62 protein-coding genes are annotated in these 57,028 nt (G+C 36.7%); 41 read left to right on the top strand and 21 right to left on the bottom strand.

Going from position 1 to position 57,028, the window contains the following annotated elements:
* The first annotated feature begins 197 nt into the window (after positions 1-197).
* Positions 198-377, top strand: coding sequence for a hypothetical protein (locus DBX25_RS16885; RefSeq protein ID WP_108671952.1), 180 nt, complete (start codon positions 198-200; stop codon positions 375-377).
* Positions 378-709: 332 nt separating this feature from the next.
* Positions 710-3,022, top strand: coding sequence for a transglycosylase domain-containing protein (locus DBX25_RS16880; protein WP_240620374.1), 2,313 nt, complete (start codon positions 710-712; stop codon positions 3,020-3,022).
* A gap of 359 nt (positions 3,023-3,381) precedes the next feature.
* On the opposite strand, the gene DBX25_RS20715 is transcribed toward DBX25_RS16880, so the two are convergent.
* Positions 3,382-3,534, bottom strand: a complete 153-nt coding sequence (locus DBX25_RS20715) for a hypothetical protein (protein ID WP_157951007.1) — start codon at positions 3,532-3,534, stop codon at positions 3,382-3,384.
* A 163-nt stretch (positions 3,535-3,697) separates the two neighbouring features.
* The gene (locus tag DBX25_RS16875; RefSeq protein WP_108671951.1) at positions 3,698-4,018 is read right to left on the bottom strand and encodes an HPr family phosphocarrier protein; all 321 of its coding nucleotides are present in this window, start codon (positions 4,016-4,018) and stop codon (positions 3,698-3,700) included.
* Between the two features lie 266 nt (positions 4,019-4,284).
* On the opposite strand from DBX25_RS16875, the gene DBX25_RS16870 reads away from it, so the two are divergent.
* From DBX25_RS16870 to fumC, 9 genes are all read left to right on the top strand, one after another.
* Entirely contained in the window at positions 4,285-5,571 is a 1,287-nt protein-coding gene (locus tag DBX25_RS16870; RefSeq protein ID WP_108671950.1) for an MFS transporter, read from the top strand.
* Between the two features lie 116 nt (positions 5,572-5,687).
* Positions 5,688-6,269 (top strand): RNA polymerase sigma factor SigY, encoded by a 582-nt coding sequence (sigY, locus tag DBX25_RS16865; protein WP_240620373.1) that lies wholly within the window; start codon positions 5,688-5,690, stop codon positions 6,267-6,269.
* Positions 6,229-6,579: a YxlC family protein gene (locus tag DBX25_RS16860; protein WP_108671949.1), complete on the top strand. Its 351-nt coding sequence runs from the start codon at positions 6,229-6,231 to the stop codon at positions 6,577-6,579. The genes sigY and DBX25_RS16860 overlap by 41 nt, the downstream gene beginning before the upstream one ends.
* Positions 6,576-6,773 carry a sigma-Y antisigma factor component gene (locus DBX25_RS16855; protein WP_108671948.1) on the top strand — a complete coding sequence of 66 codons (198 nt, stop codon included), beginning with the start codon at positions 6,576-6,578 and terminating at the stop codon, positions 6,771-6,773. The genes DBX25_RS16860 and DBX25_RS16855 overlap by 4 nt, the downstream gene beginning before the upstream one ends.
* Before the next feature lie 12 nt (positions 6,774-6,785).
* Entirely contained in the window at positions 6,786-6,989 is a 204-nt protein-coding gene (locus DBX25_RS16850) for a hypothetical protein (protein ID WP_108671947.1), read from the top strand.
* Complete coding sequence (locus DBX25_RS16845) at positions 6,970-7,284, top strand: YbjQ family protein (RefSeq protein WP_108671946.1); 315 nt, start codon at positions 6,970-6,972, stop codon at positions 7,282-7,284. The genes DBX25_RS16850 and DBX25_RS16845 overlap by 20 nt, the downstream gene beginning before the upstream one ends.
* A gap of 448 nt (positions 7,285-7,732) precedes the next feature.
* Positions 7,733-9,484 carry an ABC transporter ATP-binding protein gene (locus tag DBX25_RS16840; protein ID WP_108671945.1) on the top strand — a complete coding sequence of 584 codons (1,752 nt, stop codon included), beginning with the start codon at positions 7,733-7,735 and terminating at the stop codon, positions 9,482-9,484.
* Positions 9,481-11,484, top strand: coding sequence for an ABC transporter ATP-binding protein (locus DBX25_RS16835; protein ID WP_108671944.1), 2,004 nt, complete (start codon positions 9,481-9,483; stop codon positions 11,482-11,484). The genes DBX25_RS16840 and DBX25_RS16835 overlap by 4 nt, the downstream gene beginning before the upstream one ends.
* A gap of 436 nt (positions 11,485-11,920) precedes the next feature.
* A complete protein-coding gene (gene fumC, locus DBX25_RS16830; protein ID WP_108671943.1) occupies positions 11,921-13,306 on the top strand; it encodes a class II fumarate hydratase in 1,386 nt (461 codons plus the stop codon).
* A gap of 69 nt (positions 13,307-13,375) precedes the next feature.
* Here fumC and DBX25_RS16825 read toward each other — a convergent pair whose 3' ends face one another.
* Positions 13,376-13,585 (bottom strand): alpha/beta-type small acid-soluble spore protein, encoded by a 210-nt coding sequence (locus DBX25_RS16825; protein ID WP_108671942.1) that lies wholly within the window; start codon positions 13,583-13,585, stop codon positions 13,376-13,378.
* Positions 13,586-13,951: 366 nt separating this feature from the next.
* Between DBX25_RS16825 and DBX25_RS16820 the strand changes: the two genes are divergently transcribed.
* Complete coding sequence (locus DBX25_RS16820; RefSeq protein WP_108671941.1) at positions 13,952-14,194, top strand: hypothetical protein; 243 nt, start codon at positions 13,952-13,954, stop codon at positions 14,192-14,194.
* 342 nt (positions 14,195-14,536) lie between these two features.
* Here DBX25_RS16820 and DBX25_RS16815 read toward each other — a convergent pair whose 3' ends face one another.
* Positions 14,537-15,649 (bottom strand): ABC transporter ATP-binding protein, encoded by a 1,113-nt coding sequence (locus DBX25_RS16815; protein ID WP_108671940.1) that lies wholly within the window; start codon positions 15,647-15,649, stop codon positions 14,537-14,539.
* 111 nt (positions 15,650-15,760) lie between these two features.
* On the bottom strand, positions 15,761-16,657 hold the full coding sequence (locus tag DBX25_RS16810) for a PucR family transcriptional regulator (RefSeq protein ID WP_157951006.1): 897 nt from the start codon (positions 16,655-16,657) through the stop codon (positions 15,761-15,763).
* 136 nt (positions 16,658-16,793) lie between these two features.
* Here DBX25_RS16810 and DBX25_RS16805 point away from each other — a divergent pair, with 136 nt between their 5' ends.
* Positions 16,794-17,054: a metal-sensitive transcriptional regulator gene (locus tag DBX25_RS16805; RefSeq protein WP_108671938.1), complete on the top strand. Its 261-nt coding sequence runs from the start codon at positions 16,794-16,796 to the stop codon at positions 17,052-17,054.
* A 137-nt stretch (positions 17,055-17,191) separates the two neighbouring features.
* On the opposite strand, the gene DBX25_RS16800 is transcribed toward DBX25_RS16805, so the two are convergent.
* Both DBX25_RS16800 and DBX25_RS16795 read right to left on the bottom strand, forming a co-directional pair.
* On the bottom strand, positions 17,192-17,398 hold the full coding sequence (locus DBX25_RS16800) for a hypothetical protein (RefSeq protein ID WP_108671937.1): 207 nt from the start codon (positions 17,396-17,398) through the stop codon (positions 17,192-17,194).
* Positions 17,399-17,519: 121 nt separating this feature from the next.
* Positions 17,520-17,732, bottom strand: coding sequence for a YheE family protein (locus DBX25_RS16795; protein WP_108671936.1), 213 nt, complete (start codon positions 17,730-17,732; stop codon positions 17,520-17,522).
* Positions 17,733-17,865: 133 nt separating this feature from the next.
* Between DBX25_RS16795 and DBX25_RS16790 the strand changes: the two genes are divergently transcribed.
* The gene (locus DBX25_RS16790; RefSeq protein ID WP_108671935.1) at positions 17,866-18,261 is read left to right on the top strand and encodes a ferritin-like domain-containing protein; all 396 of its coding nucleotides are present in this window, start codon (positions 17,866-17,868) and stop codon (positions 18,259-18,261) included.
* Between the two features lie 83 nt (positions 18,262-18,344).
* Here DBX25_RS16790 and DBX25_RS16785 read toward each other — a convergent pair whose 3' ends face one another.
* A complete protein-coding gene (locus DBX25_RS16785) occupies positions 18,345-19,454 on the bottom strand; it encodes a YheC/YheD family endospore coat-associated protein (protein WP_108671934.1) in 1,110 nt (369 codons plus the stop codon).
* Positions 19,451-20,812 (bottom strand): YheC/YheD family endospore coat-associated protein, encoded by a 1,362-nt coding sequence (locus tag DBX25_RS16780; protein ID WP_157951005.1) that lies wholly within the window; start codon positions 20,810-20,812, stop codon positions 19,451-19,453. Before DBX25_RS16780 ends, DBX25_RS16785 begins: the two co-directional genes overlap by 4 nt.
* 110 nt (positions 20,813-20,922) lie before the next feature.
* On the opposite strand from DBX25_RS16780, the gene DBX25_RS16775 reads away from it, so the two are divergent.
* The 7 genes from DBX25_RS16775 (at position 20,923) to DBX25_RS16745 (ending at position 28,597) form a co-directional block, all read left to right on the top strand.
* A complete protein-coding gene (locus tag DBX25_RS16775) occupies positions 20,923-22,056 on the top strand; it encodes a DUF445 domain-containing protein (protein WP_108671932.1) in 1,134 nt (377 codons plus the stop codon).
* 58 nt (positions 22,057-22,114) lie between these two features.
* Entirely contained in the window at positions 22,115-22,468 is a 354-nt protein-coding gene (locus DBX25_RS16770) for a YlbF/YmcA family competence regulator (protein WP_108671931.1), read from the top strand.
* A 153-nt stretch (positions 22,469-22,621) separates the two neighbouring features.
* Positions 22,622-23,488, top strand: a complete 867-nt coding sequence (locus DBX25_RS16765; RefSeq protein ID WP_108671930.1) for a Cof-type HAD-IIB family hydrolase — start codon at positions 22,622-22,624, stop codon at positions 23,486-23,488.
* Positions 23,489-23,636: 148 nt separating this feature from the next.
* Positions 23,637-25,151: a coproporphyrinogen III oxidase gene (locus DBX25_RS16760; protein ID WP_108671929.1), complete on the top strand. Its 1,515-nt coding sequence runs from the start codon at positions 23,637-23,639 to the stop codon at positions 25,149-25,151.
* Positions 25,152-25,557: 406 nt separating this feature from the next.
* Positions 25,558-26,139 carry a glycerol-3-phosphate acyltransferase gene (locus DBX25_RS16755; RefSeq protein WP_108671928.1) on the top strand — a complete coding sequence of 194 codons (582 nt, stop codon included), beginning with the start codon at positions 25,558-25,560 and terminating at the stop codon, positions 26,137-26,139.
* Positions 26,123-27,712, top strand: coding sequence for an aminotransferase class V-fold PLP-dependent enzyme (locus tag DBX25_RS16750; protein ID WP_108671927.1), 1,590 nt, complete (start codon positions 26,123-26,125; stop codon positions 27,710-27,712). The genes DBX25_RS16755 and DBX25_RS16750 overlap by 17 nt, the downstream gene beginning before the upstream one ends.
* 105 nt (positions 27,713-27,817) lie before the next feature.
* Positions 27,818-28,597, top strand: coding sequence for an enoyl-CoA hydratase (locus tag DBX25_RS16745; RefSeq protein ID WP_205685258.1), 780 nt, complete (start codon positions 27,818-27,820; stop codon positions 28,595-28,597).
* Positions 28,598-28,659: 62 nt separating this feature from the next.
* Here the strand turns inward: DBX25_RS16745 and DBX25_RS16740 are convergent, their stop codons facing one another.
* Positions 28,660-28,845, bottom strand: a complete 186-nt coding sequence (locus tag DBX25_RS16740; RefSeq protein WP_108671925.1) for a YhzD family protein — start codon at positions 28,843-28,845, stop codon at positions 28,660-28,662.
* A 198-nt stretch (positions 28,846-29,043) separates the two neighbouring features.
* On the opposite strand from DBX25_RS16740, the gene DBX25_RS16735 reads away from it, so the two are divergent.
* The 6 genes from DBX25_RS16735 to DBX25_RS16710 all read left to right on the top strand — a co-directional run bounded on the left by DBX25_RS16735 (position 29,044) and on the right by DBX25_RS16710 (position 36,767).
* Positions 29,044-29,943: an ABC transporter ATP-binding protein gene (locus DBX25_RS16735; protein ID WP_108671924.1), complete on the top strand. Its 900-nt coding sequence runs from the start codon at positions 29,044-29,046 to the stop codon at positions 29,941-29,943.
* Entirely contained in the window at positions 29,936-31,174 is a 1,239-nt protein-coding gene (locus tag DBX25_RS16730) for an ABC transporter permease (protein WP_108671923.1), read from the top strand. The genes DBX25_RS16735 and DBX25_RS16730 overlap by 8 nt, the downstream gene beginning before the upstream one ends.
* 119 nt (positions 31,175-31,293) lie before the next feature.
* Positions 31,294-32,514, top strand: coding sequence for a metallophosphoesterase family protein (locus DBX25_RS16725; RefSeq protein WP_157951004.1), 1,221 nt, complete (start codon positions 31,294-31,296; stop codon positions 32,512-32,514).
* Positions 32,511-35,498: an ATP-binding protein gene (locus DBX25_RS16720; RefSeq protein WP_108671921.1), complete on the top strand. Its 2,988-nt coding sequence runs from the start codon at positions 32,511-32,513 to the stop codon at positions 35,496-35,498. The genes DBX25_RS16725 and DBX25_RS16720 overlap by 4 nt, the downstream gene beginning before the upstream one ends.
* 49 nt (positions 35,499-35,547) lie before the next feature.
* Entirely contained in the window at positions 35,548-36,492 is a 945-nt protein-coding gene (yhaM, locus tag DBX25_RS16715; RefSeq protein ID WP_108671920.1) for a 3'-5' exoribonuclease YhaM, read from the top strand.
* Positions 36,493-36,569: 77 nt separating this feature from the next.
* On the top strand, positions 36,570-36,767 hold the full coding sequence (locus tag DBX25_RS16710) for a sporulation YhaL family protein (protein ID WP_108671919.1): 198 nt from the start codon (positions 36,570-36,572) through the stop codon (positions 36,765-36,767).
* Between the two features lie 60 nt (positions 36,768-36,827).
* Here the strand turns inward: DBX25_RS16710 and DBX25_RS16705 are convergent, their stop codons facing one another.
* Positions 36,828-37,700 carry a peptidylprolyl isomerase gene (locus DBX25_RS16705; RefSeq protein ID WP_108671918.1) on the bottom strand — a complete coding sequence of 291 codons (873 nt, stop codon included), beginning with the start codon at positions 37,698-37,700 and terminating at the stop codon, positions 36,828-36,830.
* A 187-nt stretch (positions 37,701-37,887) separates the two neighbouring features.
* On the opposite strand from DBX25_RS16705, the gene DBX25_RS16700 reads away from it, so the two are divergent.
* From DBX25_RS16700 to DBX25_RS16690, 3 genes are all read left to right on the top strand, one after another.
* A complete protein-coding gene (locus DBX25_RS16700) occupies positions 37,888-37,977 on the top strand; it encodes a YjcZ family sporulation protein (RefSeq protein WP_108671917.1) in 90 nt (29 codons plus the stop codon).
* Between the two features lie 85 nt (positions 37,978-38,062).
* Positions 38,063-38,146 (top strand): YjcZ family sporulation protein, encoded by an 84-nt coding sequence (locus tag DBX25_RS16695; RefSeq protein ID WP_108671916.1) that lies wholly within the window; start codon positions 38,063-38,065, stop codon positions 38,144-38,146.
* A gap of 63 nt (positions 38,147-38,209) precedes the next feature.
* The gene (locus DBX25_RS16690; protein ID WP_108671915.1) at positions 38,210-38,299 is read left to right on the top strand and encodes a YjcZ family sporulation protein; all 90 of its coding nucleotides are present in this window, start codon (positions 38,210-38,212) and stop codon (positions 38,297-38,299) included.
* An 85-nt stretch (positions 38,300-38,384) separates the two neighbouring features.
* Here the strand turns inward: DBX25_RS16690 and DBX25_RS21465 are convergent, their stop codons facing one another.
* Together DBX25_RS21465 and DBX25_RS16680 are read right to left on the bottom strand one after the other, a co-directional pair.
* On the bottom strand, positions 38,385-38,564 hold the full coding sequence (locus DBX25_RS21465) for a hypothetical protein (RefSeq protein ID WP_108671974.1): 180 nt from the start codon (positions 38,562-38,564) through the stop codon (positions 38,385-38,387).
* Positions 38,565-38,937: 373 nt separating this feature from the next.
* The gene (locus tag DBX25_RS16680) at positions 38,938-39,480 is read right to left on the bottom strand and encodes a DUF3267 domain-containing protein (protein ID WP_108671914.1); all 543 of its coding nucleotides are present in this window, start codon (positions 39,478-39,480) and stop codon (positions 38,938-38,940) included.
* 145 nt (positions 39,481-39,625) lie between these two features.
* On the opposite strand from DBX25_RS16680, the gene DBX25_RS16675 reads away from it, so the two are divergent.
* Positions 39,626-39,973: a DUF1878 family protein gene (locus DBX25_RS16675; protein WP_108671913.1), complete on the top strand. Its 348-nt coding sequence runs from the start codon at positions 39,626-39,628 to the stop codon at positions 39,971-39,973.
* Here DBX25_RS16675 and DBX25_RS16670 read toward each other — a convergent pair.
* Together DBX25_RS16670 and DBX25_RS16665 are read right to left on the bottom strand one after the other, a co-directional pair.
* Positions 39,970-40,554 carry an HTH-type transcriptional regulator Hpr gene (locus tag DBX25_RS16670; RefSeq protein WP_108671912.1) on the bottom strand — a complete coding sequence of 195 codons (585 nt, stop codon included), beginning with the start codon at positions 40,552-40,554 and terminating at the stop codon, positions 39,970-39,972. The two genes, DBX25_RS16675 and DBX25_RS16670, sit on opposite strands and share 4 nt — an antisense overlap.
* Positions 40,555-40,728: 174 nt before the next feature.
* Positions 40,729-41,118: a YtxH domain-containing protein gene (locus tag DBX25_RS16665; protein WP_108671911.1), complete on the bottom strand. Its 390-nt coding sequence runs from the start codon at positions 41,116-41,118 to the stop codon at positions 40,729-40,731.
* 265 nt (positions 41,119-41,383) lie between these two features.
* On the opposite strand from DBX25_RS16665, the gene yhzF reads away from it, so the two are divergent.
* Positions 41,384-41,575 carry a membrane protein YhzF gene (yhzF, locus tag DBX25_RS16660; RefSeq protein WP_108671910.1) on the top strand — a complete coding sequence of 64 codons (192 nt, stop codon included), beginning with the start codon at positions 41,384-41,386 and terminating at the stop codon, positions 41,573-41,575.
* Positions 41,576-41,631: 56 nt separating this feature from the next.
* On the opposite strand, the gene DBX25_RS16655 is transcribed toward yhzF, so the two are convergent.
* From DBX25_RS16655 to DBX25_RS16645, 3 genes are all read right to left on the bottom strand, one after another.
* Positions 41,632-42,150: a tryptophan transporter gene (locus DBX25_RS16655; protein ID WP_108671909.1), complete on the bottom strand. Its 519-nt coding sequence runs from the start codon at positions 42,148-42,150 to the stop codon at positions 41,632-41,634.
* A gap of 91 nt (positions 42,151-42,241) precedes the next feature.
* A complete protein-coding gene (gene serC / locus DBX25_RS16650; protein ID WP_108671908.1) occupies positions 42,242-43,351 on the bottom strand; it encodes a 3-phosphoserine/phosphohydroxythreonine transaminase in 1,110 nt (369 codons plus the stop codon).
* Positions 43,352-43,472: 121 nt separating this feature from the next.
* Positions 43,473-43,892, bottom strand: a complete 420-nt coding sequence (locus DBX25_RS16645; RefSeq protein WP_108671907.1) for an HIT family protein — start codon at positions 43,890-43,892, stop codon at positions 43,473-43,475.
* A gap of 623 nt (positions 43,893-44,515) precedes the next feature.
* On the opposite strand from DBX25_RS16645, the gene DBX25_RS16640 reads away from it, so the two are divergent.
* From DBX25_RS16640 to DBX25_RS16630, 3 genes are read left to right on the top strand one after another with little or no spacing between them, the layout of a single operon-like run.
* Positions 44,516-45,259, top strand: a complete 744-nt coding sequence (locus tag DBX25_RS16640; RefSeq protein WP_108671906.1) for an ABC transporter ATP-binding protein — start codon at positions 44,516-44,518, stop codon at positions 45,257-45,259.
* A complete protein-coding gene (locus tag DBX25_RS16635) occupies positions 45,252-46,451 on the top strand; it encodes an ABC transporter permease (protein ID WP_108671905.1) in 1,200 nt (399 codons plus the stop codon). Before DBX25_RS16640 ends, DBX25_RS16635 begins: the two co-directional genes overlap by 8 nt.
* Positions 46,452-46,507: 56 nt before the next feature.
* The gene (locus DBX25_RS16630; RefSeq protein ID WP_108671904.1) at positions 46,508-47,227 is read left to right on the top strand and encodes an EcsC family protein; all 720 of its coding nucleotides are present in this window, start codon (positions 46,508-46,510) and stop codon (positions 47,225-47,227) included.
* 187 nt (positions 47,228-47,414) lie between these two features.
* Here DBX25_RS16630 and DBX25_RS16625 read toward each other — a convergent pair whose 3' ends face one another.
* Positions 47,415-48,590, bottom strand: coding sequence for a M20 family metallopeptidase (locus tag DBX25_RS16625; protein WP_108671903.1), 1,176 nt, complete (start codon positions 48,588-48,590; stop codon positions 47,415-47,417).
* A 204-nt stretch (positions 48,591-48,794) separates the two neighbouring features.
* On the opposite strand from DBX25_RS16625, the gene DBX25_RS16620 reads away from it, so the two are divergent.
* The gene (locus tag DBX25_RS16620; RefSeq protein ID WP_108671902.1) at positions 48,795-49,466 is read left to right on the top strand and encodes a phosphatase PAP2 family protein; all 672 of its coding nucleotides are present in this window, start codon (positions 48,795-48,797) and stop codon (positions 49,464-49,466) included.
* Between the two features lie 48 nt (positions 49,467-49,514).
* Here the strand turns inward: DBX25_RS16620 and DBX25_RS16615 are convergent, their stop codons facing one another.
* Positions 49,515-50,912 carry a hypothetical protein gene (locus DBX25_RS16615; RefSeq protein ID WP_108671901.1) on the bottom strand — a complete coding sequence of 466 codons (1,398 nt, stop codon included), beginning with the start codon at positions 50,910-50,912 and terminating at the stop codon, positions 49,515-49,517.
* Positions 50,913-51,183: 271 nt separating this feature from the next.
* Here DBX25_RS16615 and liaF point away from each other — a divergent pair, with 271 nt between their 5' ends.
* From liaF to DBX25_RS16600, 3 genes are read left to right on the top strand one after another with little or no spacing between them, the layout of a single operon-like run.
* Entirely contained in the window at positions 51,184-51,969 is a 786-nt protein-coding gene (liaF, locus tag DBX25_RS16610) for a cell wall-active antibiotics response protein LiaF (RefSeq protein WP_108671900.1), read from the top strand.
* Positions 51,970-51,982: 13 nt separating this feature from the next.
* The gene (locus DBX25_RS16605; RefSeq protein ID WP_240620371.1) at positions 51,983-53,044 is read left to right on the top strand and encodes a sensor histidine kinase; all 1,062 of its coding nucleotides are present in this window, start codon (positions 51,983-51,985) and stop codon (positions 53,042-53,044) included.
* Positions 53,016-53,657, top strand: coding sequence for a response regulator (locus DBX25_RS16600; protein WP_108671899.1), 642 nt, complete (start codon positions 53,016-53,018; stop codon positions 53,655-53,657). Before DBX25_RS16605 ends, DBX25_RS16600 begins: the two co-directional genes overlap by 29 nt.
* 389 nt (positions 53,658-54,046) lie before the next feature.
* Here the strand turns inward: DBX25_RS16600 and DBX25_RS16595 are convergent, their stop codons facing one another.
* On the bottom strand, positions 54,047-54,571 hold the full coding sequence (locus DBX25_RS16595; protein ID WP_108671898.1) for an antibiotic biosynthesis monooxygenase family protein: 525 nt from the start codon (positions 54,569-54,571) through the stop codon (positions 54,047-54,049).
* 291 nt (positions 54,572-54,862) lie between these two features.
* Between DBX25_RS16595 and hemE the strand changes: the two genes are divergently transcribed.
* Together hemE and hemH are read left to right on the top strand one after the other, a co-directional pair.
* Positions 54,863-55,909 (top strand): uroporphyrinogen decarboxylase, encoded by a 1,047-nt coding sequence (gene hemE / locus DBX25_RS16590; RefSeq protein ID WP_108671897.1) that lies wholly within the window; start codon positions 54,863-54,865, stop codon positions 55,907-55,909.
* Positions 55,910-55,956: 47 nt separating this feature from the next.
* Positions 55,957-56,892: a ferrochelatase gene (gene hemH / locus DBX25_RS16585; protein WP_108671896.1), complete on the top strand. Its 936-nt coding sequence runs from the start codon at positions 55,957-55,959 to the stop codon at positions 56,890-56,892.
* Positions 56,893-57,028: the final 136 nt, after the last annotated feature.

The following is a 57,028-nucleotide window of genomic DNA, read 5'->3' as shown; positions in this document are numbered from 1 at the left end:
GAAATCTCGAAAATTTAAAATAATTCTAAAAAATAGTAAAAATGACCCCCTAAAGTTTTTGAAATCGATCGAATTTAATTAGTAGGAAAATAAAACTTAAAATATGTAGAATTTTCTAAAAATATATCGAATCATGACTAAAGTCTAATGTTATTTTGATTAATATTCTTTATGATAAGAAGAAAGAGGTGATGATTATGCTTCATAATCAACAAGATACAAGAAGACACCCGACCATTGATCGCTGTTTAAAACACCTTGAGATTTTAGGCACGGATGATAAAACGAAACAGATTGTTTACATGTATATGAAAAATCTTCATCAGGAACTTTTAAAGAAAGATGAATCTATACGACAAGGACAACCATTTCAATGATTGAAGAATGGAATCAGTCGCAAAAGAAATATAGGTATATTTAGGCCGCTTAGCATAAATGCATGAACCATAAAATAGGTTCATGTGTTAGTGAAGTAGGCCTTTTTGTATGCGCTTTAAGTAAGGATAAAGTGACAGTAAAGAAGTAAATTGACTTTTCGAATAAAGTTTAAGAGGAACTTCATTCGACAGCGCTAAGGATTGACGTTAGTCAAGTTTTGTAATCATAGTTCCATTGAATTTTTAATTCTTCCTAGGTGTAATATGTTGGGTTTCTGGGTATATGAAGAAGGAACTATTTACTATTACATATAAAAAAGAGGGGATTCAATTTGGATCAAATTAGAATATTAAAAGTCGGAGTGGTGTTGTTTTCAGGAATGGCATTGGCTATTGCTGGATTTTTTCATTTTTTTCAGCCGGAAACGAACATCGATAATCTGGAGAATATGTTACACAAACCAACCATAATTTTTGACCAAAATGGTGAAGAGGCTAGTAAAATATCTGCTAACAAAACCGAGGGTGTACCGATCGATGAAATACCTGAACACGTGAAGAACGCAGTGATTGCAATTGAGGATCATCGGTTTTACGAACATAATGGAGTCGATTACCAAGGAATTGCAAGGGCATTTATAACGAACTTAAAAGCAGGTGATGTTGTACAGGGTGGAAGTACCATTACCCAACAGCTGACAAAAAACGCTTTATTAGAAATGGACCGAACCTATAAAAGGAAATTAGAAGAGTTCTTTCTTGCGCGAGAAGTGGAAAAACAGTTCAACAAGGATGAAATTTTGGAAATGTATTTGAACCAAATATACTTTGGTCACGGTGCATGGGGAATTAATAATGCATCCCAAGTGTATTTTGGGAAAAAGGTAAATGACATTACGCCTTCTGAAGCTGCATTATTAGCTGGTTTGATTAAAGCACCATCTACACTTGATCCTTATAAAAACTATGAGAAGGCAATAAAAAGACGGAATGTTGTACTAGCTGCCATGAAGCAACATGGATTATTGGAAAACTCACAATATGAGGAAGCCGTTAAGGAAGAAATCGTCATGGATGAGAAAAAGAGTGGGGATCCGTTAAAGGGGAAGTATCCTTATTATGTGGACCATGTAATTATGGAAGCTATCAAAAAATATAAAATGAATCAGGATGAGCTTTTGACAGGTGGCTATAAGATTTATACGACTTTGGATCAAAATATGCAAAAAGCTACAGAGGAAGTCTATAAGGAAGATGCCTTGTTTCCAAAAGGAAGTACCGACAAAGAGCTAGTTCAAAGTGGAACGATTCTAATCGATCCAAAGTCTGGTGGTATTAAGGCTTTGGTTGGTGGGAGAGGGGACCATACTTTCTTAGCCTATAATCGGGCCACGATGTTAAAGAAACAACCAGGATCGACTATGAAGCCATTGGCTGTATACACGCCTGCACTGGAGGCTGGCTATAAACCCAATGATATGTTGAAGGATGAAGAGAATATTAGCTTTGGAGAGTATAAACCATCTAATCTTTCGGGAGAGTATGCTGGAGAAGTCCCAATGTACGAAGCATTAATGAAGTCTTTAAATGTACCGACTGTTTGGTTATTGAATGAAATTGGGATACAAAAAGGAATGGATGCTGCTAACCGCTTTGGGATACCTTTAGATGCAAAGGAAGACCGTGTACTTGGTTTAGGTTTAGGAGGTTTATCTCATGGAGTTTCCCCTAAAATTATGGCAGAAGCATTCTCAGCCTTTCCAAATAACGGGGAGCGAGTTGAAGCACACGCGATCGTAAAAATTATAGATCGTGAAGGAAATGAAGTGGTTACATGGAAGGAAAAGAAAACAAAAGTCATGGATAAAAAGACTGCTGATAGCATGACAAGCATGTTGTTAGGTGTTGTGAAGCATGGAACTGGTAAAAATGCTGCAGTTAATGGATGGGAATTAGCAGGTAAAACAGGATCTACACAACATGATCAAGTTGATGGTGCCGTGAAAGATCAATGGTTTGTTGGATATACGCCTACTCTAGTTGGCGCAGTTTGGGCGGGATATGATCAACCTAATAAAGATAAATACTTAAACACTCATAGTAGCCAAGGTGCAGCAATCATTTTCCAAAGAATTATGACGAAAGCATTGGCACATATGGAACCAGAGACTTTTAATGTAGAAGATATAGATGCCATTATTGCTAAACAAAAGAAGCTTAATAAGGAGCGCGCCAGGCGGGAATTCTGGGAAAACTCCAAGAGCAAGCTTCAAGATGGATGGGAAAAGTGGAAAGAATCACTCGGCGGTAAAAAAGAAAAAGAAGAACAAGGGAAAGAACAAAAAGGAAAAGAAGAAGTAAAGAAGAAGGAAAAAGAAGAAGCAAAACAATCGGATAAAGATAGTACAACAGATTCAAATCAAGATGAGGAAACAACGACAAACCCAGAGACTGAAGAAGATGAAGAATCTGGAGATGCAAGCGGTGCAGGAAACGGTGATGATTCTGGATCAGAAAACGAGACAGAATCAGGAGACGATACCGGTTCAGAAGAGGATTCTGGATCAGAAGATGAATCAGGCTCTGATGACGGTGGATCAGATTCTGGTGAGGATGATACTGGGACAGGTGAAAGTACACCATAAGTAAATGAAGAGGGAGCTCGTTAGATGTTAGCCTAACATCTAATGAGCTCCATTTTTTTAATTACTTAAGTTTTTTACTCATTAATGACTCTTTTCTATATGCTGTCGGGTTACAAAGCACGAAATGGAGTCATAAATATTAGCGAATGGAGCTAGAGAATCGTTGTTTTACCGAAAGGCCTTACTTTATTACCGAACTGGGCCTTTATTTTACCGAACCGACCTATTTTATTACCGAACAGAGTCGAAATATTACCAAATAGTACAAGTCGAGCTTATTTACCGAACCGGTTCTGTATTTTCTATATTGGATTTCCCCTTTTTTTACAACAAAAAACCAGCAATTATTTTGCTGGTTTTTAAAATCTAGGTAAGATATATTGAATTAGGAACCATATTATTCCAAAAAAGATGATGATATAAGAAAGATACTTAATTAACGTTGCACCTACTAATCCAGAATTCGGATTTTCTTTCCGTTCAACTTCAACACGTTTTTCTTCGTCCATCATGAATCACTCCATTCTATAAGTGAAAAAGAAAGTAACCCTAAATTGGATTACTTCTCCTTCTTGGCTAGAACAATAAATTAACAATGATTCCAATTACTACGATTGCCCCAACAACCATAAGAATTGTACGTAACATGCATATCACCACCTAATGACTGAATAGTTATACTTGGACTGAATCTGTTGGATTTAAGAAATAAGCCAGTTTATGAGATCTTTCAAAGGCATTCTCACAAACGGATTCTAGTTTCTGCAGCTTTTCCTGAACTTGCTTACCTTCAACAATGATCTTAATTGTGGAGTTTTCCTCAGTCATCATTAAGAAAGTAACTAGTTTTGAAAGTTTTTGTGCATTAATGATTTTGTGTTTGTGAAGTAAATATACATTCCCATTAAAATTTTTAGTTTCTTGATAAAATGACATGATGTTTTTCATAGTAAACTTTTTTGTCAATTTTACATCTGTCGAAAGAATTTCATACATCTTATATTCTCCTTTTTATAAAGGTTTTGTTAGTTGTTTGTTGCTTTTTATTTACCCGAGTCAAAAAGGATGAAACCTATTTAACTTAAAAAATATCATTATATTGATATACCAGTTGGAAATGCTGATATGAGGGGATTCGTCCTTATTATGTAAATTAACCTCGGTCTATAGGATGAGGGAGAAACCATCAGTGGACGCTTATGGAAGAAAGAGGAAAGGCGTATTATAAGAGCAAATAATGGTTCTGAAATGAGGGAAACAGTTTGAAAAAAATGCTTGGTGTTTTTAAAAATAAGAATTTCGCAAAGTTATTCTTCGCTCACTTTACCTCTCAAATGGGAAGTACGATTGGTTTAACCGCCTTTATGTTTTATCTACTTGATCGGTTTACAAATCAACCATCTTACGCAACCGTTACTGAGTTGATGTATTCTTTACCAACTTTGGCCGTATTTTTCTTGGTAGGGGTTGTGGCGGATCGCTTTGATCGGCAAAAAGTCGCGATGTATAGTGATTGGATTTGTGGCATGTTATCGATATTGATTATTGGAGCAATCATTATTGATATAATTCCGGTGGTTTTTGCATTGCTTTTCCTTAGAAGTGCTGTACAGAAATTCTTTTATCCTGCGGAATCTTCCATTGTACAAGGAATTCTTTCAAAGGATGAGTATACAACTGCAGCTGGATTAAACCAGTTGGTTATGAGCTTATTTATGTTGTTTGGTAATGCTCTTGGAATCTTCTTTTATTGGACACTAGGTATACATGGTGCCATATTAATTGATGCAGTTACTTTTATCATCAGTGGAATCTTAATAAAAACATGCATTCTAGAAGAGTCTACAATTCTTCCAAATGGTCGTACAAAATGGAAGGATGTCAATCTTGCTTTTGTCTTGAAAGATTTTAAGGATGGGTTGTCATATATCCTAAATCATAAATTACTTTTAACATTATTATCAGGATTTGTCTTGTTCGGAATCGTCAACGGAGGCTTTTCTGTAATGCCTGTGTTCATGTTGAAATATAAGCTTCAACCTAATAATTATGAGGAATATTCAATCATTATGGGAATTGTTATCGGAGCGGGTGTCATGATAGGTTCAGTAATTGCATCTATGTTAGCTCAAAAAATAAAATTATATAAACTATTGATTCTTGGGCTTGCTTTGTCTGGATTTTTCACTGCCATTTCTTCGCTGGCACCGAATACGATAATCTTTTTTGCCCTATTCTTCATTGGTGGTTTATCCCTACCATTAGTCAATGTCTCTATTGGTGGATGGATGCCTAGTATAGTCGATCCTAAAATGATGGGGCGTGTCCAAGGTTGGATTAGTCCATTAATGATGCTAGCTCAATCTATAACATTAGGCTTTATCGCTTTTGCCTATCCATCGATTATTAAAGTAGAAGGATTGTATTGGATGGTAGGGGGCTCTCTAATGATTGTGAGCTTGATTTATTTAATCACCATTCCCAAAATTCTAAAAAAAGATGAAACTAAAGGAATCTCTTTGAAAGGTGTTCAAAAAACAGCTTTGTAGAAGTGAAGTACCTGAAAGTCTCTCCAATTGAGAGGCTTTTATGTTTTTGTTATTTTTTTATTTTTATCTGAACTTTTTTATGAGTAGCACGTCTAATGTGTAAAAGTGAATAGGAGATGGAAGAAAGAGAGGCTGTAGCCATGGATGAAAAAGACCTGATTGCTAGTGCAAGAAAGGGCGACCAGATGGCTTTCGCAATGTTGTTTCAACAAAATTATCCAATACTGGTAAAATATTTGATTAAAGTCACATTTAGTCCGGAGACAGCAGAAGACCTTGCTCAAGAAACGATGGCTAAAGCTATTGAAAAATTGGCCAGTTACAATGGTAAATCGAAGTTCTTAACATGGTTGATCACCATAGCCACTAATCTTTATATTGACCAGACAAGAAAAAAGAAGCGAGAGCAAAACTGGAAACTATCTGAACAGCATTTAAGGAAAATGAAATGGTCATTTGAATCACGGAATGAGGATTGGAATGATTGCATAGACGCCTTAGGTAAATTAAGTGATGAAATTAGAATTCCGATTATACTAAAGCATTATTATGGATACTCCTATGAGGAAATCAGTACAATCATGAAAATTGCAGAAGGTACCGTCAAATCTAGAATTCATAATGGTATCCTGACCGTCAGAAAGGAGTTGAAGCTGGATGAAAAAGGAAAAAATCGTACCACTTCCTTCACAATTTGAACAAGAACAGGAAGAAACCATTCAAAAAATTGAGGATAGTCTTCAAAAAATGGATGACATGTTTGAAGTATATACACCAGATTTAAGATGGTTCGAGGAGCAGGTTCAACTTCAAAAAGAAATGGCAAAGAAAAAGTGGATTCGTGAATTAACCATTTTCTCCATTATCGCCTGCCTAGTTTTATCTGCCGTACTGTTTACATTAGTACAATTGCCAATGATGTTTGGAATTTTACAAGGGGCGACTTGCTTATTAATTATCGGATATTTTGCATATACAAACATCAAGGAGCGGGTGAATGAGTCATGACACAGGCCGAGTTAGTTATGTTGCCGTTTGTAGTCGTCATTCTCTTGGCCCAAAGCATCTTCTTGTTCATTGATGCAAGAAAGCACGGACATAATTATTGGTTTTGGGGAATTGTGGGACTTATTCAAGCACCCATGCCGATTTTGATATATATGTTGTTGATTCGAAAAGTTTATAAGAAAGACCAAGAGTAGGGAGTTTTCTTTATGCAAGGGTTAAAATTATTCATGCTCGTTTTGATTATCATCGGACAATTAGTAGGTCTAGTCCTGCTGTTTATCAATATGAAATGGGCGATAACTTTATATATCATTTATGGAATAGCATTATTGCTTTTATTCATAATCATGTTTTATGAAAGAAAAAAAGAAAAACGAGAGGAAGATCCAAATGATTATCGTAACTACTGATTACGTTCCAGGAAAAGAAATAAAAGAGCTAAAAGGCTATGTCAGAGGAAACACAGTCCAGTCGAAACACATCGGAAAAGATTTGTTAGCAGGGTTCAAAACCATTGTAGGTGGAGAGATTAAGGAATATACAGAAATGATGGATGAAGCAAGAAGCAAAGCAATAGCTAGAATGGTAGCCGATGCGGAGTCAAAAGGTGCTAATGCTATTGTTGGCATGAGATTACAAGCTGCTGCTGTTATGCAAAATACTGCAGAAATCATCGCTTACGGAACAGCTGTATTAGTTGACTGATTTTTTCGAAAAAACTAATTGACATTATTATCCTTTGAGTAGTAAGATAACAAAGAATAATTAATGAAAAGGAGGGCTTAGCATGGTTTTGGTTAGAACATTCATCAACGAAATTGTAGCAGTACAACCAAAACTTCATACGATGCAGCCCACCGCTTAATGGATTATTTACTTTCCATATTTGGATATTAATGAATTTAAGTGCGCATGCTGCATTTTTGTTGCATGCGCATTTGTTTTTAAGGGGATTCGTGTCTACACGTCTCCTTTCTAGGCATCTGCTTTTATGCAGATGCCTTTTTATTTGGGAAATAAGAGTCACAAAGACTCTATTCAATATTTTTAGGAGGAGATTTCAATGAATAAAGGTGTAATTATTTTAGTACCTTTACCGGAGCTAGAAAGTGGCTAGTTATAAAGTTCAATTGACTACAAAGGAGGAACTATTGTGTTTTCGATTTATAAGAAATTAAGTTGGTTTTTTAAAGAGAATTGGAAACGGTATGCCATTGCTATCCTGTTCTTAACGATTGTAAATGTTCTAGATATGGTCCCGCCTAAACTGGTTGGAATGTCTATTGATGCAATACACACTGGGACATTAACAGCTGAAAAATTGGGTCAGTACTTGTTGATTCTAGTAGGAACAGCTTTAGCACTTTATATTTTAAGTTACAATTGGTTTTACAAATTGTTTGGAGGAGCTTTTTTGCTAGAAAGAAAGCTACGTTCCCGTTTTATGGGTCACTTATTAAAAATGACACCTACCTTTTATGAAAAGAACCGAACTGGAGATTTGATGGCGCGTGCGACTAATGATTTAAAGGCGATTTCGACTACCGCTGGATTCGGTATTTTGACTTTTGCTGATTCCTTCTTATATACGTTTGCCATTTTGTTTACCATGGGCTTTTTCATCAGTTGGGAGTTAACGATTGTTTCCATTCTTCCCCTTCCGTTCATGGCCTTGCTAATGAATATTTATGGGAAGCGAATTCATAAGCGTTTCATGGATGCACAAGATGCATTTGGAGATATGAATGACAGTGTTCTAGAATCGGTTGCTGGTGTACGTGTCATTCGTGCCTATGTGCAGGAAAGACGCGATGAAAATCGATTTGCTGAAATGACGGAAGATGTATTTAAGAAAAACTTATCGGTTGCAAAAATTGATTCTTTATTTGATCCTACGATAAAAATTTTAGTGGGAATGAGCTATTTAATTGGTTTAGGTTATGGAGCCAAGCTGGTATTTCAGCAATCAATTACCTTAGGAGACCTTGTATCCTTTAACGTTTATCTAGGAATGTTGATTTGGCCAATGTTCGCGATTGGGGAGTTAATTAACATTCTTCAGAGAGGAAATGCCTCATTGGATCGTGTTCAAGAAACCTTATCCTATGAAGAAGATGTAAAAGACAACGCGAAACCTGCAGAGGGGTTAGTTCCATCTAATATTTCCTACAATGAAGTGTCCTTTACTTATCCGACTTCTACACGAAAAAATCTGGAAGATATCAAGGTTCATATTGAAGCAGGGGAAACGTTGGGCATTGTCGGTAAAACAGGCAGTGGAAAAACAACATTTATTAAACAATTACTTCGTGAATATCCGGTTGAACAGCAAAAATTGTTCGTATCGGAAGCGAAAATTGAAGACATTAAGCTTGAAGATATCCGAAGCTGGATTGGCTACGTGCCACAGGACCAATTTTTATTCTCGAGAACAGTAAAAGAAAACATCCTCTTCGGTAAAATGGATGCAACGGAAGAAGAACTACAGGAAGCCATTAAACTAGCTGACTTCAAAAAAGATTTGGAAATGCTACCTGAAGGGTTAGAAACCCTAGTTGGTGAAAAAGGCGTTGCATTATCGGGAGGACAGAAGCAAAGGATTTCAATTGCACGTGCTTTGATACGAAATCCTGAGATTTTGATATTAGACGATTCATTATCTGCTGTGGATGCGAAAACAGAGAAAAACATCATTGAAAATATTCAAGGTGAGCGGAGTGGAAAGACTACTTTGATAACAACGCACAGACTGTCTGCCGTTCAGCATGCTAATTGGATTATTGTCCTTGATGAGGGGAAAATCATCGAAGAAGGAACACATGAACAACTTCTAAGCCTAGGTGGCTGGTATAAAGAGCAATTTGAAAGACAACAATTCGAAGAAGAAGCGGAGGTGACATTATGAGTACAGGAAAAAGATTGTATCAATATGCAGTAAACTTTAAAGGGATTATTATCGTAGCATTAGTCATGCTGACAATTGGTGTTGCAGCAGATTTGGCAGGTCCATTCGTAGCAAAAAGAATCATTGATTCACATATACTTGGAATTGAATCCAAATGGTATGAAACGACTGCAGGTGAAAATGCTGTACCGTATGAAGGAACTTGGTATAAACGTGAAGCTTATTTTACTGAGGAAGAAGAAAAGGGAGAACAAGTGGTACTCCTTCAACAAGGATTGAAATTTGTATTTTCAAAGGAAGATATCCCATTGGAAGGACAAAGAACCCTTGAAGGTACGATTCTAACTGTCGATGGAAAATCATATGATGTTCAATTCTTGGAAAGCCAAGAGATCATGAAATTTTACGAGCCTGAGATTTCAAAAATCATCCAGCTAATAGCTCTGTATTTTGGATTATTAGTTGTAGCGTCTTTCTTCTCATATGGTCAACGTTACTACCTACAAAAAGCAGCAAACCGAGTTATTCAAAAAATGAGAAACGATGTGTTTAAACAAATTTCCAGGCTGCCTATCTCGTATTTTGATAATTTGCCTGCTGGCAAAGTCGTGGCAAGAATTACGAATGATACAGAAGCAATCAAAGAACTATACGTAACAGTTTTAGCAAATTTCTTCTCAAGTATTATTTATCTTATTGGGATCTATATTGCATTAAGTATTTTGAATGTAAAGCTCGCATTACTATGTTTGATTTTAGTGCCTATTTTGATTGTGTGGACGATCCTGTATCGTAAATATGCTTCCACTTATAATAAAGTCATTCGAGCTCGAGTCAGTGACATTAATGGAATGATTAATGAATCGATTCAAGGAATGCCTATCATCCAAGCGTTTGGAAGGGAAAAAGAAACGGCAAATTCATTTAAAGTATTAAATGATGAGCATTTCCAATTTCAAAATAAAATGCTTCGATTGAATTCCTTGACTTCACATAATTTAGTAGGAATTCTGCGCAATTTCACTTTTGTAGCTTTCATTTGGTATTTTGGAAATCTTACACTTAATGTTGAAACTGTAGTTTCATTAGGGATGCTATATGCCATAGTGGATTACATTAACCGTTTGTTCCACCCCGTTCAGAATATCGTCAATCAGTTTGCGAACCTTGAACAGGCGTTGGTTGCAGGAGAAAGAGTTTTTGAATTGCTAGATGAACAAGGGACTGATGTCAGTGAAGAACATATTCCACGTTATGAAGGGAATGTAGAATTCCAGAACGTTTCCTTTGGATATAAAGAAGGGGAATATGTTTTGAAGAACTTGACGTTTAGTGCCAAGCATGGGGAAACAATCGCGCTAGTTGGTCATACTGGCTCTGGAAAAAGTTCCATCATGAATCTCTTATTCCGTTTTTATGATACAAACGAAGGAAGAATTCTTGTGGATGGTACCGACTTAAAATCGATTCCACGTCAAACATTACGTGAACATATGGGAATTGTATTGCAAGATCCTTATTTATTCACGGGTACAATCGCTACGAACGTGAGTTTAAACAATCCAAAAATCTCACGTGAAGTAATCGAAAAAGCATTGAAAGACGTTGGAGCGGATACTGTTTTGTCCCACTTAGAAAAGGGGATTGATTCAGAGGTGATTGAAAAAGGAAGCACCCTTTCTTCTGGTCAAAGACAATTAATTTCCTTTGCAAGGGCACTTGCCTTTAATCCAGCGATTTTAATATTAGATGAGGCAACCTCTAGTATCGATACTGAAACAGAAGCGATTATTCAGGAAGCAATGGATGTTTTGAAGAAGGGGAGAACGACGTTCATCATTGCTCACCGTCTTTCCACCATAAAAAATGCAGATCAAATTCTTGTCCTAGATAAAGGTAGAATTGTGGAACGAGGAACACATGATGAATTAATGGCAGTAAAAGGAAAGTACTACAATATGTATGAGCTTCAGTTGGGTGTTGGGAAAGGAATTGCATAACGTGTCCTCCGTTCAAAAAATGTTCACCCTCCTGTCATAGAATGTTCTGTTTTGTCTCCCAATGACTTAAAGCTCCTATGGTAATTTAACTATAGAATCTATTAGGGAGGCAAATGTGATGGAGGAATTTTCTGTAACACTTGCAATTGCAAGCATTATGACGCTCGTTTTCTATATGGGGTATACTTTATTTACAGCTAAATAATGGAAAGAACGTTAAGCCAGTCACTTATTAGGAAGATTTCTTCTAAATAGGATGACTGGCTTTTTTTCTAATGAAAACGTTAAGAATGGAAAAAGAAGGGGAATAAATTATGGTAGACGAAAGCATAAATATTTGAAGGTAGGCACATTGTTTAGCTTTGTTATACAGTTTGCGTGTTGTGCGAAACTTACTTCAACATCTAATTCGCTTTCCAAGATGGGAGATGATTGTATGAAAACAAGAATTGAAAAGGATTCTCTCGGAGAAATTGAAGTCCAGGAGGATAAGTACTGGGGTGCTCAAACTGAAAGAAGTAGACGAAACTTTGTCATCGGATCTGAAAAAATGCCGTTAGATTTAATTTATGCTTATGCGATGTTAAAGAAAGCGGCGGCTACAATCAATCGAGAATTAGGGAAGTTATCCAGTGAAAAAGCAAAAGCCATCGGGATAGTTTGCGATAGTATTGTAAACGGTGAGCTGGATGAACATTTTCCATTATCCGTTTGGCAAACAGGAAGTGGCACTCAGACAAATATGAACTTAAATGAAGTGATTGCCAATAAGGGAAATGAATGGCTAAAGGATGGGGGTTACAATGAACGTTTACATCCGAACGATGATGTGAATATGGGACAAAGCTCTAACGATTCTTTTCCTACAGCTATGCATATTGCTGCTTATCTATCTATTCATAAAAAACTGTTACCTTCAATTCAACAATCTATTTCTGTTTTTACTGAAAAAGAAAAACAATTTGCTGGAATTGTTAAGATTGGCCGTACTCATTTGCAGGACGCAACACCGCTAACGGTGAGTCAGGAAGTGAGTGGATGGAGGGTAATGCTTGAAAAATCAAAATATATGATTGAGGAAAGTTCAAAAGAATTGCTTCAATTGGCAATTGGTGGAACAGCCGTAGGTACGGGGATTAATGCTCATCCGGAATTTGGTGAGAGGGTTTCAAAGGAATTGGGAAGCATGACGTCTTTTCCATTCAGCAGTTCTTCCAATAAATTTCATGCTTTGACAAGTCATGATGAGATGGTGTACGCCCATGGTGCCATAAAAGCGTTAGCCATGGATGTTATGAAAATTGCCAATGATGTTCGGTGGTTAGCGAGTGGACCAAGAAGTGGTATAGGTGAGTTGAGTATCCCTGCTAATGAACCAGGAAGCTCCATTATGCCTGGTAAGGTCAATCCAACCCAAAGTGAAGCTATTACAATGGTAGCGACCCAAATTTTTGGGAATGACAGTACCATATCCTTTGCGGCTTCACAAGGGAACTTCCAATTAAATGTCTATAAACCAGTGATTATCTATAATTTCTTACAATCTGTAGGTTTATTATCAGATGGCTTGGATTCTTTCCGCAAGAACTGCTTAGAAGGTCTTGATGTTATAGTCTCCAAAATACAAGAAAATGTTGAGCGTTCTCTAATGCTAGTTACGGCATTAAACCCACATATCGGTTATGAAAAAGCTGCTGAAATTGCAAAGCTAGCTTTTAAAAATGGTAGTACCCTTAAAGAAGCTGCAATAGAGCTTCAGTATGTTTCTGAAGAACAATTCAAAGAATGGGTCGACGTGACAAAAATGATAAACGAAAAATAATCGAAGCCCCCGCCATTACGACGGGGGCTTAGCCATGTTATTAAGTTTTAACAATTAATTGGGTGTAAATTACTTGGAGTATCCGCCAAGTTGAGATTCAGCCATTTGTACAAGACGTTTAGTGATTTCTCCACCAACTGATCCATTTGCACGAGATGTTGCGTCTGCGCCAAGTTGTACACCAAACTCAGATGCGATTTCGTACTTCATTTGATCGATTGCAGCTTGTGCTCCAGGTGCTACTAGGTTGTTTGAGGAACTTCTAGATTGGTTTGTCATAGTTTTACATCTCCTCATAAAATTTTTTTGGGTGGGTTAGCTGGACTTGCACCAGCATTCTGAAGGAATCTTAATCTCATACTTTACTCATCGTCTTGTAAAGGGAATATTGTCAAGTGAAACTATGATCTTCAGGTGCCCTAATTACTGGCTTAACCCATTGTTAGGAAGGGAGGTTGTCCCTCAGCTGCTTTGTGGTGCTGCTGTATTTCTATTATGGGAAAAGAACGATTTACTATGCTTATTTTTTGACTAGTAAATATTGGATATAATTTTGTCTTCTTACATATTTTCAGCTCTAGTTTCTAACTATACTAGTATGACTTAATTAGATGATTTCACTCTATTGAAAAGGAATGAATTTCGATGGCGATGTGTCCCTTGTGCAATGGATTTAGTGAACAAACCCTTCAATGCTCGAACTGTTCAGCTACTATGGTAGATGCGGGCAGAACAACGGATTACTTGGATGAATATAGTGCTTATGAGGATATTGAGGTTTCGAAGTTAGTGGACGGAATGGCGCAATCTTTAGCAACCGGAATATGTATTCATTTATTCTCATGCGGGCAATGCGGAGCAATGCAGACAGTGGAAATAAAGGAATAAAAGGTAAGCTTGATGCCGATTGTGCCACAAATTACTGTCAAAAATATCTTATTTAAAGGTATGGTCAAGTTAGATGAACAATATACCATTAAATGATTTTAAAGGTGGTTCGGATAGCGTTCCTTAATAGGAGGAGAGGGAAGATCCTTTCGAAGATAGCGTAAATAGTTTCGAAAATCAAAAAATACATTCAAAACTGGAAGAAATACTTTCGAAACCTCAAAAATACTTTCAAATAATCCAATTTAACGATTTTTCGACAATATCCCATACATGATAGCACACAAAAAAGGCACGTCTTTAGATTGATCAGATAATCTAAAGACGTGCCTTTACATTTTATTATTTTTCGCCAGCAGGACGAATGCGTGATTCTGTATCTTTATCAAAGAAGTGAGCTTTGTTCATTGCGATAGCTAAATCGATTGTGTCGCCAGGTTTAACAATAGAACGAGCGTCAACACGTGCAACGAATTCTTGGCCACCAATCGTAGAGTAAAGCATGAATTCAGCACCCATTAATTCTGCTACCTCGATATGTGCAGAGATTTTTGTTTCTGGAGAAGATTCGATGAATACCGGCTCATCGTGGAAATCTTCGGGACGAATTCCAAGGATGATTTCTTTGCCGATATAGTTTTGTTCACGAAGAACCTTCATCTTTCCTTCTGGCACAGCTACTTTAACATCTCCAACTACGAAGTATCCATCTTCTAATTTACCGTGTAGGAAGTTCATGGCTGGTGAACCGATAAATCCACCTACGAATACATTCTCAGGCTTCTCATAAACGTCTTTTGGAGCACCAACTTGTTGGATGATTCCGTCTTTCATAACAACTAAGCGAGTCGCCATTGTCATTGCTTCTGTTTGGTCATGTGTTACGTAGATTGTTGTTGTGTTTAGGCGCTTATGAAGCTTTGCGATTTCAGCACGCATTTGTACACGCAATTTTGCGTCTAGATTGGATAAAGGCTCATCCATTAGGAAGACTTTAGCATCACGTACGATTGCACGTCCAAGGGCCACACGTTGACGCTGACCACCAGAAAGTGCCTTTGGCTTACGGTCTAGGTACGTTTCAAGTCCAAGGATTTTAGCAGCATCTTTAACACGACGATCGATTTCATCTTTAGGCATTTTACGCAATTTCAAACCGAATGCCATGTTATCGTAAACAGACATATGTGGGTAAAGTGCGTAGTTTTGGAATACCATTGCAATGTCACGGTCTTTTGGCGGTGTGTCATTTACACGTTTATTATCAATGTAGAAATCACCTTTCGAAATCTCTTCAAGTCCAGCAATCATACGTAGAGTAGTGGATTTACCACATCCAGATGGACCGACGAAAACGATGAATTCTTTATCTTGAATATGAAGATTGAAGTCTTCTACAGCAGTTACTTTATTATCATAAATTTTATAAATATGTTCTAAACGAATTTCAGCCATGATATAACCTCCATGTTTTTACGATTAGTCCTAGTTTATAAAACAAGCATGGGAATGAAAATGTTCATCTTGCACAAAAATGAAAACGCTTTATTAGGCATATTGCATACGTTAATCAAATTTTTCAAAAAGAATGATGGCCAGATAGGCGACCATTGCGTCTTGGAAGGACTTAATATCGAGCCCCGTTTTCTCAATAAACTTATCAATTCGATATTGAAGGCTGTTGCGATGAATAAATAACTTTTTTGCAGCTAAAGATGCATTGGAATTGGATTCTATATACGTTTTTATTGTCTTAATTAATTCGTGGTCTATGATTGTTTCATCTAACAAATCGTTAATTAAATAGTCAACGAGTTCAGTACCAATCCCTTGTAGGATAAGATAGGGAAACACGTCTACTAAAGAAATTAAGCTCTTGTTATTCAAAAATTTGCTCCCAATTTCGAAACAGGTTTGTTCATATTTGTATAGTAGGGGAATGCTGTTGTCAATTGGATGGAATTTACCAACATACATTTGCAACTTAATATAAAAATCTGCTTCAATCGTTGAAATCATTTCTTGGAGTAGAGACAGAATGGTTTCTTCCTTTTCAAAAAGGATAAAGCAACCTTTTTGCAAGGACTCCCAGAGTATGTATGGCTCAAAGTCTAAAAAAGAAGAAATGCCTTCTTCTAATTCATCTTTATTGAAAGATGAGGAAAAGACAAAAAATTGAATTACTAGCATATTTTTATGATTCGTAATAGGTGTAACTACACTCTTACCTTTCAAATAATCCATCCATTCTTTTTTTAAGGAATGTAATGGCAGATTCTTAGTAGGTTCATGGATTTTGAAAAGAACGGAGAGGAGGCTTGTTTCTTGCTCTGTCAAATCTTCATATGGGATTCCTAATGTAGAATCTTCCGAAACCTCTATCCATAAATATTTCTCATAATTTAAAACGTTCTCATTCCAATCAATGCTTCTTGGGTATCTTTGTTTAAGATTTTCGATCATAAATGCCCCCATTAGTAAATTATCCTGCTTCAAGTTTCTTTTAATTTCCTTTAGTGGTCAAGTTGTTGTAATTATCTTTTGATATTTCCACGCATTTTGCATAAAATAGGGGGTAGTGTATAGTGAGGTGAAAAGGATGGATTATTCACAAGAGATGAAGAACAGGCTTCGTAGGATGGAAGGTCAAGTTCGCGGAGTTTTAAGAATGATGGAAGAAGACAAAGATTGCAGAGATGTAATCACGCAACTTTCTGCTGTACGTTCAGCTGTAGATCGTGCAATTGGATATATTGTCGCTAAAAATTTGGAATCTTGTATTCGCGAAGCGGAATCTAATGGACAAAATGCTGAAGATGCCATTAAGGAAGCTGTGAACATGATTGTAAAAAGCCGTTAAAAATCCTCATCCCTCAAAAAGGGTGAGGATTTTTTTGATATAGTGTTGACTTTTTAACAGTGTCTAGCCTATACGACTTCCACAGGGTGCGGCGGCCCTTAGCTGACGTTCCCTAATAATTGGCATTTTTCGCTTTTCTATTTAAGGTGCGAATAGTCAGCAGGCGGTTCTTCTTCGACTAAATCCAATGCCTCTGGTATATTGGGGTCTGTTTCATATCTGGAAACATATCCTCCGCCCATTCCCTCATTGATCATTCGGTCGACATCCATAAAGGCTTTTTCTCTTCCTTCATGACCACAGTCCGCACAAAATGTAGAGTTTTCCTTTTTAGGATCGCCCATTCTAATCGCCCCTTTTTTAAGAAGATTGAGGAAGAAATAAACCTTCCTGCCTATCAGTTTGTACAGGAAACGTTTAGTTTATCCTAACGAATCTCCAATAAACAAGGATGGAGTCGAACAATTATTTATCATATACGTGGAAAAGCATAAGCTCCTGTATTTGTGCTTGTACTTGTTTTACATCCTCCTGTGCAGGAGATGGTCCAATCCACTCAATACTGCCATTTTGATTATATATGGCTTGGAAAGATTGCTTTTTGAAAAAGAAAGAAAGCTTCCACCCCGGGATTTGTTCATCCCCATATAAATTTTTCCATTGAAAATGCGATATCATATAGTCCCCCCATTTGTATGTACATAAGTGACCATTCAATTTTATCAGAATTATTTTTCGTTAGAAAGAATATGACAAAAGTGTACTTCATAGAGATGAATGGATAGCTGGATTAAAGAAAGGGGAGTTTCTTATGACTTTTTTAGAGAAATTACAGAATTCTATAAATGATGAATGGACGGCCCATGAGTTCTATTCAAAATTAATGAGTCAAACTAGTAATCCACTCTATATAGAATTTATTGAGCATGCGAGAGATGATGAAAAAAAACATTATGAGTCCTTTCAGTATTTACACTATTTGCTTACGGGAAAATATCATGATGTTAAACCAGGTAAAGTGGAATACAAGTCATTTGAAGAGGCAATTCTGATTGCTTTAAAAGATGAGCTGGAGGCTGCTGAAACCTATAGGGATATGCTTTTTGAAATGCCAAATCAACAAGCCTATCAGCCATTGTTCGTAGCGATGACAGATGAAATGGAACATGCAACAAGGTTTTCGACGATATATGGTTCTTTAATGTAGACCGGATTCCTCGGTCTTTTTATTTTTGAAAGAAAGAGATTGTAGTTAAGCCACAAATAATATTAGGGAGGATTTCCCTAATATTATTTTGAAAGTGATTTAAATAGTATGCTTAACTGTTCATATCTTATTCTTTCAATGCTTCGTTCAGTAAATTGCATAGGTTTGACGTTCACTTCAAATATATGCAGTTGATCTTTTTCGTCCTCTCCTACATCGATGGTGAATTCCCCAAAAAAGCCTATTCGTTGTGAAAGCTGTCTTCCAATTTCAGAAGCAATGACATTGAACTGATATTCTAGATCAGAATTCTTTACACGATTATACGAAATAGCTTTCCCTCCTAAATGATTATGGGTGGTGAGCTGTTGTTCCATAGCCATCCGAACGGAGACCGCACTAACCTTAAATCCGTCTGAAGACCTCGAATGTACAAGTACTCGATAATCATATCGGTTTCCTCTTAATGTTTTCGGCTCTATTGCTTTTTGAAGAATATAACCTCGAGAGGTTAAGAAGTCAGAATTGGTTATAAATTGTTCGATGGATAGATATGTTCTGATCTTTTTATAATCTTGATAGAGAATGCCATTCTTTGATTCTTCCAGAGTGAAAATGCCTTCACCCCTTTTTCCGGATACGGGCTTAACGTAAATTTTCCCCCATTTCTTCAAGCTTTCAAGTAAGTCTTGTTCATTTGTATAGAGCAAAGTTTGTGGCAAATAAGGTGTCAATATGGGTGTGTCAATTAAAAGCTCATTCATTTCATATTTATCAACAAACCTAGGATTAAAGAAGGGAATATCCCTCTCTCTACAAAAGGTGACTACTTCACTAAATTCATTAGATTTTTCATAATTTCTAGATGGGACTCGGTTATAAATTACATTAGGAAAAGGGAAATTAGACTTGTTCCAACGATTATCTGAGTAATAATATCCTTTAATGCCATTTTCATGAATTCCATCAGCTAGGAACACATAACAAATCATCCCCTGTTTCCTTAGAAACTGAAAAATTTCAGAGAAAAAACCATGGTTACCTGCAAAAGGTACAGCACCTTGATTAATATTGCTTGGGCAAGTGAAAATCCCGACTGTTGGAAGGAAATCATCATGATCTAAATATGAAGTAGGTGGCTTAATCAGGGGAGAGGGATTTTTGATAGCTTGAATCGATTTCTGTTTCCTCATGACAGACCCTCCCCATTTCTAATGAAAATCTTTTCAGACAAGAAAATTCCATAATCAAAACAATACTGAACGGGTACATTTAATTTCTGTGTTAATTTGGGGTGATGGAATATAATTTCCCCAGGTTTTGAATTGGCTTCAAACATCCATACATTCCCGTCTTTATCCATTCCAAAATCAAATCCTATTTCAGCGATTATACCCTGCATGGATTGTTCAAGCCCCCGACTCAAAGCTAATGCTGCATGAGATAAAGAGGAAACGATTTTTATCTGCTCAGAGTGTGGGAAAGTTTCCTCAATAGTCCTTACTTCTCCCCCTGAATGAACATGAGTTGTTACACAACCATGACCGGATACTTTGACTGCGATAATAGAAACTACCCATTCTCCTTTTTGATTTTTATTAGTATGAACCCTAAAATCGAGTTTCCTGCCTTCAAACGTTATGAGGCCGATCCCTTGTTGAACAATTTTATCTTCGAAGGCACCCATACCAATTACTTGATCAACTAGACTTTCAATGGTTGGAAATCGTTGAAGCTTGTTTTCTCCTTTTTGATTTCTGTATCTACAATAGTAATAGTTGTTTTTACGATCATACATAAGCAAGAAAATATTTGAACCTAAGCTCCCGTTTATTGGTTTAATAATGGCTTTACCGAATTTCGAAAGAAGGTATTCTATCTGAGAATAGGATTGTAATGGGTAGGTTTCAGGTAAAAAAGGGGATGTCTCTTCTAAATCCAATAGACAATGATGAACATCCAGTTTGTTGAAGAAGCCTGGATTATACCAAGGAATAGCAAGTTCATCTTGAAATCTTCTTTTTACCACTAATAAGGATTGCTTTTCTTCGTCACGTCTACTTTGTACACGGTCATAGACGACATTTGGAAAAGGAAAAGAAGAGGGAAAGAATTGTTTACGGTCAAATGAGTAGCCTTTAATTAATTTCTTTTCCCAATCGATGCTTGAGGAATCAAATAGGAATGCAATGCATCCAGATTTTCTTGCAGCCAATAGAATTCTGGCAAAGTATAATCGATTTCTTTTTTCATCACGATTGTGTAAAAAGTCGGTATCTGTTGTGAAAATACCAATCAACGGCCCAATGTAAACGGTATTACCAATGCTGAATACATGAATTTCATAAGGGTAAAGTGGAATCCCAAATACTTTTGCTAAGGTGGAAGAAATGATAATTTCAGAAGAAGGATGAAAGGAAATGTTCACTTCCATAGTTCTTCCCCCAAAACATGCTTTGTTAGGTATTATATTAGATGTCGTGATTCCATGTGGGATGGTCAAAAACAAATCTTTCGATTGCCTTATTTTCATCATGGCTTTCTGTTTCATTATCATCACTTCCCAACAGGTGAGAATTCGGCATGCTGCTGTAAGTTTGCTAAGATTCAATACTGCTTTTATAATAGGAAATAGATTTGTTCTACTAAAGGAGCCTTTTAATGGAATACATATATACAATTCTCTTTATGATCATCATTGGAGCGATCATTGGCGGATTTACTAATTCTTTAGCAATCAAAATGCTATTTAGACCATACAATCCTGTCTACGTATTTGGAAAAAGAGTTCCATTCACACCAGGACTTATTCCAAAGAGAAGGGATGAGTTGGCCACCCAGCTTGGAAAAATGGTTGTGGATCATTTGTTGACTCCAGAGGGTATTCAAGAAAAGTTTATTCATGAACCATTTAGAAAAGACATGAATCTATGGGTGGGACAAGAGGTAAAAAAATGGATCAAGAATGATACTACACTCAATCAATTGCTAGAAAGGCTCGGGATGGAAAATCCTAGCATCCAAATTGAAGATAAGATTCAATCGTTTGTTATAGGAAAATTTACGACATGGATCAAATTAAAAGAGCAGAATGAAATTCAAGAGCTACTTCCTCAAGAATTGCTAATTCGGCTTGAAGAAAATGTCCCAAGACTTTCAAGCTTCATTACTCTAAGGGCTAAGGAGTATTTTTCCAGCACCGAAGGGAAGCAAAGATTGGAAGCTATGTTGGATGATTTCTTTCGAGATAAAGGGATGCTTTGGAATATGATTCAAATGTTTATCGGTAATGTGAAATTAGTTGATAAAATTCAACCAGAAATTATCAAGTTTCTCAACCAATCCCGTACTGAACACTTATTAACTGAATTAATCATGAAAGAATGGAATAAAGTGAAAGAGTGGGAACTACATAAAGTAGTCGAGCTTGTTGGAGAGAAAGAGATTCAATCCGCTTTAGGGAAGGGATTGAGTGGGATGGTTCCAGTCCGTGAGTATTTAAACATCCCCTTATCCAATCTTCTAGGACAGTATGAGGAAACCATTGTGAATCGCTTTGTTCCTTCCATCATGAATATGGTGATTTCATACGTGTTAGATAATGTAGCAAGTCTTATGGAGAAGCTTCAACTACAAGAAATTGTCCAAAAACAAGTTGAATCGTTTTCGGTTGAACGAGTTGAAGCTTTGGTCCTGTCCATTACCAGTAGTGAACTTAAAATGATTACTTATTTAGGTGCCTTACTTGGAGGGCTAATTGGTTTGGTACAAGGAATCGTAGTGATTATGTTTTAAAGTGTGATTCTTACCAAAAGGTTTGGTATAGTGAGAGAATATGAAGGAGGAGATAATCATGAGTGTAAACTTATATGATGTAGCATATGAAATGGAACGTGCGATAAGACAAAGTAAGGAATTTACAGAACTGAAAGCTCTTTACGATCAAGTGAATGCGGATGCGTCTGCAAGCAAAATGTTCGAAAACTTCCGTAACATTCAGATGAATTTGCAACAAAAACAAATGATGGGTCAAGAAATCACACCTGAAGAAATTGAACAGGCTCAAAAGCTGGTAGCCCTTGTCCAACAACATCCTGCTATCTCAAAGTTGATGGAATCAGAACAACGCATGAGCATGTTGATCGCCGAAATGAATAAAATCATCATGAAGCCACTTGAAGAACTATACGGCCCAATGCAACAATAACTAAGTGAAAAGACACAAGTCTCCTTGAAAGAGATTTGTGTTTTTTTTTTACCTAGTAAACATAAAAATAAATATTATCTCCTTCTATATGTTCTATGCTTTTTTCACCTTTCATAAAAATGGAATAGGACACTTCAGATAGGGGAGATCACCATGGTATATAAACTGCTTGCTGTAAATATTGACGGTACTCTAGTCCAATCTAATGGGCGATTAAATAAAGTGACTAAAGAAGCGATTACCTATGTTCATGACAAAGGTGTCCATGTAGCCTTGGTTACTTCTAAGAATTATCTCTATGCGAAAAAGATTGCGAAGTCTTTGAAAATTAATCCTAGGTTAGTGGCTCTTCAAGGTGCGTTTGTCGGTACTTCCATAGAAAAGCCACTTTTTGTAAAACAGCTTTCCGAAGAATTATCACTGGAAATTGTGAAGGTGATTGATAAGTTAGATTGTCAAATTCAGCTTCACCATGAAAATCATCTGGTGGGTAATCGTGTAAATTTACCAGAAAATATCGTCGGAAAAACCGTGTTGTACGACAATGAATCAAGCGTATACGCTCATCATTATGCCGATGACCTTTGTGAGTATTTACAAGAGAATCCTGGTACTCCTTCAAAAATTGACCTCATTTTCAACTCTGATAAAGATATGCGGGATTCCAAAGAAATCTTAAAGAAATTGTTCCCAGAAGTTAAGGCTATTCAATGTAGTGAGTCAAAAATAAGCGTAGTTGCCCAAGGAGTTTCAAAATGGAAGGGTTTATTATATCTAGCGGAACATCTTAATGTTAAAAAATCTGAGATCGTTTCGATTGGCGACAGTCTTGACGATTTGGATATGATTATGGGATCTGGACTTGGAGTGGCTATGGCCAATGCTCATCCAGAAGTGAAAAAGGCTGCAGATTGGATAACCCGTACGAATGATGAAAATGGAGTTGCTTATATGCTGAAGGAATTCTTCCGCAAACAGCATCCGATTGAATTCCTTTCTAGAATGAATTTGTTGAAATAGTGCAGAGCCCTTCAATGATGTTGGAGGGCTCTTTTTTAATTAATAACTTTTTCCATTATATTGACCATGAAATATACATTATGTACACTAATAGAAGTCTATTTTTACGAATAAACTTAGAAAATTAACATAGAACAGGTGATATTGCGTGCATATAGAGATTCATGGTCTAAATGATGAGCGATTCCATCGACCACTTCAATTAATCACTAATTTGTTTTTTGAAGAGTCAGAGGTCGATTTTATTCCAAATGAAGAAGCTGATGTCATGGTGACTATGAAGCTTCATACAGATAATAGAATCCTAGTGGAAGCAGAGCTTTTTAATAAGGAAACATTACTTACATCCACATATCGTTATGAAAAGGAATGGAATGTAACAGAAAACGAAAAAGAGAATTTTAAGCAACTTAAAAAAGCGGTTTCGTATGCCTATTTAAATGTGCTTCAAGACATGACAGGCATGAAGCAAAAATGGGGAATTCTAACTGGAGTTCGCCCGACAAAGCTGCTTCATAAGGCGTTACAAGCTGGCGAAAAGCCAGAAGACGCTCATAAAAGATTGCAAGATGAGTATATGATTTCAGAAGAAAAAGTCGATTTAATGCAACGGATTATAGATCGTCAATTAGCTATTGTTCCAGATTTATATCAATTGCAAAAAGAAGTCAGCATCTATATTGGAATTCCTTTTTGTCCAACCAAGTGTGCGTATTGTACATTCCCAGCTTATGCCATTAATGGGCGTCAAGGATCAGTGGACTCATTCCTTGGTGGCCTCCATTATGAAATTCGAGAAATGGGTAAATGGTTAAAGGAAAATAATATTAAGATTACGACTGTCTATTATGGTGGAGGTACCCCAACTTCCATCACAGCAGAAGAAATGGACATGCTTTATGAAGAAATGTATCAATCATTTCCTGAAGTGGAGAAGATTCGTGAAATCACTGTAGAAGCAGGGCGTCCAGACACCATTACCCCTGAAAAGCTAGAAGTGTTGAAGAAGTGGAAAATTGACCGAATTAGTGTTAATCCGCAATCCTATACACAAGAGACATTGAAAGCAATCGGGCGACACCATACTGTCGATGAAACGATTGAAAAGTATCATCTTGCTAGAAGCATGGGTATGAATAATATCAACATGGATCTTATCATTGGATTGCCAGGTGAGGGAGTAAAGGAGTTTCAGCATTCATTAGATGAATCGAAAAAACTGCTACCTGAGTCGTTGACAGTTCACACACTTTCATTTAAACGAGCTTCTGAGATGACGAAGAATAAAGAAAAGTACAAGGTCGCCCCACGTGAAGAAGTGGAGACTATGATGAGTATGGCGGAGGAATGGACGAAGGAGAACGGCTATGTCCCATATTACTTGTACCGTCAAAAGAACATCCTTGGAAACTTAGAAAACGTTGGTTATTCCTTCCCAGGCCAAGAAAGCATCTATAATATCATGATTATGGAGGAACAGCAGTCAATCATAGGTTTGGGGTGTGGAGCATCGAGTAAGTTCGTTCATCCGGTTACAGGGAAAATTACGCATTTTGCTAACCCAAAGGACCCTAAGTCCTACAATGATAGCTTCCAAAAGTATACAGATGAAAAGATAGCCATTTTAAATGAATTATTCGCAATAGCACCTACAAAACAATAAATTAAGACAAACCAGACTTCGCGATTGTTACGGAGTCTGGTTTTTATTTTACTTTAAGAAATTGGTAATAATGAGGTGATTCGGCGTCGTGACCAATTTTCAACAAGGCTTTTGCCAGCGAACATTTTGCCTATCAAAGTTTACAAATACTAGGGTCCCATTCGACAAGTTGGGCGTAATGTTGCAAAAGTTGGGCGTTAAATCGTTAAAGTTGAGCTTAAACTCCTCGAAGTTGGGATTAAAACAAAAAAAGTTAGAGATAAACTTCTGAATATTGAATCTAAAAGGGGTATCTCAAAAAAACCCTTCCTCAAAACCAAGCAGAATTACAACGAAAAGGCATATTTCAAGAATCTCCCCATAATTTGTATAATAAAGAGAGCTTGTCAGAAAAAAGGCTGTGAATATGATGAATGTATATTTATATTTTATTCTCTGTTATTTTATTGGGAATCTCATGACCGGATATACCATTGTTAAATTAAGCCAGAATAAAGATATTCGTGATTTGGGATCAGGTAATGTAGGGGCTAGAAATGCGGGGAGGTTGTTTGGGAAGAAATTCTTTGTGATAACCTTTTTAGGTGATGCCCTTAAAGGTGCGCTTGTCATTTACTTAGGACAATCTTTAGACTACTCCCCAGGTGTGCAGCTTGTAGGATTAGAACTCGCCGTGATTGGACATATATTACCGGTCGTTTTACGTTTCAATGGGGGAAAAGGGGTCTCGACATTCATTGGAGGGATGCTGGCTTTCAATCCGTTGGTAGCGGTGGTAATCATAGGGGCGTTTCTTATCATGTATCCCTTTACAAAAAGTTTTACAATTGCAGGTCTTGGTTCATTATTAATGATTCCTTTATACTTCTATTTTTACGAGAATACACATGATCATGCATTCCTTGTATTTGGGATGGTCATTATAATTATTATAGCGCATTCAAAAGACATTTTCGAAAGGATGAAGCGCGATGAAAGATATTCATGATTATATCTTTAAGATAGCCAATCATGAACATGAATTTAATCAGATACATAGACTCAATTATGAGACATTCGTTGAAGAAATTCCTCAGCATCAAAGAAATCATGTGGGAATTCTAGTGGATCGGTTTCATCATGAAAATACATACTTGATCTGTATCAAGAATAAAAAAGTGATAGGCATGATTGCTGTACGTAATAAACGGCCGTTTTCATTAGATGAAAAAATTGGACGAGTTGAAGATAGCCTACCAGTAAAATTCGAGAGTTTATGTGAAATCAGGCTTCTATCCGTTCAAAAGCAATTTAGAAAAGGGAGGGTGTTTTTAGGGTTAGCTCAATTACTATCCTCATATTGTCTCCAAAAAGGGTATGATGTAGCCGTAATATCTGGAACAGTCAGAGAAGCAAAACTGTATAACCATCTTGGCTTTAAGCCTTTTTCCGTTCTTACAGGATCAGATGATGCACAGTTTCAACCTATGTACTTAGACAAAGGGACCTTTGAAAGGATTCTAGCGGCCAAGTTATCTAGAAGTCACGTAAGTTTTCTTCCTGGACCTGTGACAGTTTCAGATTCTGTTTCTAATGCCATGGGACAAATCTCAATCTCTCATCGCTCAAAAGCTTTTCAAGTAAAGTTAGAGGAAGCAAGAAATACTCTTACTAAAATGACAAATTCAAAATTTGTTCAAGTATTAATGGGAACTGGAACATTAGCAAATGACGTGATAGGTGGACAAATTTCTCTCCTAGATGGAAAAGGTCTCATATTAATAAATGGTGAATTTGGTCAAAGGTTGCAAGAACAGGCAGATAGGTGGCGGCTAACATATGATGTACTAGTAAAAGAATGGGGTCACCCCTTTACAAAAGAAGAAATAGAATCTCAATTATCACCTGATATGGAATGGATCTGGTCAGTTCATTCTGAAACGTCCACTGGAACTTTAAATGATATTGATATGCTAAAAAGAGTGACAGACAAACATCATCTTAAGCTTTGTCTAGATTGTATCAGTTCTATCGGGGCAGTGCCGTTAGATTTAGAGGGGATATACTTAGCCTCTGGAGTTAGTGGCAAAGCCATTGGAGCTTATACAGGACTTTCTTTTGTCTTTCATAATCACCATATCTTAGAATCTTATAAACTACCTAAATATTTGGATTTAGGCTTCTATCAATCTAACGATAGTATTCCTTTCTCACATTCATCTAACCTGATAGATGCGTTATTAGTAGCGCTTAAAGGAATAAATGAAGAAAGGTACTTTAAAATAATAAATCGGTACAAAAAGATTAGAAGGTCAATTGAATCGATCCAATTAAAAGTACTATCAGAAGAAAGGGCATCTTCACCAGTTATTATAACGATTGAGTTACCTTCAATGATTTCTTCTCGTACGATTGGTGATTTACTAAAATTTCAAGGTTACCAGCTTCATTATGAAAGTACCTATCTTCAGCAAAAAAACTGGATACAAATTGCTTGCATCGGGGAACTCGATGATAATGATGTAAATAAAATGATAGCTATTCTGGACCAGGTCTTACAATATGAAACCTCACTCATTTAATGAATAAATATTGAATTTTTAAAAAATTCATTTTTATTCAACCTGCAAAAAGGTATAATGATATAAGAATGAATTGAGGGAGGGCTTTGTTTGAGTACAGAATCTATGTCACTCGCAAAACCAGTTTTAGTAGAGAAGGTAGGTCGCGTTGCTCATGTAGAGTTAAATCGACCAGAAGCTCTAAATGCGTTAAATAAAGAAATGCTGTTAGAGTTGTCTAAGCAGCTACGTACATTGTCAATAGATGATGAAATTGATATCGTTTTATTAAAAGGTAAGGGGAAAGCGTTTTCTTCAGGTGGAGACATTAAAACGATGCTTACATCTTCAGATGAGAATGATTTCTATGCAATTATGGATAGTATAAGTGAAGTCGCACTTACACTTTATAGCATGCCAAAACTGACGATATGTGCTATTAAAGGTGCAGCTGCAGGTTTAGGATTAAGTATTGCATTGGCATGCGATTATTCAATTGCTGCAGAAGATGCCAAGATTGCAATGAATTTTATTGGCATTGCCCTAATCCCAGATGGAGGTTCTCATTTCTTCCTAGAAAGAAGAATAGGGGAAGTAAAGGCAAAAGAACTGATTTGGGAAGGAAAAGTCTTGAATGCAGTTGAGGCATTCGAGAAGAACTTAATTCACGAAGTGTCACAAGATCTAGAATCATCAGTAAGCGATAAAGTCCAACAATGGTTGAATAGTCCAATTCAGGCAATGGTGAAGACAAAAAAAATCTTAGCTGACATGAGTCGTCCTCAACTACAAAAAATTCTTGAATTAGAAAAGCACGGTCAACTTAAAATGAGACAAACCGAAGACCATGCCGAAGGAATAAAAGCCTTCGTTGAAAAAAGACGCCCGAACTTCCAGGGGAAATAATTAAAAAAGAGCGGTTACAAATACCATGTAATATAGGATGGTCTTGTAGCCGCTCTTTCTTGTTAACGATGAAATAAGATTAGTTTCCCGCTAGGCGATGTACAGCGGTGGGTTTTTTCATGAAAATCTTTTTCTTTTAATAACTGTTCACCTAAGCTCTTAGCTTGTTGATCATTTTCAGCATGAAACGATTCATCAAGCAATTTTTCTCCAGTTGGATCAAATGCAGTAAGTTTATAAGTTTTCAAAGTAACACCTACTTTTCTAATTTTTCTGATACTTGTTACTATTTTTGCATAATATTATTCATCTTGTAAAGCGGTTACATCGCACTGATGGTTGATAAAGGTCTCGAACCGTATTACGATGAAATTGCTGGAAAAATATTCTGGAAATTTAGAACCTTTTAATGAGTCATACGTATAGAGATTGAGGGGGGAGATTGTGTGTCATTACAAATTGAGAATGTAACAAAAAAGTTTGGGGATTTTACAGCGGTTAACGCAGTAAATTTTTCAATACCCGAAAGTGAAATGTTTGGATTCCTTGGTGCAAACGGTGCTGGAAAAACGACTACTTTTCGCATGATATTGGGATTGCTTGATCCTACCGCAGGTAAAATTACCTGGAATGGGAAGAAAATCGATTATTCGACAAGCTCAATTATTGGGTATCTACCAGAAGAACGTGGTCTATATCCAAAATTAAAGGTTCAAGAACAAATCGTATATTTAGCTAGATTAAGAGGAATGAAAAAATCGGATGCAATGAGAGAACTGGACGTTTGGCTAGAGCGCTTCAAAGTACCAGAATATAAGAATAAAAAAGTGGAAGAGTTATCTAAAGGGAATCAACAAAAAATCCAGTTCATTGCTTCTGTAATCCATAAGCCAAAGCTTTTAATTTTGGATGAACCATTTAGTGGTTTAGATCCAGTTAATGTCGAGATGCTAAAAAAGGCAGTTTTGGAGTTAAAAAATCAAGGAACGACGATTGTGTTTTCCAGTCATAGGATGGAACATGTGGAAGAATTGTGTGAGCATTTATGTATTATGCACAAAGGTCAACCGGTCGTACATGGGAAACTCAAGGAAATTAAGCGTTCTTTTGGTAAGAAGAATGTAATCGTTCACGCAGATTTTGATATGAGCTATTTGGAAACTTTCTCTGGAGTAACAAAATTCAAGAAAACAACAGAAGGTGCACATATGCAAATTACTGGAGAGGATGTAGCTGAAAACTTATTAAAGGAATTAGTTTCGAAAGGATTTGTGCGCAAATTCGAATTAGAGGAACCATCCTTAAATGATATTTTCATTGAAAAGGTAGGTGCTTCTCTTGAGTAAATTTTGGCTAGTCTTATCCCATACATACTTATCCAAAGTGAAGGCAAAGTCCTTTCTAATTTCTACTGCAATCATGCTGGTCATTGTGTTAGGGTTTACAAACTTAAATCGGATCATTGATATGTTTAACAAAGATAAGCAAGAGAGCATTGCGATATTGGATGAAAGTAATAAATTCAAAGAACCGTTTTCGAAAATATTTACAGCTCAAAATGAAGATATTACTCTTCAAGATATTGATTCTGAAGACGAAGGTAAGCAGCTTGTAAAGGATGAAAAAGTGAAAGGTTATTTAGTCATCCAAGAAGATGAAAAAGGGATGCCAAATGGGATTTATAAATCCAATTCGATTTCTGATAATATGATGAATACACAGCTTGCTGCTGCTTTAACTCAAGTGAAAAGCATGCTTGTCACTAGCAAGTTAAATCTTTCGGCTGAACAAGTCCAATCTTTGTATGAACCTGCTGGATTTGAAAAAGAAGCACTACAGGATAGCGCAAAGACAGAAGAAGAATTAAATCAAGCCAGAGGTCTCGTTTATATTCTATTGTTTGTAATTTATTTTGGCGTCATCATGTATGCCAATATGATTGCCGCAGAAGTAGCGCAAGAAAAGACATCTCGTGTTATGGAGATTTTAGTCTCAAGTGTTCCTCCCATCCAACAAATGTTTGCTAAGATTTTAGGGATTGCACTTTTAAGCATCACTCAAATGTCTTTGTTTTTATTGGTTGGATACACCTCCATCAAAAAGAACCTTGAAAATATGGAGGGTGGCATTTTCTCCTTCTTAGGATTCGGAGGAACCTCGCTAACTACTATCGTTTATGCCTTTGTTTTCTCTTTATTAGGTTATTTTCTTTATGCCACATTAGCTGCATTCTTAGGATCGTTAGTAAGCAGAGTGGAGGATCTTCAACCTACCATCACGCCGATGATTATGTTAGTAGTGGTTGGTTTTATGTTGGCGATGTTCGGATTGAATAATCCTGAAGCAGGTTTTGTCCAAGTAACATCGTTCATTCCTTTCTTTGCACCGATGCTCATGTTCCTTCGTATTGGGATGTTGGAGGTTCCTTTATGGGAAATTGCAACAAGTATCGGGATTCTTGTTTTGACCATCGTGTTTCTTGCTGTAATAGGAGCACGTATTTACCGAGGCGGAGTGTTGATGTACGAGAGTGCAAACTTCTGGAAAAACATTAAGAGGGCATTGCAATTAAAATAACTGGTTTAAAAGGGTACCCCTAAAGTGGGTGCCCTTTTTGGTGTTATAAAAAAGTCACTGATTAAAAGAGAAAGTATGTTCTGTTTGTGGTAAAATGATGCAAATGAGAGGTGATAATCTTGGGGAATGTTAAGTTCGTTCATGCAGCAGATCTGCATTTAGATAGTCCCTTTAAAGGTTTGCAAAATGTTCCTGAGACAATAATGAATAGATTACAAAATAGTCCTTTTCTTGCATTTCAAAGGATTGTATTCTCTGCCATTAAGGAAAAAGTAGATTTTCTTTTGATAAGCGGTGACCTTTATGATGGGGAAAACCGTATACTATCAACACAAATCAAACTTCGAAAAGAATTTGAAAAACTAAAAAGCCATGGAATCCAAGTGTATATCATCCATGGTAATCATGATCATTTAGGTGGGAATTGGATACAAATTGAATTTCCAGAGAATGTTCATATTTTTCCAGATAAAAGGGATATAAAAGTATTTGAAAAGGAAGATGGAACCACAGTCCATATATATGGATTCAGCTATTCAAAAAGGCATGTAATGGACCGTGCCATTACTTATTATTCAAAACTCGACGGCGCAGATTATCATATTGGGATGCTACATGGATCGGTTGAAGGTAATAACGACCATAGTCCGTATCTGTCCTTTTCGATACAAGAATTAATGGATTTGGATTTTTCCTATTGGGCATTAGGTCATATACATAAATACGAAAAGCTTTCAGTAGACCCCCCTATCGTCTATGCTGGAAATCCACAAGGAAGGAATCGAAAGGAACAAGGAGAAAAAGGATGTGTATTAGTTACCTTAGAAGATGGGAAATCAGCTATTAACTTTATACCTACCTGTGATGTTTATTGGGAGAAAGCTGAACCTTTGCAAAAAGACATCAAAAGCTTTGACGATTTATTAGAATCATGTCGTGAGCAAATGGAATCTTTACGAAAAGAATGTGGGGCTGTTATGGCAGAACTACATATTAAAGCTAGCTCATTCCCTGAGGATCTAGTAGTTAGAGAGGCAGAGCTATTAGAAATCCTGCAAGAGGAAGAGGAACAACGAGAAGACTTTGTTTGGCCTTATTCTTTAATTTTTTTGATGCCCGATACATCCCATATTAAGTCCACTAATTCATTATTCGAGGTGATTAAGCAGCAATCTATGCAGGAGGATTTAATAATAAATGCCGTAAAGCCATTATTTACTCATGTTACTGCTCGAAAATATTTGGATGACGTATTGGAAGATGAAAAACATTTATTGTTGGAAGAAGCGGAAACCCTCCTATTTCAGCTCATACAGACAAGGGGAGGAGTAATGAAATGAGGATTATTGGGATTGACCTATATGGATATGGGAAAATGGAAAATGTTCGCTTTACGTTGAACTCAGATTTATTAGTATTTTACGGTAAAAATGAAGCGGGAAAATCAACATTGATGTCATTTATCCATAGTATTCTTTTCGGATTTCCTACAAAGCAGCAATCAGAGAATCGATATGAACCTAGGAACCAATCCAAATATGGAGGAAAATTGACAATCCATTCGGAACAGCATGGAGAAGTTACAGTGGAAAGGATTAGAGGGAAAGCAAAAGGAGATGTGACGGTCACTTTTTCAGATGGTCGTATTGGACATGAGGAAGCACTTGCAGAATTACTGCAAGGAATGGACAAGTCAACGTTTCAATCAGTTTTTTCTTTTAATTTGGACGGTATTAGTGCTCTGAGAAATATGAATAAAGGTGAAATCGGCAAGTATTTACTTTCTGCTGGCCTTGTAGGAAGCGATCGTTTGTTGCAGGTACAATCTGAACTTCAAAAAGAAATGGAACAAAGATATAAGCCTGCTGGTAAAAATCCTCCTATCAATAAAGCCATCAAGGAATTACAAGCTTTACACCAGATCACTAGGAAGGCTGATGAAGCCCAAAGTGAATATTTGTTTCTAAAGGAAGAATATATCAGGCTTCAATGTGAGTTGGCTGACACGGAGAATATGATCAAGAACCTTGATCAAGAGCTTCAGTTCCTAGCTGAATGGAAGAGTATCAAGCCTATCATAGAAGAGCATGATAGTGTGAAAAAAAGATTAGAAGAAATAGGGGACTTTCCGTTTCCTATAGATGGAAAAAATCGATTGGAGCAATTACTCCAAACTAGGATTCCTTTGGTAGCTCAACGGCTGACGGTGGCTTCTAGAATGGAAGAATTAGAACACACAATAAAAAATGAATGTAGGATTTCTCCAGAACAGGAAGCAGAGATTCAACTGGTATTGGAAAATGCAAATTCTATCCATGACTGGAGCATGCATGAGAGGGAATTGTTATTACAACAAAAAACACATGAAAGTACCGTTGCAGAATGCTTACACGACTTACATCTTGATTTGGATCCTGAACAAATTCTCAAGTTAGATACGAGTGAATGGGTTAAGCAACAATCAATCGAGCTAGATTTGGCATCTGAGAAAATGAAAAATGAAAAAAAGCATCTCGATCAGCAATTCCAGCTTGAAAAAGATAAATTAGAAGCATCCGAAAAGAAAATTCAGGAACTTTCCTCTCACTTGTTAACGAAAGAGAAGCGTGAACAGTTGGAAAGAAGAAAGAAAGAATCTAGTCAAGCTGGACAGAACCAATTGAAAAGAGATTGGCTTATAGAACGGATAGAATCTTTAGAAAAAAAGATTTCCCATGCAAAAAAACAAGAAGGACAAGATTATAAAAATCAACGCCTGGTTTCAACGATTCTTGCGACAATTTGTGGTGCTGGATTGGTATATTGCTTCATTGAGAATCAATGGATATTAGCTGTTATTTTAGGGGTTTTACTTTTTATTTCATTATCAGCTACAAGGGGTAGTCGTAAAAACTCTGGCTTATTGGATTTTATAAAGGAAAAACAGCAGTTAAGTGAACAATTGGAGCAAATTGATAAACAATCCCCAATTCAAAGCAGTTTGGCGGAGGAAGAGCTACTTATTAAGGATAATGAAATTCAAAGACGACTACAGGAAGAAAACATCCGAAATCAAGAATACGAGCACACTTTTAACCACATTGTCGATCGGTTTGAGAAATGGGAGAAAGATTTTGAACAACTTCAAATCTTGAAAACTAAGCTTTTAAATCAGTGGGGTTTGCCTAGTCGTTTTGAAGAGTTAAGATTAGAGTCTATTTATCTAACGCTTCAAACAATAAAAATAACGTATAGGGAACTGGAAACAATCAATCAAAAAATTCTGACATACCAAACACAAATCTCAAAGGTAAAAGAAGCAATTTTCACTCATGCAAAGGCATTGGAGTTGACTGTAACAAATTGGCAAGACGGAATGTTCACATTGAAACAGGCCATAGCCACTAGTCAAGAAGAGAAGATTAATAGGACCCATTTAATCAAGGAACTACAGCGATTAAGTGAACAGAAGACGTATTTAGAGAATGAAATCACCTTAATCGATCAAGAGATAACAGGACTATATGAATTAGCTCTGTGTAATGACGAAGAGCATTTTAGGCTTTTAGCCAGCCTTAATGACGAAAAACTGCAGTTGCAACAAAAGATAGCACCTCTTCAAGAGTCATTAAGAGGACTTTCAAAAGATTTTCTAGCTTGGTTAGAACAGGTAAGCCATAGAAGCATCCATACAAACGACTACGATCACATGTTAAATGAACGAGAGAAGTTGTTGGGTAAACAAAATAATTTGCTCGCTAATTTATCAGAGCATAAGCATAAAATCAGTGTGTTAGAGGAAGGTGGGACGTATGAACAAACGATAACCCATTTCCTTAATAAGAAATCATCTTTTCAGACTTCGGCTAAAGAATGGGCCAAGTTTGCGATTGCTAAAGAAATGTTAAGTCAAGCGATAGCAAACTATAGAAATGAAAAGTTGCCAAAAATCATGCTGACTGCAGAACGATATGTAAACATCTTGACGAATGGGGAGTATCTAAAGCTTTCCTGGTCTTCCAATGATGAACAATTGATCCTCCAAAGGAAAGATGGAGTTTGGTTTGAGGCTGCAGAAGTAAGCCGAGGGACAAGTGAACAAGTCTATATGGCGTTGCGATTCTCATTGGCAGAACATACCGGTAAAATAGAAGGTCTTCCTATCATTATTGATGATAGCTTTGTAAACTTTGATGACAATCGAACAAATAAGGCAATTGAATTACTCCATAAACTTAAAGGAAAGCATCAAATTTTATTTTTTACTTGTCATAAACATGTCGCCGATCAATTCAATAAAGAGCATGTGATTCTACTTCAAAACAAGTATGAATCAATTTTTTAAAAAGTTAACTATGGTATACTTAAATCACCATTTAACCGGGGGGATTATTTTGGACAAAGGTGTAGCTTATTATGGAGTTGGAGAAGTCTTCGAGGCTTATTTATATATTAAATCGAGTACGAAGGGGACAGCTAGTAACGGAAAACCATTCCTATCCCTTGTTCTTTCCGATAAGTCAGGTGAGATTGAAGGGAAGCTATGGGATATCAATGAAGACTTTGAGAGAATGTATGTAGCTGAACAAACAGTCAAAATCAGTGGAGAAATTCAGAATTATCGTGGACGTAATCAATTGAAAATTCGACAAATCCGTCCGACGAATGAATCGGATTCAGTTACAATGGCGAGTTTGATTCAAACTGCACCGATTCCAAAGGATGAAATGGCAGACACAATCAACCAATTCATCTTTGAGATGAGGAATCCAAACATTCAACGAATTACCCGTTATCTATTGAAAAAACATCAACAAGAGTTCTTAACATTCCCTGCAGCTACAAAAAACCATCATGAATTCATGTCAGGTCTAGCTTATCACGTCGTAAGTATGTTAAATCTCGCTAAGGCGATTGTTGAACTATATCCAAATCTGGATAAGGATTTGCTTTATGCAGGTATCATTTTGCATGATTTAGGAAAGGTCATTGAACTATCTGGTCCGGTTTCAACGATGTATACAATAGAAGGTAATCTTCTTGGTCATATTACGATTATGGTAAATGAAATTGGAAAGGCTGCAGAGGCGTTGGAGATTGAAGGGGAAGAAGTTATGATTCTTCAACATATGGTGTTAAGTCATCACGGAAAAGCTGAATGGGGTAGTCCGAAGCCTCCAATGATTAAGGAAGCGGAAATCCTACATTATATCGATAATATTGATGCGAAAATGAATATGTTAGATCGTGCTTTAGATAAAGTGAAGCCTGGGGAATATACAGAACGAATTTTTGCCTTGGACAATCGTTCATTCTATAAACCTGGATTTCATGAATGATAATATGCTCTCCTTTTGGAGGGCATATTTTTTTTATTTGTATCATAGGATTTAGAAAGTATGGACAAACCCTTTAGATGGAAGGCGGGAAAAAAGTGGAGATTTGGGTTTATTTTGTTATAGCTGGAATTATTGTCAGTGGGTTTATGGCCGTAAGAGCTGCCCGTCAAGAAAAGCAAATAGAGGATCAATGGATTGAGCAAGAAGGAGAACGTTTTATTACTAGGATGAATGAGGAAAAGGAAAAACGAAAACAAATCAGTTCAGGTGCATAAAGATAAACAGAATAGGAAAACCCCGTCGACTCGACGGGGTTTTCTTGATTAAAAAATTGATTATTGTGCATCTGCTTCAGGAGCTTTTAATGCATCCTTTAAATCTTTATCTTGAATATCAACATTAGCTTCTTTCAGTTCTTTATCCATCACTTTTTGGACTTTTTCACTGTCCAGTTTGGATACTTTGATTTCATATTCGATTTCTTTCTTCATATCTTCGAAAGATTTCTTTTCTTTTTTATCAATTAGCTGAATGATATGGAAACCATGCTCAGTTTTCACGACATCACTAATTTCATTTTTCTCAAGTGCATAGGCAGCCGCTTCGAAAGGAGCAACCATTGTACCTGTACCAAACCAGCCTAAGTCTCCACCTTTTTCAGCAGAACCTGGATCTTTTGAATACTCTTTTGCAAGATCTTCAAATTTTGCACCAGTATCAAGCTTTTTCTTAATATCTTGAGCAGTTTTTTCGTCATCCACTAAAATGTGGCGAGCGTGAATCTCTGGCTTAATGTTGTCATAGTATTCTTTCATTTCTTTTTCAGTAACTTTTATATCCTTGATAGCTGCTTTTTCTTGAAGCATACCAATTTTAAAGGATCTTTTTAAATCTTCTTCGTCTTTATAGCCATATTGAGCAAGGGCCATTTCAAAGTTATCACCAAGGTCTTTCTTCAGCTTGTCCACTTTTTCATCAAGTTCCTTATCTGTCACTTTGTATTTATCAGATAGAACTTTTTCGTATACAAGCTCTTGAAGAACTTGATTACCGTAGCGTTCTTTCATAGCTTGGTATAATTCATCTTGTGAAATTTCCCCTGCTTTAGTTTTAACAACTACTTCAGAATTTCCACTATCTGCGTTATTACAAGCCGTCAAACCTACGATGCTAGCAGTTAATGCCAGGGATAAAACCCACTTTTTCATGTGTTAACAACTCCTGTGAAATTAATCGTATTTTAAAATCCATATCACCTACTATAACACAAAAAGGAATGATGGCAAAAAAAATGAGTGGACAAATAGGAAATTTCACCAGAACTGGGCTATTTGCCTATTCCATTTGCCTTCTTTTACATATGATACTTCGAAGAGAAAAAAGGAGGTATGAAAAATGGGCCAAAGCTTTCACAACAATGGATTTGCGTTGCTAGTAGTATTGTTCATTTTGTTAATTATCGTAGGTGCAGCTTACATTTGCTAATTTCTTCGCAATTGTGATAGGAGCCTACTCTTATTGAATGTGATTTGAATAGGATAGGGTAACACTTATAAAAGGAGGTGTTACAATGGGTCAGGGCTACCAAGGCGGCTTCGCTTTAATCGTCGTATTGTTCATCTTATTGGTAATTGTAGGTGCAGCATGGCTGTAATATAACTGAACAAATTGTTTAGTTAAAGACAAATAAAGGAACCTTATGTAAGGAGGAAACAGAATGTCAGGTGGATGTGGACACAACGGTGGCTTTGCATTGTTAGTGGTGTTGTTCATTCTTTTGATCATCATCGGAGCTGCATGGCTATAAAATAAAGGTGTACGTGTAATAGGATATAATCCGATTGCAGTACACAAAAAAAGGTGAAGCAAAGACTTCACCTTTTCTACATAGATTATGTAAAAGATATTTCAACATATGAAGACAGAAGCAAAATTGTAATCAATATATTGATCGTACGAAATATTCCTGCTTGTTTTTCTTCGGGTATTTCTTTTTGTAGGCAGAGATTATTTGTCAAATTATTAATGTTAAAAAGTATAACTGCCGCGAAGAGAATGAATAATAAAGACAGAAGTGAGAACACGTATGCATTCCCTCCTTACACCTAATTTCTAAAGGTTTTGTAAATTAAACCATAGTTACAAACATTTCTGTACAATTACGATATCAAATTATTCATAAAAAAGATAGTCCGAAAGTTTATGAGATTAAATAGGATGAAAGTAAACATATGTCTTGATTCGTATAAGTAATAGGACATGTTTAAAAATGTCCATTATTTACTTTTTGCTCTGTGTTGATTGAAACCGAATGCGCTGAGAAGTCTTCCAAATCAACATAGGTGGGAGAGGCTAGAGTGAAAATTAAAAAGTAAAATTTTACAAATATTAGAAGAAGTCTAGGTGAAGAAACAAGCATCCATTTTGGATGCTTGCAGTGGACAATTATTGTTCTTTGGAAACAAGGATTTCATATCCGTCTTCATTTTCTTCAATGAAGCAACGGTTAGGAGAACCTAAGATATTTTTTATGCTTATAAAGTCAGAAACACATAAACCAATGTGAAGGGATAATAAAATCGTAAAATAATGGGCGTAATGTTCAAGAAGTAATGCTCCCGCAGATAAACAGGTTGTAATGATAATAAATGGTGAAAGTAGTGCCAATATAAAAAGATTTTTATGGATTGGTTCAATCACTCGAAATGATACAATTGGGAAAAATTTGTATGGTCCCATTGAAAATTTAACCTTATCTATGTGCCCCATCAATGGTAAAAAGTGCAACATTTTATGAAGTGGGTATATAATGAATATGCCTACAAACAACCAAACATAACGATCATCATACAATTTTGCTGGGTTAACGCCCACACTCAAAAATGTATAAATGACAGTAAAAGATAGAAGCATTGTAAGGAATGATAAAATCATAATTCTAGGCCAGCCATATTGTTTTGAGAAATTAATGGATTTCCAGCAATTCATAAGTTGTTTTCAGCCTCCAGAAGGCAAAAATTTAAAAATCACTTACATACTTTATTATGAGAATAGAAAAAAATCAATAGAAATTTTTATGGTTTTTTGTTAGAACAGGAAATGAATTTTGTCGTGGGAAAAAGGAGATTAGTAGATGAAAGAATATTCTATGGAACACTTATTTGAAAAGATTGAAACATTGCAGTTTCATCAACAATTAATCATGATGATGCTAGGAGAAGTAAAGGAACAGCTTTATGTATTAATCATAAAAAAGAATTTATCCAAAAAGGAAACAGAAGAATTGTTAGAACTATGTGAAGAGTTGAGCAATAAATACAAAAAACAAAAAGCGGAAGGTTTTTTGAATTTTTATCCGCTTCTGCAAGAACTGAAAAATAAAATGAACTCTAAAATAACTCTAAAAGAAATAGTTGAAGCCTGTAGGAAACAAGGGGTTTATACGGAAGTCATGAATGAATTCCATTCCATGCTTGCCTAACCCTGTACAGGCTCAACTTCTTTTTCAGGGTCAATCTTAGATAGTTTTCCGTTCTTTTCTTCAAATTCCTTGTCAATGTTCGCAAATGATTTCTCAAATATCTTCATGAAATCCTCGCCATAAATATTGCGGATTATTGCCATCATTTCAATCATGTCAGGAAAGCGGCCATACAATTCATGTAAAGGAAGTGCCCCTGAAAATACAGCGTTCTTGCTAGGTTCGTAGGATTCCATTAATTGAAGGAGAATCTCTTCACCATCAGGTGTGATCTGAATGTAAGTATTTCTTTTATCATTCTCTTTTTTGGAGAATTTCAATAATCCTCTTTCCTCTAGTTTCTTAGAGAAATTGAAAGCGGTTGAAACGTGCATCACACCAAATTTAGCTACATCAGAAATAGATGCTCCATTTAAATGGTACGCAATCCAAAGAATATGATGCTCATTTATGTTTAAATCGTATGGTTTAATCCATTGCTGCCAGTCTTTTTCAATTGATTTCCATAAAGCCTTGCTAAGTTGTGCAACACGTTGACTAAATAGCATGGCTTCTTTCATAGAATAATGTTTTTCATGCATTTGAATACTCACCTACTTTTAGGAGTCTTTATTATTTATTATGACAATAAAGTATTAAATAATAAAGAAAAAATTAACGAAATTTTTAGAAATTTTAAAGTTTTTTTGTTATGTTATTAAAATATAGGGATATGTAGAGAGAGAAAAGGTAAATCTCCCTCATATTACTTCTGGTTAGTTGGTTTGCCCTTTTTCCATTTCATTCTCAGATGGGGAAGAGACAATATATTCAAGCTCCCCTAAAGCATTCTCAATTTCTTTAATTCGATATTGAATCTCATCTTTATGTGGTTCAATACTTTCTTTCCATGTTTGGATTAGTACTTTAACATCGGATATAAATAGCTTTATGGTATCTTTACTTACCTTAGAGGCATGAATTGTTTCATCTTTCATATCCATAATTCTTTGCTTGATTTCTAAAAGGATATCATTAATTTCGTCCTTATTTTCTTTGATACGAATACGCAAATCCTTACCGGATGCTGGAGTGTACATGAGAGTGCTTACCCCGGCCACCACTGCACCAGTTAAAAAGCCAAGAAATAGAGATTTTGCCTTCATTAAGATCCTCCTCAATTTTTAGCTGTTCTACATTTTTCTACAAAAGTGTAAAAAATCCTTTTTTTCTATAGAAACTTTTTTTAAGTAGTCAGCTTCAATATTTTATTTGTTCTCTTGTTATACTTGTATATCACATTGTAGAAAAATTAAACATTGTATATCCCTCTACTCATTATATAAAAATAATATCCCGGTGCGCTAATTCATAATTTAATTCGTGTCGCATATTTATGGAAGAACGAGAAAAGAAAGAAGGGAAGGGGAAATGGCGAAGTTCCACATGTTTTTTTTCTTTCTAGGTTCCGCAATGCTGATAGGTTCAATCACATTATTCTTACAATCTTTTAATGCTGGCGTTTATCCTCCTAAACAGATGGTTAGAAGGAAAGCGGCATTACTAGGTATAGCAGGGGGAATTGCTGTATTACTTGGAATGTTGTTTAGAATATTTGTGTGATAAGTTTGTAGGAAAACACAAAGCCCTTGGCTAAAGAGCCAAGGGCTTGAATAATATTAATGTACGGTAGCAATAGTTGATTTCTTAACAATTCCTTTAACAATTGGATATATCACAATCATGGTAATGGTATTGACTGCGGCTGCAGGTAGTACAACTGCGGCGAACAAACCTACGAATGGGCCAGGTAATCCTACTAGGAAATAAGCTGATCCAAGGAAAATGATTCCTGAGATTATCGTGCCAATTGCAGTAAGGAACCCAACAGTAAAGATTGATTTTCGTAGTTTACTTGCTACCATGAATAATCCTAAAAATAGAAAGGCAGTTATAAATTTGTCAATAATGTTAGGAAGAAAACCTCCAGGGAATGTTGTCGTTATGGCAGAAATTAAGCCAGTGACAATTCCAAGTAAAAGGACATTTTTCTTTTCCGGAAACAATATGATTCCTAAAAACATCATAGTGAGCATCATGTCTGGCTTCATTCCAAGGAAGAAACCTGGGACAATTGTGTGTAGTGCGGCTCCTATACCTACCAATAGGGATAGGGATACCAAAGTTTTCGTATTCATTTCTCATCTCTCCTCAGCTAATCTAGCTAACTATTTTAGCTTCTCCAACAGTGCTCTCTATGCCTGTTGCGAAAAACTTAACATTATTATATTACACCTCATGTGATAAAAGTAGTGAAATGTTATCTTTTTTAAAATTTACCATAAAATTAGCGAGTTTTTCACAATGCTCAAGTGGCACAGCATTATAAATCGAAGCTCTGCAGCCTCCGACTGAGCGATGTCCATCCAATCCAATAAAACCAGACTGTTTTGCTTGATCAAGAAATTTTTTAGTAAGAGCTTCGTTTGGTAGAGTAAATGTCACATTCATGTAAGAGCGACTATCAGCCTTTGCATGACCTTTATAAAACCCTTCACTTTTATCAATGACGGAATATAATTGTTCTGCTTTTTGTTGATTCAATTTTTCAACAGCTTCCACTCCACCCTGATTCTTGACCCATTCTAAAACGAGTGAAAGGAGATAAATGGATAGCGTAGGAGGTGTATTATACAGTGAATGATGATCTGAGTGAGTTTTATACTGTAGCATCGTCGGGATGTGATCAAGTCCATCTTTAATTAAGTCTTTTCTAATAATTACTACTGTAACTCCAGATGGACCAAGGTTCTTTTGGGCGCCTGCATAAATCAATCCAAATTTACTTATATCTAATGGTTTACTAAGAATATCGCTAGACATATCGGCTATGAGAGGAATATCTCCTGTATCTGGAAACGAGTGCCACTGAGTGCCGTAGATGGTATTGTTAGATGTGATATGTACATATGCTAAATCTTCTGCTAGTTCAATACTGTGTAGGGAAGGAATATGGGTATACCTATGTTGTTTTGTAGATGCAGCTACAACCACATCTCCGATTTTCTTAGCTTCCTGGAAAGCTTTGTCAGACCAAACACCAGTTAAGACATAGGAAGCTGTTTTTCCTTGAGTTAGAAGGTTCATCGGAATCATGGAAAATTGGAGACTTGCTCCGCCTTGTAGGAATAGAATGTCATGAGAGTCTGGGATGTTCAATAAATCACGCAAATGATGATGTGCTTTTTCATGAATCATTTCATATTCTTTGCTTCTATGGCTCAGTTCCATGACACTCATACCTGAGTTGAAAATATCGAGCCATTCACCGCTTGCTTTTTGCAATACTTCCTCAGGTAATGCTGCTGGACCCGCATTAAAATTGTACGCTCTATTCACACATATGTCCTCCTTCACTTTTGTGCATTAAAGCAAAACGTTTCCATAATAGTAACAGAAATTGAAGCAATGTTGTGAAAAAAATAAAAACTTCGATGGGAAAATCGAAGTTTTTGTAGAATTAAATATGTTGTCCGATAGAATCAGCAATATTTTTCAAATCTTGTGGTGTATATTCACTTGTATGTGTTTTCCATACTGCACCGAAACCATCATGATCGCCATAACGAGGTAGTATATGCATATGATAATGGAAAACAGATTGTCCAGCTTTTTCACCATTATTGTTCAAAAGATTCAAGCCGATTGGTTGGAATTCCGTTTTAATGGCATTTGCAATTTGAGGAACAACTTCAAAAATTTGTTTAGCAATTTCAGGAGTCAATTCAAAAACATTTTCTTTATGTACCTTAGGAATGACTAATGTATGTCCTTTTGTGACTTGGCTGATATCCAGAAAAGCCATAACGTGTTCGTTTTCAAAAACTTTTGCAGCAGGTATTTCTCCGGCAACAATTTTACAAAAGATACAATCGCTCATAATATAATCCTCCTCGAAAAAGTTTGTCCTAATTTTACCACTTTTAACATATGAGGAAAAGAAAACATTAAAAGGCAGAGTGCAACGACTTGTGCACCCTGCCCCGCTCGAGGAAGCAATGTCAGCTAATGCTTAGACTAATCTCTCTGCGATCAACACCTCATTTATAATGGTAAATGATTTATGTGTGATTTAGAGTATCCTGTTTTTCGTTCAAAGTAACCATCCCCTATATTTTTATATGTTTATCAACGTATAAAATAGTAGATGTATTTAACAAACACCTCATTTGAGAGTTTACTTAAATTAGTTGAAGGTGATCCTCAAACTTACGAATGAACGTTTTTTCCATGCAAGCTAATCATCCCCTTGCGTTTTTGGAAAATAAAATAGGTTTTTAAGTCGGCTTCAATGTCTTTAACAGACACCTCATTTCAATGGTTGAAATCCTATAGTGGAACTTCTTAATCCATTGCGCTGGGTCATCGCTTCCTCCTTAATTATGATGTCCGCTTTTTCGAAAGTTAAACATTGGTTTTTTATGGAAATTCAGTTACTGTGAAAAAATCGATTAGGTCTGATAAACTAAAAGAACTAAAACCATATTGGAAAGGATTGAATATATGTCACTTCTACAAATACATAATTTAACGGGTGGATATACGAAAACCCCTGTGTTAAAAGGAATAAGTTTCGAGGTGAAAGCTGGAGAATTAGTTGGGTTAATTGGACTGAATGGAGCGGGTAAAAGTACGACCATCAAGCATATTATTGGTCTTATGGAGCCTAAAGGTGGAGAAGTTAAGATTAACGGAAAAGAAGCTCATCAGGATATCGAAGCATACAGACGAGAATTCACTTTCGTTCCCGAAACCCCTATTTTATATGATGAATTAACGTTAGATGAACATTTGAATTTAACCGCAATGGCCTACAATTTGGATGAAAGGACATATAAAGAACGTAAGGCTTTATTATTGAAAGAATTTAGAATGGAAAAAAGGCTTACTTGGTTTCCAGCCCATTTTTCTAAAGGGATGAAACAAAAAGTGATGATTATGTGTGCCTTTTTGGTCCAACCATCTTTATATATTGTGGATGAACCGTTTGTTGGTTTGGACCCACTAGGAATCCAATCCTTGTTAGATTTAATGAAAAAAATGAAAGAAAATGGAGCGGGGATCTTAATGTCTACTCACATTTTGGCAACAGCTGAAAAATATTGTGACAGTATTATCATCCTCCATAATGGGGAAGTAAGGGCACGAGGAACTTTGCCTGAGTTACGAGAGCAGTTCAATATGCCAACTGCAAGCCTTGACGATATATATATAGAGTTAACGAAGGAAGAAAACGATCATGATTAGTAATAATATTTGGAAGGAACGTTTTCAAAATTATACGAAGGAATTAACGAAATATTTAAGATACATATTTAATGGACACCTTGTGTTTGTGTTGTTGATAGGAATGGGTGGACTGGCATACTATTACAGCGAATGGGTGGCTACCTTAAATCAAGACTTCCCGGCAGAATGGGTCATGTCTGTTCTTCTCGCGCTAGTAATTACAGTAAGTCCGATTCAAACTTTTTTACGTGAACCTGATATGATTTTCTTGCTTCCTTTAGAAAAAGAATTAAAGAACTATTTCCAAAAAGGGATTAAGGCAAGTCTAATATTAAATTCATATGTATCAATTTTGATCTTAGCGGCTCTCATGCCGTTATATGTACAAGTATTAAACGGCAAGTTTGGTGATTTTTTATACTTAATTGCCATCATCCTCATACTGACTTTCATCAACATGAAGATGAGATGGTGCATCTTGAAGTTCCAATATAAATCTACGTTGTATCAAGATTGGATGATCCGATTTATTTTGAATGGAGTATTTATTCTTTTCCTAGTTACAAAAGCTCCTTATTATCTGCTTTTGGTCATGTGTGTCATTATAGGTGGACTTTGGCTTGCTTATGAAAAAATGAGCAGGGTGAAGCTTTTGAAATGGGAAAGAATAATTGAATTAGAAAACAAAAGAATGATGAGGTTTTATCAGATCGCAAATATGTTTACGGACGTACCAAAATTAAGAAATAAAGTATCTCGTCGCAAATGGCTTGATTGGATTTTATCTTTTATTCCATCCAAGCACGGTTCGACTTATAAATATTTGTTTGCTAGAACTTTGTTACGCTCGAATGATTACGCTGGACTTTGGTTAAGATTAACGTTGATTGCTGGATTTGTAATGGCAGCTTTCCCGGCAGTATGGGCTAAATTATTGGCTGTCATATTATTTCTATATTTAACGGGATTTCAATTACTTACAATCAGCAAACACCATGAAACGAAAATCTGGCTTCAATTGTATCCGTTACGTCCACAAATAATTAAAAAAAGCATTACTGAGCTTTTGACCATCAGCTTAGTGGTGCAAGGATTCATTTTGGCTAGTGTGGCAAGTGTATTCTCTGGAATCCTATCCGCATTGATTTTAATGAGTGGATCAATAGTGTTTGTTTTCATTTTTTCACTTTACATGAAGAAAAAATTATAGAAATGAAACCCATTTTACTCCATATCCGTAATGAAATAAAAGAGGAGTGAAATGGTATGGTCCATTTATATGAAGAAAAAGTAATGCAAGAACTGATTTTATGGAAGAGTCAATTTTATAAAAGATCAGGTATGATTCATCGATTATCAAAGCAGGTTCAAAATAAAGTGAATGCAGTAATTCCTGAGAAGGCACACCAAATTGTGACAGATGCAATAAAAGGTATGGTCCAAACCACTTTGACTGGTGCTACTTATACAACGAAGAAAAAAGATGTTGAGTTCCTTTCTCTTGAAGAAATGGATCAATGGTTATTAGATAAAATAGGTACATTTAGGAAGACAGCCATGATTGAAGGTGCTGGAACGGGTGCAGGTGGAATACTGTTAGGCTTAGCTGATTTTCCACTGCTTCTTACAATTAAAATGAAATTCCTATTCGAAGCAGCAAGTATCTATGGGTATGACACTAAAAATATGGAAGAAAGAGTGTTCATTCTTTATGTATTTCAATTGGCTTTTTCCAGTGATGAAAGAAGACGGGAAGTACTAGAAATTATAGAAAATTGGGATGAAAAGAAAGTGGAAGTCTCAAACCTCGATTGGCGTCAATTCCAACAAGAGTATCGAGATTATATCGATGTGGTAAAGTTCTTCCAGTTGGTGCCGGTGATAGGGGCGGCAGTTGGTGCTTACGCCAACTATCAATTGCTTCAGCAACTAGGTGAAACAGCTATGAATTGCTATAGAATTAGAAAATTAAGCGAAAAATTGTAGGGATATGTGACTGGTTAATAGCATTAAATAATACTGCTGAGTATTAATAGTTACCCGCCACTTTTTTCAACATATCCGCAAGATCCGGAACATATCCATGACACTCGGACGTATATCCGCGACTAAATTTATTAATCAGTGAGGACTAATAGAAAAGCCGAACCATCCAGGTTCGGCTTCTTCAATTTTATTTGGAATGACAAGTGACTGCCGCTGTGGCAAGAGTTTTCGCAGCTATCAACATGGCTTTTTCATCAATATCAAAACGTGGGTGATGGTGAGGGTATGGTTTTTCAACCCCTTCTGGCTTCGCTCCTGTGAAGAAGAAGGTACCTTTCACATTTTGTAAATAATATGCAAAATCCTCTCCACCCATATGAGCTTCAGCTTCAATGATTGCTTTTACCTCATCTACTTTTTCCGCGCACGATACTAAGAATTCTGTTTCCTCTTGCGGATTGACTACAGCAGGGTATCCATAGGAATAGTCATATTCATACGTGCAGTCGTTCGCAAGGCAAATCCCTTTTAGAATTTTTTCAATATCAATTTCGATAGCCTTTCGTACATCCTCATTGAAGGTGCGAACAGTACCAACTAGAGTCGCGCGATCAGCGATGACATTAAACGCATTGTCAGCTACGAACGAACCAATTGATACTACAGCGGAATCGATAGGATTGACTCTGCGGCTGACGATTTGTTGCAAATGAACGACGAGCTGAGAAGCAGCCACAATCGCATCTTTTGTTTTATGCGGTTGGGCACCATGGCCGCCTTGGCCTTGAAGTTTAATTGTAAAGCGATCAGCTGCCGCCATGACTGGACCCACTTTATATTCAATCGTACCTGTCGGAGTTAAAGACCATAAGTGAGTACCAAAAATCACATCGACGCCATCTAAGCATCCATCCTCAATCATAGGCTTTGCACCGCCTGGAGAATATTCCTCTGCATGTTGATGGATAAATACATATTCTCCTTCCAGCTCTTCTTTTACTGTATGTATCGCTTTAGCCAACATAAGTAAGCTCGACGTATGTCCATCATGTCCACAAGCATGCATCACACCAGGGACTGAAGATTTATAGGGTACATCTTTTTCATCTTGAATTGGGAGAGCATCAAAATCTGCACGGAGAGCGACGGTCTTTCCAGGCTTTCCACCTTTTACCCTAGCGACTACTCCATTTCCACCGACATTTTCTCGAACATCAATACCAAGTTGGTGATAGAAATTAGCAATATACTTAGCTGTTTTATACTCTTTAAAAGATAACTCTGGATGTTGATGTAAATACCTTCGAATGGAAACCATTTCTTCATATGATGAGTCAAGAAGCGAGTGCACCTTTTGTAACATTGAATCTCCCCCTGTTGAATATATGTAATAGTAAAAATATTCTATTAACTAGTATATCATGACTGCTTTCTTACCGGACCGTTCTATTCATGGTTTTTATCTTAAATTCTTTCTAAATTGGGGCAGGCTATGAAAAGGGAAAATTATGGTTGTCTAGAATAGAATGGGAATGTATGATTCAAGTATTGAAATGAAGGGAGAAGGATGATGAATCAAAACGTTAAACAAAAAGGAACTTTTACATACGTATATTCAATTTTATTAGTTTTGTCTGCTTTGACATTCTTTTATTTATTTAAAAGCGTTAGGTCGGGAGTCGATTTTAGTTGGGAAGCACCAGTCCAATCTTTTTTCCAAGCTTGGAGTCAAGGAGGTAGCAAGGCATTTTTTACTTTCATGACTGAATTTGGTTCTAAGATTGGAATTGGGTCTGGGACATTAATTTTATTAGCGTTCTTATGGTTTAAAAAGAAAAATTATGTTGCAATGGCAATGGTGGTACTGGCAGTGGCAGGCGGAGACCAATTAAATAAAGCAATAAAATCCTTCGTTGGAAGAGAGAGACCTTTTATAGATGCTTCTGTTGATGCTGTTGGTCATAGTTTTCCGAGTGGTCACGCAATGGTTGGCTTTATTTTTTATGTGGTTGTTGCATACTTCACAACGATGTATCTAAAATCAACGAAATGGAAACTGGTAGTCTGGATTTGGGCAGCATTTATGATTCTGACTGTAGGCATTAGTCGAATCGTATTAAGTGCACATTATCCATCAGATGTTTTTGCAGGCTATGCAATTGGTTGCTTATTTGTACTGAGTGTCTTAAAAATCTACAGAGAATTATATAAATTTATGAGTAAAGAAAATCAGATATAGAAAACAAAAACTCGAGCCTGTCTTTTGAAACATGCTCGAGTTTTTTATTTATATTAAGAACATTGCAACGATGGTGGTAACTATTAATCCAATTGTTACAGGCAGAAGATTTCTTCGTGCCAGTTCAAACGGATCCACTTTACAAATAGCGGCTGCTGGAATCAATGCCCATGGTACTAATGTACCTCCACCTACCCAAATAGCTGATATTTGCCCAAGAGCGGTCAAGGTAGCAGCACCAGCTCCTATAGCAGTTGCGAACAGGTTTGCAACGGAACCGGCTAAGGAAATCCCTGAGAACCCTGAACCATCAAGCCCGGTAATAGCACCTATTGAAGTCAAAACAATGGCGGCCATTTCTTTGCTTAAAGGGACAGAATGGGCAAGAGCGACACCTAAATCGTTAACGATCCCTTGTGAAGCCTTTGGTAAATGTTCACCTAATATTTTTATGAAACCTGAATCTCCAAGGTAGAAAAAAGCTGCGATTGGAATAACTGGACCGAACACTTTAAATCCGAACTGAAACCCGTCAATGAGATAGGAAGTGGTTTGCTCCAAGCCTCTGTTTTTATGAGCCATAAGAGATAAAATAATGAGGATGAAAATTGAAGTACCCCCGATTAGTGCTGTAGCGTCTCCGCCTTGTAATTTCAACATGGACATGGCTACTACATCCAATGCGAAAGCGATAGGGATAAGGATGGCAAAAAAATTGCGTTGCGACTTCGTTAACAAGCTTTCATCTGCTTTTACAATATCAGTGGAGTCTTCGATCACACTACTATCAACAGTTAGTCGCTTCAATCGCATATCTCTTTTTAAGAAATAAAAAGCACATACTGTAGTGACTAGACCCATGACGAATACGAGTGGCACACTTGCAGACACTACTTCGCCTACGGGTAGACCAGCCGCGTCTGAAGTTAATTTAGGTGCTGCTTGAATGATGAAATCCCCTGATAGCGCAATACCATGACCGAACAAGTTCATCGCCATAGCCACACCAAGCGCAGGCAAGCCCACTCGGATTGCAACTGGAAGCAACACCGCTCCAAGAAGTGCAACTGCTGGAGAAGGCCAAAAGAACCATGAGATAATCATCATTAATATACCAATAGTCCAATAGGCTAATCCTGGTGAACGAATCAGCTTGGCAAATGGCGAAATCATCACATCGTTTATTCCGGTTTTGGTCAAAACTCGACTCATTGCAACGATGATTGAAATGACAAGGATGGTAGGAAGCAGTTCAGTGATAGCGTATATAAAACTATTGAATATCCCGCTAATGGACCCTGATAAACTACCCGTTGCAACGATTGCCAAGGTGAAAATCCCAGCAATACATATTAAGGTTGTATCTCTTCTCATCACCATAACCCCGATGATTAACACGATAAACAAAACATAAATCCAATGAAGAGCCGTAAGCTCAATCCCCATTAATAATCCCCCTTTCCGAAGATAAGAAATAAAGATTGGGGCGTTGCCAGCTAGTATAAGGCGAATGCCCCAAATTCTTATCTACACAATATGTAGGGGCGAAGATATTGGTGTTTTGTTTATAAACTTTTTCCAAAGAACAATTCAGCCTTAAGACGGACACGGAACAAGGCTCTGACAAGTTCCCGTACCATCATCTATTTATTAAGATAAAAGAAGGAAAGATTCGAGAATAGTAGAATCATACTAGTAATGAAAGGAGAGGCTGTCTTTGAAGGAACAAACAATGAAGCAGATTGTAATTGCTATTCTGTTGTTTGGAATTGGAATGCTTCTTTTATTGGTGAATGTTAATGTCATTTCCTTGGAAATAAAACAGATTTTTGTCGATTATTTTCCTTTACTGGCATTAGTGATTGTCGGAATATGGTTTGTAGGTAGTTTTAAAAATCCATTTGGAGTTAGGATGTTAGTAAGCTTTTATTTAACCATCTATTTTGGGTTATTGGCATGCAGTAAATGGGGTTTAGTAGATTTTAATTCTGGGATGTTTTTAGATTTATGGCCTCTTCTAATTATTTTCTTAGCTTTAAAGATGCTTATTACAAAAAGAGGATTTAAAGCAAGAATTACTATTGATAAGAAAAACCTCTTTGAATCAAGGGAGAGGACCAAAGGCGATTTTGAACCAATTAAGGCATTCTCAATTGGAACTGTCGAGATGGTAGATTCAAATTGGTCCTTAGAACCGATGAAGCTATATAAGATGATTGGGGATTACAACTTTGATATCACAAAGGCATTCATTCCTGAGCGAGAAATTCCGATTTCAATTGAAGGTTGGATTGGAAATGTCACAATCGTGATACCAGAACATTTGCAGGTTCGGATTGACGCCAATGTGAAAATTGGTAACTTAGATATTTTTAACCATACTATGGCTCAAGCAAAGGGTGATGGATTTTTTTATCAAAGTGATAAGTATGATGAGGCAATACAAAGATTAGATTTGAAGATTAATCTTAGTATAGGTTCAATAAGTATCCAAAGGGTGTAAAGGAGGGGTCCGTTTGAAGGGGTTACGTTCATTCTTTTTTCAAAGCTATATGATGTTCGCCTTGATAAGTTCCCTCGTTTTTTTCGTCATCATTCAAATGTATATCCTATTAGCACATAAACCAGTCGTTTCCTTGACTGCTGCCATTTGGCTTTCTGTATTGGTTTTAGGATTATTACTATCTCTTGCAGCTTATTTTGGGATTCGTAATGCATATATTTTGAAAAGAGGACTTGGCGAAGTAAATGCGTTTATCCAAACCTTAAGGAGTGGAAAACTTTCTGAACGAATTACCAAATATGAATCTGATGAGTTAGGAGTTCTTTTCAAAGAACTAAATGAACTGGCGGATTATATTCAAGAACATGTACATTCCATTCAAAGATTGGCAGAGGAAAAATCCAAGCTTGCACAGAGTGCCCAAGCAGCGGCTGTGTTGGAGGAAAGACAAAGGATTGCACGGGAGCTTCATGATGCAGTTAGTCAACAATTATTTGCACTGAACATGATGTCAGCCACCTCATTAAAAACCTTTGATGATGAACCTGATCAAACGAAGCAAGTGTTACAAGAAATTTCTTCAATATCAATGAAGGCACAAAGTGAGATGAGGGCACTACTGCTTCATCTACGTCCTGTCGAACTTTCCGAAGATTCATTAAGTGATGGGATTATAAAATTGCTTAAGGAATTGAGAGATAAAACGAGTATGCAATTTCAGGTAAGTATTGATGATGTGTTTCACCTTTCCAAAAGTGCAGAAATGCATATATTCCGAATTGTCCAAGAGGCTGTCACGAATGTAATCCGGCATGCAGAAGCTACTAGGATTCAAGTAGAGCTTAGTGAATGTGATTCTTATGTTCAACTTTATATTAGAGATAATGGGGTAGGCTTTAATCCCTGTGACGAACGAATGGCATCTTATGGAATTCGTTCGATGAAGGAGCGGACGGACGAAATGGGTGGAATTTTTCAAATTCGTTCTAAGCAAGATGAAGGGACCTATTTGTTAGTGAAAATTCCTTTTAAGGCAGGTGAACGAGATGGATCATATTCGATTGGCAGTCGTTGATGATCATGAATTAGTACGAAAAGGTATGCTGTCTTTTTTAAAGACTGAAAAAGACATAGAAGTGGTCGGTGAGGGTAGGAGTGGTAAAGAAGCTATCCAAATTGCAAAAAGAGTGAAGCCAGATATCTTCCTTATGGATTTATTAATGGAAGATGGTACGGGAATTGATGCAACTAAAGAGATTCTTTCTTTTTTACCGAGTTGTAAAATTATCATTCTTACTAGTTATTATGATGAAGAGGAAGTTCTTCCAGCCATTGAGGCAGGGGCTTTTAGCTACTTACTAAAGACCTCTTCGGCTTTCGACGTCCTTTCAGCCATTAGAAAAGCTTATAAGGGTGAATCAGTCATTGAACCAAAAGTCACGAATATAATGATGAAGAAGCTTAGGAACTCTGAAAAAAAACTTCATGATCAGCTGACGGATCGTGAAATGGACGTGCTTTTATGTATTGGAGAAGGAATGACGAACCAAGAGATTTCAGAGGACTTATTTATTGGAATCAAAACGGTCAAAACACATGTCAGCAATATATTAAGCAAACTAGGTGTCAGTGACCGTACCCAAGCAGCGGTTTATGCCAATAGAAATAACTTGCGAAAAATAAAATAAATAGGAAAATATTAAAAGTTTCTTTGGTCACATTGGTTGCACTTTAAAAACACTATATAACAGATTAAGCCCTAAAACTATCATATATGTTTTGGGGCTTAATCTGTTAAAGTTTAGGCTGTTGTCAAAAGGTTTGTTGCTTTTTAGTGTACTTTAACTTTAACATTCTGAGTTGGTTGTAGCGGAGGACACTCTCCTCCTCGAAAATGCATACGCATTTCCTTCGTGCGGTGTTAATTCGAGGAAGATTATTCAATGTCCTGCGGGAAATAGAGGGAAGTTGGAGACCCCACAGGCGCAAGCGCCGAGGAGGCTCCAACCCTCCCCGCGGAAAGCAAGTGTCTGGAGCGGAAATCAACGGACAAGCTATTCGGAAATAGCCCTAAAGTTTAAAAAACTTCATCTTCCAATACAGGCACAATGTATTTGGTCACATAGGAAGAACCCGAAAAAATCGTTGTGGTTGAAGACGCTTCTTGACCATCTTGTTTTTGGCCATGTGCATGGGAAAAAGATTGTGAATTTTGCCATTCATTGAATGACTTTTCGTTTTCCCATTGTGTTAGAATGATATAGGTATCTGAATGAAGAGGGCGAAGAATACGGATTGCCCAAAATCCAGGTTGATTCTCGATTTGACCAGGACGATTTTTAAAGCGATGCTCAAAGATAGGACGTCCTTCTTTTGAAACAGGGATATTATTCATGACAATGAATCCTTTTTGTTTTAGTTCACCTACTGCATCTACATGTTCATAGCTTCTAGGGCTGCTGAAGAAAGACTTTTTATCATTTGATTCGTGGACTAAAAATGTAGATTCTGCATTTTGAAGCAATAGCATGTTCTCATCACGATGTTGGTCACGCTTTTTACGTAGAAAGTCAAAAGTTCCTGATGTAATATGTACGAACATTTTCTTCACCTCATCAATAGTCTGGACTAATTCATACTATCTATCCTTTACTGTTCCTATTTACCACGAGGTTTCTTATGTTAAACAATGATTCTGTCATGTAAGCTTGAGTTGGAAGGTTTTAGGGTATATATAAACTATAGTGTTATTACATAAAGGAAAGTTCGTCAATTTATTGACAATGTACTAGGTTATCTATACAACGATAGTAGAAAAGGCTATATTGATATCATATGTTACGAGTTCGAAATAATTTGTGTTTTGTTACTGCATGAAAGGTGGAAATTCTTAATGTCGATGAAAATTAATGACACATTTTTAAAAGCTGCTAGGGGCGAAAAAACGGATTATGTCCCAGTTTGGTATATGAGACAAGCTGGTCGTTCTCAGCCAGAATACCGTGCAATCAAAGAAAAGTATTCTCTATTTGAAATTACACATCAACCGGAGCTATGTGCATACGTAACGAAACTTCCAGTGGATCAATATGGGGTAGATGCAGCGATTTTATATAAAGATATCATGACTCCACTACCTGCAATTGGCGTGGACGTTGAAATTAAGTCGGGAATCGGTCCTGTCATTTCTAATCCAATTAGATCTAGAGCAGACGTTGATAAACTTGGAGAAATCCATCCAGAAACAGATGTGCCATATGTATTAGATACAATTAAGCTATTAACTCAAGAACAATTGACTGTTCCATTAATCGGTTTTGCTGGTGCACCGTTTACACTTGCTTCTTATATGATTGAAGGCGGTCCATCTAGAAACTACAACAAAACAAAAGCATTCATGTATTCAGAGCCAGAAGCTTGGTTCGCGTTAATGGACAAATTGGCAGAAACAACAATTACGTACGTGAAATCGCAAATTAATGCAGGGGCTAAAGCGATCCAAATCTTTGATAGTTGGGTTGGAGCATTGAATGTAGAAGATTATCGTTTCTTCATCAAACCTGTGATGAATAAGATTTTCTCCTCCCTGCGTGAAGAGAATGTTCCATTAATTATGTTTGGAGTAGGTGCCAGCCATTTAGCGATGGAATGGCATGAACTTCCTTTAGACGTGGTCGGTTTAGATTGGAGACTTCCAATTTCACAGGCGCGTGAGATGGGAATTACTAAAACGGTACAAGGAAACCTCGATCCTTCTATTCTTTTAGCTCGTTGGGAAGTAATCGAAGAACGTGCTAAAGCAATCCTTGATCAAGGAATGGCACAGCCAGGGTACATCTTTAACCTTGGTCACGGTGTATTCCCAGAAGTTAACCCAGACACATTAAAGCGTTTGACTGCTTTGATCCATGAATACTCAGCTTCCAAGCTTTCTAATTAATAATTCGGATTATCTGAAAAGATTACATTTTATGAGGTGAATGACCTTTGGAAAAGAAAAAAATGGGCTTGCTAGTCATGGCGTATGGCACTCCATACAAAGAAGAGGATTTAGAACGTTATTATACTCATATTAGACATGGACGAAAGCCATCTCCTGAGATGCTTGAAGATTTAAGAAGCCGTTATGAGGCAATTGGAGGAATCTCTCCGTTAGCAAGAATTACACAAGAACAGGCGAATGCTCTTCAAGATCTTCTAAATAGTATTCAAGATAAAATCGAGTTCAAAGCCTATTTAGGTTTAAAACATATTGAACCATTTGTTGAAGATGCGGTTACCGCAATGAAGGAAGACGGATTAGAAGAAGCGGTAAGTATCGTCCTTGCTCCTCATTTTTCAACGTTCAGTGTAAAGTCGTACAATGGGCGTGCTGAAAAACAGGCACATGAGATTGGTGGTCCGAACATTACTTTTGTAGAGAGCTGGTATGATGAACCAAAATTCATCGAGTACTGGGTAAACCATGTAAAGGATACGTATGCTAGTATGAACGATGAGGATAGGAATTCTGCTGCATTAATCGTGTCTGCTCATAGCTTACCTGAGAAGATTCTTCAAATGGGTGATCCATATCCAAATCAGCTACAAGAAACAGCTGATTTAATCGCTCAAGGTGCAGGTGTAAAAAATTATTATGTCGGTTGGCAAAGTGCTGGAAACACACCTGAGCCATGGTTAGGTCCTGATGTTCAGGATTTAACAAGAGACCTTCACGAAGAAAAAGGTTATAAATCGTTTGTCTACATTCCTGTTGGATTTGTGGCAGATCATTTAGAAGTGCTTTTTGACAATGATTACGAGTGTAAAGTCGTTACAGATGAAATTGGGGCTTCTTATTACCGTCCTGCCATGCCAAATACAGATTCCCTATTTGTAGATGCGATGGCAACAGTTGTATTAAACAAATTAGAGCAAATGTAGAGAATTTATAAAAAGTAATTATAGAAAAACGGCAGCCTGAAATGAGGCTGCCGCAGATTGTCGACAAAAGACATCGAGAGGCCTCCCTCTCGATGTCTTTTGTCATTTTTGGATAGGAATGCGGTTAAAATACGTT

It is taken from the genome of Peribacillus acanthi (genome assembly GCF_003073175.1).
Lineage (GTDB): Bacteria > Bacillota > Bacilli > Bacillales > DSM-1321 > Bacillus_BN > Bacillus_BN acanthi.
The sequence above is the reverse complement of the archived record's forward strand: the minus strand, read 5'-3'. Positions and strand labels throughout refer to the sequence as shown.

What these genes read in the sequence shown, in the direction of transcription:
- hemE (WP_108671897.1), top strand. Translation starts at nt 54,863, where the DNA reads ATGTCGATGAAAATTAATGACACATTTTTAAAAGCTGCTAGGGGCGAA.
- DBX25_RS16680 (WP_108671914.1), bottom strand. Translation starts at nt 39,480, where the DNA reads ATGAATTGCTGGAAATCCATTAATTTCTCAAAACAATATGGCTGGCCT.
- DBX25_RS20715 (WP_157951007.1), bottom strand. Translation starts at nt 3,534, where the DNA reads ATGATGGACGAAGAAAAACGTGTTGAAGTTGAACGGAAAGAAAATCCG.
- DBX25_RS16835 (WP_108671944.1), top strand. Translation starts at nt 9,481, where the DNA reads ATGAGTACAGGAAAAAGATTGTATCAATATGCAGTAAACTTTAAAGGG.
- DBX25_RS16815 (WP_108671940.1), bottom strand. Translation starts at nt 15,649, where the DNA reads ATGGCTGAAATTCGTTTAGAACATATTTATAAAATTTATGATAATAAA.
- DBX25_RS16855 (WP_108671948.1), top strand. Translation starts at nt 6,576, where the DNA reads ATGACACAGGCCGAGTTAGTTATGTTGCCGTTTGTAGTCGTCATTCTC.
- DBX25_RS16695 (WP_108671916.1), top strand. Translation starts at nt 38,063, where the DNA reads ATGGGTCAGGGCTACCAAGGCGGCTTCGCTTTAATCGTCGTATTGTTC.
- DBX25_RS16845 (WP_108671946.1), top strand. Translation starts at nt 6,970, where the DNA reads ATGATTATCGTAACTACTGATTACGTTCCAGGAAAAGAAATAAAAGAG.
- DBX25_RS16825 (WP_108671942.1), bottom strand. Translation starts at nt 13,585, where the DNA reads ATGACAAACCAATCTAGAAGTTCCTCAAACAACCTAGTAGCACCTGGA.
- DBX25_RS16860 (WP_108671949.1), top strand. Translation starts at nt 6,229, where the DNA reads ATGAAAAAGGAAAAAATCGTACCACTTCCTTCACAATTTGAACAAGAA.
- DBX25_RS16745 (WP_205685258.1), top strand. Translation starts at nt 27,818, where the DNA reads ATGTCACTCGCAAAACCAGTTTTAGTAGAGAAGGTAGGTCGCGTTGCT.
- DBX25_RS16595 (WP_108671898.1), bottom strand. Translation starts at nt 54,571, where the DNA reads ATGTTCGTACATATTACATCAGGAACTTTTGACTTTCTACGTAAAAAG.
- DBX25_RS16630 (WP_108671904.1), top strand. Translation starts at nt 46,508, where the DNA reads ATGGTCCATTTATATGAAGAAAAAGTAATGCAAGAACTGATTTTATGG.
- DBX25_RS16805 (WP_108671938.1), top strand. Translation starts at nt 16,794, where the DNA reads ATGGATTATTCACAAGAGATGAAGAACAGGCTTCGTAGGATGGAAGGT.
- DBX25_RS16800 (WP_108671937.1), bottom strand. Translation starts at nt 17,398, where the DNA reads ATGGGCGATCCTAAAAAGGAAAACTCTACATTTTGTGCGGACTGTGGT.
- DBX25_RS16790 (WP_108671935.1), top strand. Translation starts at nt 17,866, where the DNA reads ATGACTTTTTTAGAGAAATTACAGAATTCTATAAATGATGAATGGACG.
- DBX25_RS16750 (WP_108671927.1), top strand. Translation starts at nt 26,123, where the DNA reads ATGAAAGATATTCATGATTATATCTTTAAGATAGCCAATCATGAACAT.
- DBX25_RS16600 (WP_108671899.1), top strand. Translation starts at nt 53,016, where the DNA reads ATGGATCATATTCGATTGGCAGTCGTTGATGATCATGAATTAGTACGA.
- DBX25_RS16690 (WP_108671915.1), top strand. Translation starts at nt 38,210, where the DNA reads ATGTCAGGTGGATGTGGACACAACGGTGGCTTTGCATTGTTAGTGGTG.
- DBX25_RS16655 (WP_108671909.1), bottom strand. Translation starts at nt 42,150, where the DNA reads ATGAATACGAAAACTTTGGTATCCCTATCCCTATTGGTAGGTATAGGA.
- DBX25_RS16810 (WP_157951006.1), bottom strand. Translation starts at nt 16,657, where the DNA reads ATGATCGAAAATCTTAAACAAAGATACCCAAGAAGCATTGATTGGAAT.
- DBX25_RS16795 (WP_108671936.1), bottom strand. Translation starts at nt 17,732, where the DNA reads ATGATATCGCATTTTCAATGGAAAAATTTATATGGGGATGAACAAATC.
- DBX25_RS16755 (WP_108671928.1), top strand. Translation starts at nt 25,558, where the DNA reads ATGATGAATGTATATTTATATTTTATTCTCTGTTATTTTATTGGGAAT.
- DBX25_RS16670 (WP_108671912.1), bottom strand. Translation starts at nt 40,554, where the DNA reads ATGCATGAAAAACATTATTCTATGAAAGAAGCCATGCTATTTAGTCAA.
- DBX25_RS16675 (WP_108671913.1), top strand. Translation starts at nt 39,626, where the DNA reads ATGAAAGAATATTCTATGGAACACTTATTTGAAAAGATTGAAACATTG.
- DBX25_RS16875 (WP_108671951.1), bottom strand. Translation starts at nt 4,018, where the DNA reads ATGTATGAAATTCTTTCGACAGATGTAAAATTGACAAAAAAGTTTACT.
- DBX25_RS16625 (WP_108671903.1), bottom strand. Translation starts at nt 48,590, where the DNA reads ATGTTACAAAAGGTGCACTCGCTTCTTGACTCATCATATGAAGAAATG.
- DBX25_RS16635 (WP_108671905.1), top strand. Translation starts at nt 45,252, where the DNA reads ATGATTAGTAATAATATTTGGAAGGAACGTTTTCAAAATTATACGAAG.
- DBX25_RS16710 (WP_108671919.1), top strand. Translation starts at nt 36,570, where the DNA reads ATGGAAGGCGGGAAAAAAGTGGAGATTTGGGTTTATTTTGTTATAGCT.
- DBX25_RS16780 (WP_157951005.1), bottom strand. Translation starts at nt 20,812, where the DNA reads ATGAAACAGAAAGCCATGATGAAAATAAGGCAATCGAAAGATTTGTTT.
- DBX25_RS16700 (WP_108671917.1), top strand. Translation starts at nt 37,888, where the DNA reads ATGGGCCAAAGCTTTCACAACAATGGATTTGCGTTGCTAGTAGTATTG.
- DBX25_RS16620 (WP_108671902.1), top strand. Translation starts at nt 48,795, where the DNA reads ATGATGAATCAAAACGTTAAACAAAAAGGAACTTTTACATACGTATAT.
- DBX25_RS16885 (WP_108671952.1), top strand. Translation starts at nt 198, where the DNA reads ATGCTTCATAATCAACAAGATACAAGAAGACACCCGACCATTGATCGC.
- DBX25_RS16785 (WP_108671934.1), bottom strand. Translation starts at nt 19,454, where the DNA reads ATGAGGAAACAGAAATCGATTCAAGCTATCAAAAATCCCTCTCCCCTG.
- DBX25_RS16705 (WP_108671918.1), bottom strand. Translation starts at nt 37,700, where the DNA reads ATGAAAAAGTGGGTTTTATCCCTGGCATTAACTGCTAGCATCGTAGGT.
- DBX25_RS16640 (WP_108671906.1), top strand. Translation starts at nt 44,516, where the DNA reads ATGTCACTTCTACAAATACATAATTTAACGGGTGGATATACGAAAACC.
- DBX25_RS16665 (WP_108671911.1), bottom strand. Translation starts at nt 41,118, where the DNA reads ATGAAGGCAAAATCTCTATTTCTTGGCTTTTTAACTGGTGCAGTGGTG.
- sigY (WP_240620373.1), top strand. Translation starts at nt 5,688, where the DNA reads ATGGAAGAAAGAGAGGCTGTAGCCATGGATGAAAAAGACCTGATTGCT.
- DBX25_RS16765 (WP_108671930.1), top strand. Translation starts at nt 22,622, where the DNA reads ATGGTATATAAACTGCTTGCTGTAAATATTGACGGTACTCTAGTCCAA.
- DBX25_RS16645 (WP_108671907.1), bottom strand. Translation starts at nt 43,892, where the DNA reads ATGAGCGATTGTATCTTTTGTAAAATTGTTGCCGGAGAAATACCTGCT.
- DBX25_RS16720 (WP_108671921.1), top strand. Translation starts at nt 32,511, where the DNA reads ATGAGGATTATTGGGATTGACCTATATGGATATGGGAAAATGGAAAAT.
- DBX25_RS16850 (WP_108671947.1), top strand. Translation starts at nt 6,786, where the DNA reads ATGCAAGGGTTAAAATTATTCATGCTCGTTTTGATTATCATCGGACAA.
- DBX25_RS16820 (WP_108671941.1), top strand. Translation starts at nt 13,952, where the DNA reads ATGGCGATGTGTCCCTTGTGCAATGGATTTAGTGAACAAACCCTTCAA.
- DBX25_RS16775 (WP_108671932.1), top strand. Translation starts at nt 20,923, where the DNA reads ATGGAATACATATATACAATTCTCTTTATGATCATCATTGGAGCGATC.
- DBX25_RS16615 (WP_108671901.1), bottom strand. Translation starts at nt 50,912, where the DNA reads ATGGGGATTGAGCTTACGGCTCTTCATTGGATTTATGTTTTGTTTATC.
- fumC (WP_108671943.1), top strand. Translation starts at nt 11,921, where the DNA reads ATGAAAACAAGAATTGAAAAGGATTCTCTCGGAGAAATTGAAGTCCAG.
- DBX25_RS16770 (WP_108671931.1), top strand. Translation starts at nt 22,115, where the DNA reads ATGAGTGTAAACTTATATGATGTAGCATATGAAATGGAACGTGCGATA.
- yhzF (WP_108671910.1), top strand. Translation starts at nt 41,384, where the DNA reads ATGGCGAAGTTCCACATGTTTTTTTTCTTTCTAGGTTCCGCAATGCTG.